The following is a 57,671-nucleotide window of genomic DNA, read 5'->3' on the forward strand; positions in this document are numbered from 1 at the left end:
CCACATCGGCACCATTGCTGGGAAATTAAATGGCGTAATACCAACAGTTACCCCTAACGGTTGTAAGGAAGAATGAATATCAATGCCACGCCCTGCTTGCTCTGAAAATTCACCTTTCAATAAATGAGGAATACCGCATGCAAACTCTACTACTTCCAAACCACGGGTCAATTCACCACAGGCATCGGAATAAACTTTACCATGTTCTTCAACAATTAAACGCGCCAATGAATCCCAGTCTCTTTCCAATAATTCTTTAAATTTAAACATAATACGGGCACGACGTAGCGGAGAAGTCGCCGACCAATCGGCAAAGGCTTTATGCGCAACCTCAATCGCTTCATTGACATCATCAGGCGAACTCATGATCACTTGGCGAATTTGCTCGCCTGTTGCAGGATTATAAATCGGATGCGCTTTTGTCCCTCTGCTTGGCACTTGTTTACCATTAATAAAGTTATAAACAGTTTCCATTTTGAACTCCTTCTTATGATTTAAGAAATTAACATGCGATAAACGAATGGCAATTTACATAAAACAACGATGCTCATCACCCAAGGTAGCTATAGAGTAGGAAAATAAAATAAAATTTTCAAATCATTTTTATTTAATTTGAATTTTTTATTTCATTTTTGTGATCTGTATCTGATTTTCAGACAAGAAAAAGCGATACAGAAACCATTCTGTATCGCTCAGACTAATAAGAACTCACTATGCTACTGAGTTAGAAGACCTATAGAATTAGACTAAACCCCAAGAGCAAGGGCGCTATTTGCAAATCAAAGGAATCCTCAAACTACAGTAGTTGGATTTAATTTTTAAATATCTGCCGATATTAACCTCATTAGAATAGTACACCTTAAAAATACTCTACAAACATATGTCTCCTTCTAGTGGTTTAGCATAAAAATTTCTCTAGCTAAATCAGGGGTAATAAAATCATAAATCTGAACACCTTTCACTCCTGACTTTTTTTTCCAAAATACTTTTGTATATTGATTTAAATATTCAGCATAAACATCAGGAAAACCTAACCTACCGTTCGTTGCACTAATATGATTAAGAATCAACTTATCACTCTGAATATTCACACTATCTTGAATAAGATGCTGAATTACTTCTTGTTTTTGGTTTAAATTAGGACCATCCCATAAATCTTGTAACACAATATTTGGGTTTTGATGCCAATTTGCTGCCCAAAAGCCATTTTCTAATTGACTAAACTTAAACTGAACCGGAGAACACTCCAATGCAATAATTTTACCTCTTACCTCTTTGAGTTTTGGCCATTGAGGATTTCCTTCATGTCCCAATTCGTTCGAAGACCAAAAATAAAAAAGCGATAAATTTTGGCTAATTTTTTCTAATAACGCAGCTCCATACTCATTAAAATCGTCTTTTTTCTCATTAGCATTTTGAATGCGCATGAGAATAAACTCATCAGAATTTTGTTGTAAAAAATCACCGCACTTTTTAAGAATTTGATCAAAAGTAATGTGGCTTATCCATTCCCTATGAGCAGCTACCATTTCTTTTCGAAGTCGAATATCTAAAAACCTTACACCACAAGATAGCTGTTCTTCGAGTGATAAAGTTTGAGTTTTATAATATCGTTGCTGACAATCCGCAGTCATCGTGTCGTGCGTTCCCGGTATGAGCAACTCAGAAATATAACGTTCCGGATCACAAAACGATATCCAATTTGTCCCATTAATTAATTTATCCATAAAATACCACCTTATAATTTAAATACTAAGATTTTTTCTGTTTTAATTTAATTAAAGTGTGAGACATGAAGATTGAGAGAACAACTAATAATGCAAGACCTAAAAATGCCCATCCTAAAATTTGAGTATCTGTCAAATAGGAACGAATAATTTGACCCGCTGCATCTTTCTCAGGTGATTTTACAAGGGAACCCAACACAATAGGGGTTAATAACGCAGGAAAATAACCAATAGTAATTGCAAAAGACATGGCGGCAGAAGAATGTTTTTTATCGACTCCTAATTCACCAATAGGTGCATAGTAAACACCTCGAATCATAAAAATACATGCAGAAGCTAATAACATTAACACCACTAAGGTCCAGAACATTGAAGTGGAAATGAGATTATCCGGTGGTTGATCCGGTAAATACCCATTTGCATACAAAGAAATATCCGGATGATTACTAAAAAATATAAATGCTATCGCCAACAATATTATTGTGAGAATCACCTGCATTACGCGCATAAAATGAGCTGTAGAATCAAAGATTTTCTCAACCAAAACCGTTGAGACCAATGGAAGCATGCGTAAAGCAATGACTACGGTAGCAAATACGGCGGCCGCAACGGCACTTGTACCATATCCTCCCTGCAAGAAACGGGCAAAATAAGTACCGGCCGCAACAAATGCACCATAAATACAAAATACATTAATACCGACAATCCAAACAACAGGTAACTTCGCAACGTGCCATACACCTTGTAATGCTTCTTTCGTTGTTTCCACTTGGGCATCATCACCCACTTTTTGTCCTTTAGGTACAACAAAAAAGACAGCAAACCCTGTCACAATAACAATTATGCAGCTTGTCATCATCATTTCTTTTGGACCGGCTTTGTAATAAAGCATGGCTGTCCATAATAACGATATAAGAAATGCGAGCAATCCTCTGCCAAATTCAAATAGACCAAAAGCCGCGCCTTGGTGTTCTTCAGAAGTAGAAATTCTAAGTGCTTTAAAGTTTGCAGGTTTAAATAAAACTTCGCTAAAAAATAGCATGGAGAAAAAGCACACAAGCAGAACAGACATACTTAAGCCTGGTGATGCCAGTGTCAGAAATAATGAGATCCCGCCGACACCAATCGTTGATAACAACATGATACTTCGGATAGAAAATCGATCACCAACCCAACCTAATGCAATCGTGCCTAGAATAATAACTAAACCTTGCATGGAATATAAATAGCCGGCTTGTTGATCGGTTACACCTAAGGCAGCGGGAAAACCACCGGGGACACTGTTTCGAATATCCCAAAATGCATAAATGAGTTGAGCATTTACAGTAATAAGAATAAGTTGGAAGAACGAAGCAGGGGTAAACCCGTACTTATAAAGAAAGTCTTTCATATAAAAACTCCTTTTCTAATCATATAAAAGTGCGGTCAAAATCCACCGCACTTTTTACCATTCATTATCAATTAGTGATTCGTTTAGTTTGATAGTACACGACGATAGCAAATAGAATGGATGCCAAAACGGAACAAAGATCTGCACCAACCCAGAAGTAAGACAGACTGTCAAAATCATAAATTTTCTTACCGGCTTCATTAATTACGGTCGTTTTATCCAACATAAACCCGGTTAAAAATTCACCTGCCGCAGCCCCTGCATAACCGAAGACGCCCATCATACCTAATGCTATGCCGGAAGCGGATTTATGGGAAATATCCGTGGCCAATAACCCACCTAAGAAGCACAATTGGATGCCAAGCGTAATACCAAATACGGAAAGGGCGATAATGGAGAACCAAGTATTGCCGCTCGGTGCAAATAAAAACGCGGCCAAGGAAATCGCATTCAACAAACTGACACCGATGGTCATAATATTTCGTTTGCCATGTAGGAAACGATCGGATAACCATCCTGAAACGACCGTTCCTAAAATACCGACGATGCTGTTCACGCTAATGATGGATGCGGCTTCAATAGTGGTATAACCTTTGCCGTTTTCAAGGAAAAACACACCCCAACTGTTCACACCGTAACGGGCGATATACATACAACAAGAGGCAACCGCCAAAATCCAAATCGCCGGATTTTTTATGACGTCCCATTGGTGCTTTAACACTTCCTTATTATCAAAAACTTCATCTTTTGATTCGGTTTTAATAATCGGTTTATATCCACAGGACTCCGGCGAGTCTTTCATAAACATGATGGTCACAAGTACGCCTAGCAACCCGGCAATCCCTGCAAAATTGAACCCTGCACGCCAACCGAATGTGGTAATCACGGCAGCGGTGACAACAAAAGTAATACCTTCACCGACATTATGGGCTACAGACCAAAAACCATAATAGGAGCCGCGCTCTTTATCATCATACCAACGGGATAATGCCACGACACAAGGCCCAACCCCCATAGATTGCACCCAGCCGTTGAAACCCCAAATAATGGTAAGCACAATCGCACTGGTGTTCATTCCCATGGCAAAGTTAGCAAGCGCGGAAAAAAACAATCCGACGGAAAAGAAACGAACAATATTGGAATGGTCGGCCAAAGCACTATTGACGAATTTACCAACAGCATAAGTAATAAAGGTTGCGGAACCTATAACCCCGAGTTCTGTTGGCGTTAAGATTCCGTTATTCACCAAAATAGGTTTGGCTACGTTAAAAGATAAACGGCAGACATAATAAATGGCATAAGCAAATGAAAACGCCCAAAAGCTTTTCATTCGAGTACTCTTAAACATTTTCTCCGTGTAATCTTTCAAGGGGATTGCCGAACCGGCCTTAAAAAAGCTGAGAACTGACATATAGCCTCCTTTCTACTTTTATTGTGTTTCATGTGAGTTTTTGATGTGATTTAGTCTTGTAAACACAGCTTCACTACAACAACCTAAAATATAATTTCCTTTTAATAAGCCATCATTTTCAAGGAAATTATTCACACATCCACCAGCCTCCTGAACAATAATGATTGCAGCACAAACATCCCAAGCATTAATATGCGGCTCAAAATAGCCAATCAAACGACCTGCCGCCACATAAACCAACATTAATGCGCCGGAACCATTGCGAATAAACATTCCGCCATCAAGTAAAATTTGATGTAGCACGGGAGTAAAAGTATTAGGATGAACGCGGTGAGACACGCCTAATCCCATTAATCCCTCTTTTAATGAGGTGGAAGAGGAAACATGAATAGGATGATCATTAAGAAATGCCCCATCACCTTTCATTGCTCTGAATAACTCATTGTGGACGGGGTCAAAAATCACACCGGAGACAATTTGATTTTTGTGTAGAATTGCAATGGAAATGCACCAAGCATTTAATCCATATAAAAACGGGCTGGTACCATCGATAGGATCTACCACCCAACAATATTCACAGGCTAAGTTTTCTGCACCGGATTCTTCTCCTAAAAAACCATCTTGCGGGAAATGCTGTTTTAATGCGTCTTTAATTTTCGCTTCGACGGTTTTATCTGCAATACTAACTTGATCCTGTAAATCACCTTTTTTACACTCAATTTTTAACTCCTTACGATTGAGATAAAAATCCAGCGCAATTTTCCCAACTTCTTTGACTAACTCCTGAGAAAATAAATATCTATTTCGTAGTTCAATGTCCATATATATTCTCCTGATTAATACATCGTTGTAGATTTACAGCCTGAATTTATTAAATTGAATAATCCCTCCTTGTTTATTTTATAGACAATTTACGTTAACTCTCCAATTTGAAAAATTCAATACACATAAATACAAAATGATTTTTTTGTTTCACTTTTGTGATCTGTATCTGATTTTAACGAAATCCTAGTAGATTAATTGAGCTAAGGGAGTATTATCCAAAGGGGGTTTGAGCTATTTATTTTAGGAGGACGCGATGAGTTATTTACTATCCAAATCAAGAAAAGATCATCCCGAAAAGAACGGCGAAGTACAAAAAATCACACCCAAAACGGCCAATTGGGAGTACGTCGGTTTTGAGATGTACCACTTACAAAAAGACCAAGAACTCACCTTCGACACAGAAAATACCGAGACTTGTTTTGTTTTGGTGGCAGGTAAAGCGACCGTGACGACTGCCCAAGCGACCTTTGAGCATATCGGAAATAGAGCCTCCCCGTTTGAACGGGTCCCACCTTATTCCGTGTATGTTCCACATCAACAACAGGTTCAAATAAAAGCGGAAAGCTATTTGGAGCTGGCTGTTTGTCGCGCACCAAGTCAAGGCAATTTGCCGGTTCGTTTAATTGAACCGAAAGACGTGGGCGTGGAAAAACGGGGATATGGCAATAACAAGCGTTTAGTACACAATATATTGCCGGAGACCGAAACCGCAGACGCATTATTGGTCGTAGAAGTGTTTACTGATGAGGGCAATACCAGTTCATTTCCTAGCCATAAACATGACGATAAAAACTCGCCAACAGAAACCTATTTGGAAGAAACCTACTACCACCGTTTCTCGCCATCGCAAGGTTTTGCATTACAACGAGTCTACACTGACGACCGTTCATTAGATGAATGTATGGCGGTGTATGACGGCGATGTGGTTCAGGTACCGAGAGGTTATCATCCGGTCGCTACCATTGCCGGTTATGACAACTATTACTTAAACGTCATGGCGGGACCGGTCAGAAAATGGCGCTTTACTTGGGAACAGGATCACGCCTGGATCAACAGTGAAAAATACGCCGATAAATTCAAATAACGAAAGTTTAAATCCATAAAATCGACTTAAAGTGCGGTCATTTTTTCCGGTATTTTTATGTAGTTTCACAAAGCTGAAATGACGATTGGTAACCTGTCTCATCTTGAGTAATATCTGCGTTTGAGCAGCATAAAACTCATGCGTCGACAAGCTAAACAACCGTTTTGTGCATTTCCTATACAATACCGATTTTTTCAAGCAAAATGGCCGCTTTTTTCTTGAGGTTTTTAATTCGTCTCTATAAGATCTAGAAATATTTATTTTATGGATATAACAATATGAAAGAAAAATCTCAATTAACCAATTTACAAACAGAAATTCAAACCCGCTACGACAGTTTAAGTAAAAGGCTTAAGCAGGTTGCTCAATACATTTTAGATAACAGCGATAGCATCGTTTTTGATACAGTCGCCACGATCGCAGAAAAAGCAGATGTCCCTCCCTCTACATTAATCCGTTTTGCCGCCGAATTCGGTTTTTCCGGTTTTAACGAAATGAAACAAATCTTTCGCGAAAATCTCATGGAAAAAACGACAAATTACACAGAAAGGCTACAACTTTCGCATAAAATCGCACAATCGGAGGGGGAAGAATCGCCGGAAGATATTTTAACAATCTTTTCGCAAGCCAATAGTCAGGCATTACATCAGTTAGCGGAACAAACCACAAATGAACAAATTTATACCGCCGCCAAAATACTAAAAGAGGCAAATAATATCTTTATTATTGGGTTAAAGCGTTCTTTTAGCGTAGCCTGCTACCTTAACTATGCACTACATCATTTGGACTGTCGTGCTTTTTTAATCAACGGCTTAGGCAGCATGTTTGATGAGCAGCTTAGTCAGGTCAAAGAAGGGGATGTGGTCGTCGCGATTAGTTTCTCACCTTATGCGGCGGAAACCGTCAACATTATGAACACTAGCGCCAAGAAAGGCGTTAAACAAATCGCTATCACCGACAGCCAAATCAGCCCGCTACTTGCGTTTAGCGATATCGCATTTGTGATAAAAGAAGCCCAGGTGCTGGGATTTCGTTCACAATGCTCTACCATGACGCTGGTTCAAACGTTGGCAATTGTGTTGGGATTGGAAAAAGAGAAAGAGAAAGAGAAAAAACACTAAGTAACAAAAAATGCCCCATAATGGGGCATTTTACGTTTATGCTTATTTGCGGGCTTGCCACAGTTTAATTAATCTTCTGTATCTTTCGCCCACTTCGGTAATCAACTCGTCATCCGTTAATTTTCCGTCAAGCCAGTCTGCCGATGGTTGTCCGAAAATGCTCCGTCCAACAGCAAAGCCTTTGACTAAAGGCGCACCTACTGATGCGTCAAATACGGCTTTGAATTGTTCTTCCGGTGCATCTAAACCTAAAATCAGAATACCACGACAGTATGGATCGTTTGTGCGAATCACTTCACTGATATTCGCCCAGCCTTGTGCCGATACGCCCGGCAATTTCCACCAATCCGGTTTAATGCCTAACTGATAGAAGTGTGCGATGATGTCTGCATAATATTGTTCGTTTTGTTCCATATCTGCAGGCAAAATCACTTCTAATAACAATTCATGACCGGTTCGACAGCAGGCTTGATACACCTGTTTTAAGGTTGCATCCTGCTCCGCTTTCATTTCAGCACTGTCTTTCGGATGATAAAAGACCAAACATTTCACTACATGTTCTTGTGGCCAACCGGCTAATTGGCTACCTAAATCGCCGTGTTCCAAGCGTAACGGACGGGAAGACGGCAATTCAATCGGACGTCCAATCCACCACTTTTTACCGGTAATTTCATTCAATGCGGCTTGTCCGAAAGTTGTATCCGCAAGAATCCCCGCCTGACCATCATAAATACCTTCTTCTTGCGCCGTTTTTTCCGCCGCCTGCAATAAAAGCTGTTTCAATTTAGGAATCCGTTTGACATCCGCACCGTATTTTTTTGCCATATCGACCAGTTGCTTACGATGATCAAAGGCAAAAATACACAAGTTATCCCATTTGGCTTTTCGAGTAGTCACGCGGTGTAAATGATTAAGTTGTTCATCCAAATCCGGACGAGGTACCGATTCTGCACGGGCAAGATAATTATCTAACTCCGCTTTAGTTGGCATTGCAGGAGCGCAACCGTGGCGGGAAACCACCAATGCTCCGCAAGCATTGGCATAACGACAAGACTGCTCCCAACCTTCATTATTGATGTAACCACGAATCAGACCTGACATAAAGGCATCACCCGCACCAAGCACATTCAGCACTTCCACTCTGACACCATAAACATTTAGTCCACCATCCAAATCATCAGGAATCTCACCTTCAAATACCGAGCAACCCAATGCACCACGTTTACAAACTAAAACGGCGTGGCTGAACTTACGCACGTTTTTAAGTGCGGTTAATGTATCTGTCGAACCGCCGGCAATATGGAATTCTTCTTCTGTTCCCACCAACACATCAAAATGGTGTAAGACTTCTTGCAATGATTTCGTCACCGCTTCCGAATCAATAAAACGGGTTTCTCCATCCCCTAAGGAGGTCAGTCCCCATAACACCGGGCGATAATCGATATCCAACAAACGTTTTGTGTTATTTCTGCCCGCATATTCCAACGCCGTCAACACCGCTTCTCTGGTTTTCGGGTGGGACAAATGCGTGCCGGTAATGGCTAAGGCTTTGGCGGAAGCAATGTAGCTTTCATCAAAATCCGCTTTAGTAATCGCCATATCGGCACAATTTTCACGGTAAAAAATCAACGGGAAAGTATCCTGATCTTTAATGCCTAAAATCACAAGCGCAGTCAAACGTTCTTTATCCGTAATCAAATGGCTGGTATCCACTCCGACGCGTTGTAATTCCTCGCGTAAAAAACGTCCCATGTGCTCATCACCAACGCGTGCCAACATAGAAGATTTCACGCCTTGCACCGCCGTACCATAGGCCACATTACCGGAGGATCCGCCCAGATATTTGGAAAAAGAAGAAGCGTCCTCTAATCTGGCACCGATTTGTTGTGCATAAAGATCAACAGCCACCCGACCAAGACAGATAAGGTCTAATGTTTTTTCTACCGTTTTCATAATGCAATTCCTTCTACTTAGTAAAATTGTTTCACCCACACAAATTGAAACACATATTTCAAAAAAATCAATATTGAAATTTAATTTTTTAGACCTTAATCACAAAACAAACATCATCCGATTTTCTATTCGGTATTTTATGATTCATACTGTTAATAGGCTGTTTAAGTGTTTTTTAAAGATAAAATATAAATTCGGGAAAATTTGATCTATGTCTCAAAAATGAAATTTTTGTTTCAAAAATATTTAAAATTAAAAGAATGCTTATATACTGGTTTCAATGCTAGCTACTCGTAAAAGGAGATTCTGATGAAAACCGTAAGACTTACTGTTGCACAAGCGCTTATAAAATTTCTTGATAATCAATATATCGAATTTGATGGCAAAGTAACAAAATTTGTTGAAGGTATCTTTGGTATTTTCGGTCATGGCAATGTGCTTGGAATCGGTCAGGCGTTGGAACAAGACAGTGGTGATCTGATTGTGCGCCAAGGACGTAATGAACAAGGCATGGCGCACGTGGCAATCGGCTTTGCCAAACAAAATTTGCGTAAAAAGATTTATGCCTGTACCTCCTCCGTGGGCCCCGGTGCCGCCAATATGATTACCGCAGCCGCAACAGCAACCGCTAACCGTATTCCGCTTCTTCTTTTACCCGGCGATGTGTTTGCCACCCGCCAACCGGATCCGGTGTTACAACAAATCGAACAATTTCATGATCTGAGTATCAGTACAAACGATGCATTCAGAGCCGTAAGCAAATATTGGGACAGAGTCAGCCGCCCGGAACAACTGATGACCGCCTGTATTAATGCCATGCGGGTATTAACGGACCCGGCGGACACCGGCGCAGTAACAATCGCCCTGCCGCAAGATGTTCAAGCGGAAGCCTATGATTTCCCGGAATACTTTCTACAAAAACGGATTCATCGTATTGAGCGTACGTTACCGACCGAGCCAATGTTGAAATTGGCCGTTGATCTTATTATGAGTGCGAAAAAGCCGTTAATGATTTGCGGCGGTGGCGTGCGTTATTCCGAAGCGGCAGAACAACTCAAACAGTTTGCCGAAACCTTCCAAATTCCTTTTGCCGAAACACAAGCAGGTAAAAGTGCGGTCGTTTCTGAGCACGTTTTGAATGTGGGCGGCGTAGGAGAAACAGGTTGTTTAGCAGCCAACCTGTTAGCGAAAGAGGCAGATCTGATTATCGGTATCGGCACACGCTACACGGATTTCACCACCTCTTCAAAATGGATCTTCCAACATCCGAATGTGAAATTCCTAAACATCAACATTGCCCGTTTTGACGCTTATAAACTGGATGGCGTTCAAGTGGTTGCCGATGCCAAAGAAACGTTAGAAAAACTGACCGCACTTTTAGCACCGCGCGCCTATCAACCACAGTGGAGCAACGCCGTTGCAGAAGCCAAAGTGCAGTTTGCTCAAGAACTCCATCGTATTTATCACGCCACCTACACTGAAACCGACTTCGTACCGGAAGTCAATGACGCATTGGATCGCGAAAAAGTTTATGCGGAGTTTATCAAGCTCACCCAATCCTGTCTGACACAGAGCCGCGTTCTGGGTATTCTCAATGAAACCCTGGGTGCCAATGACATTATTGTGGGCGCTGCTGGTAGCCTGCCGGGCGACTTACAACGTGCTTGGCAATCCAAGGGCGAAAATACCTATCATCTCGAGTATGGCTATTCCTGCATGGGCTATGAAGTCAACGCCGCGTTAGGAGCAAAATTGGCCCAACCGGAAAAAGAGGTTTACGCCTTACTAGGCGATGGTTCTTACATGATGCTCCATTCCGAGCTCATCACATCAGTGCAGGAACATAAAAAGATTAACGTGATTTTACTAGACAACATGACCAACGGTTGCATTAACAACCTGCAAATCGGCAACGGTATGGACAGTTTCGCCACTGAATTCCGTTTCAGAAATCCGCAAACCGACAAATTGGATGGCGGATTTGTGCCCGTTGATTTCGCGATGAATGCGGCGGCCTATGGATGCAAAACCTATAAAGTCACGACAGAAGAAGAATTGCACGTGGCCTTAGCCGATGCCAAAAAGCAAAATGTGTCTACTTTAATTGATATTAAAGTATTGCCAAAAACGATGATTCACGGCTATGGCAGCTGGTGGCACGTTGGCGTGGCAGAAGTTTCGGAAAAAGAAAAAATCCGCAAAGCGCATGAACGCAGTGTGAAACATATTAACGAAGCACGTCGTTATTAATTCGTGATTCAATTGATTATCTCCAATTTAACCATTCTGTTGAGAAGGAAAAAACTATGAAAGCTGAAAACGTGAAATTAGGTATCGCGCCAATCGGTTGGACAAACGATGATATGCCTGATCTTGGTAAAGAGAATACCTTTGAACAATGTGTCAGTGAAATGGCGCTGGCAGGTTTTACCGGATGTGAAGTTGGAAATAAATATCCGCGCGATGTGGAAGTGCTAAAACACAAGCTAAGTGTTCGCGGAATTCAAATTTGTAATGCCTGGTTCAGTACGTTTTTCGTGGACGGCAAAAAAGAAGAAACCATTCAAGAGTTTATTAAACATCGTGATTTCCTTCATGCTATGGGCGCCAAAGTCATCGGCTGTTCTGAGCAAAGCCGTAGTATCCAAGGCACAACAAAAGCCGTTTTCAAAGAGAAAACCATCTTCACCGAAGATGAATGGCAAAAATTAGCGGAAGGCTATAACGAACTGGCTAAACTTGCTGCCGAAAAAGGCATGAAAGTGTGTCTGCATCACCACATGGGCACCGGCATTCAAACGCCGGAAGAAATTGATAAATATATGACAGTCGTTAACGATGACGTGTATTTGTTATTCGATTCAGGTCACCTCTATTATTCCGAAGGATCACAACAAGCCATGTTGGACGTGTTGGAAAAATACATCGACCGTATTTGCCACGTTCATTTGAAAGATGTGCGTGACGATGTCGTGGCGGAAGTCAAAGCCAATGATTTAAGTTTCTTGGAAGGCGTACGCAAAGGTACATTTACCGTGCCGGGAGACGGCGTTATCGACTTCAGACCGATTTTCGACATTCTCGAAAAACACAATTACAAAGGCTGGATGGTGGTTGAGGCGGAACAAGATCCGGCCATCGCCAATCCGTTTGAATATGCCGTTAAAGGCCGTAAGTACATTAAAGAAACAGCGGGGATTTAATCATGATTAAAGTAGGCATTATCGGCGCCGGTCGTATCGGTCGCGTGCATTCTGAAAGCATCACAAAATATGTCAAAGGGGCTGAAATCAAAGCGATTTCCGATGTTCGCGTCACTGATGAGCTCAAGCAATGGGCGAAAGATATGGGCATTCCGCACGTTTATGAGGATTACAAACAAATTCTGCAGGATCCTGAAATTGACGCCGTGTTAGTGTGTTCCTCCACCAATACCCACGCACCGATTTCTATTGAAGCCGCCCGTACCGGCAAACACATTTTCTGCGAAAAACCGGTAGATGCCGATGTGAATCGCATTAAAGAAGTCTTGGCTGAAGTAGAAAAATCCGGCGTGAAATTCCAAGTAGGTTTTAACCGTCGCTTTGACCATAACTTTAAAGCCATCAAGACCCGTGTAGAAAACGGCGACATCGGCGAACCGCACTTAATTCGCGTCACCTCCCGCGACCCGGATGCACCGCCGATTGAATACGTAAAAGTCTCCGGCGGGATGTTCTTCGACATGACTATCCACGATTTCGATATGATCCGTTATTTATCCGGTAGCGAAGTGGTGGAAGTGTATGCGGCAGGCGGCGTGTTGGTGAATCCGGAAATCGGCAAAGCCGGCGACATTGACACTGCCGTCATCACGTTAAAACTCGCTAACGGTGCTATCGGTGTGATCGATAACAGCCGAAAAGCGGTTTACGGCTACGACCAACGGGCAGAAGTGTTCGGCTCCAAAGGCGCGGTACAAACCCGTAATGATACCGATTCTACCGCCGTATATTCCTGTGAAGCCGGTGTTATCGCCGAAAAACCGAAATACTTCTTCTTAGAACGCTATATGCAATCTTTCGCCGATGAAATGGCGTGTTTTGTGGATTCCGTAGTGAACGACAAACCAACTTTAGTGAACGGCAATGACGGGTTACAACCTGTGATTATCGCACTTGCCGCCAAACGTTCTTTAGATGAAGGACGCCCGGTAAAACTGGCGGAAATTGCTTAATACACGTTTTGAGTATAAAAAAAGACCTGAATCTTCAGGTCTTTTGTTTTTTTATGGTGATATGAAAAACGCTCGGAAAAACCACCGCACTTTTATATTATGGAAAAGAATTATTTGGCGTGTATTTACTCAAAATACTCAATCTCTCTTTTGATCATTTCTTGGAGTTTTTTATTTTCATAGAATTTCTTAGTAAGCCAGTTACCACGCTTATCATATTCATACACCATAGTTCTTTCATCTTGTTCTGTAAATTCGGCTCTTTGCTTTGTGTGTTTCACTCGAATTAAATTTTGGTATTCGTCATAAAAATACTCACCGGAAGCGCAAAAGCCATCTTCATTTTCATAAATATCTTTCACCAACAAGCTTTCGGTATTGTATTCATAACACTGTCTTTCATACAGCTTCCCTTCGCGCATACTTAATGTTTCCACCAAGCGCCCTTGTTCATCATAAGTTTTGCGAAGGAAATTGCCTTCAGACCAATAAAGCGTTTCAGTTAACGCTACATCGTCATAATCCCATTCCGATTTTTCCCAAACTTGCTCTCCGTTTTCCGCCAACGTAGATTTTGCAATTTCCCGACCTTTGTGATCCAATAAAGAGGTCTCCGTTTCAATCGTGCCACCCTGGCGTATTATGGTCCGCTTGCATCCTGTTACCAAATACTCATAACGATATTCAAATTCCCGTTGCGAATAGCCATCATGTTCGCCCATAAAGTGATATTCCCGAATCACTCTCTTTTCGTCATCGTATTCATATTCATTTAAGTAAATGACTTTATTGCCGTTTTTATTGGTGGTGGTTTTTCGCGTGATATGGGTGCCGTCTAAATATTCGCAACTCACCTTAAACGTAATTCTTTCATTTAACGGCTTTTGCACACTTTTTTTGCCGATGGAGTAATACGTTTTCGCGGCCAAATAACCTTGCGGATTAAATAGCGATAAATGGCGGTCAAGACAATCACGATAAATGAGCTCACCTTTTTTCTCACGAACCAACCAATCCTGATGAAAGCAAGATTTTACAGCGCCACGCAAATTGTTTTCTTTTAATGCGAGTTCTTTTTCTTCAAAAATTTCGTGTTGCATATTTACCTCAAGGATTCGAGCTAAATATTAAAGCGACAATTTTCATTATCGCTTTATTTAAATTGGATGCTATTAAATCAACGGAAACAGATTGACCGCACCACGATAGTAATAAATGCCATCATGCAAATATGCCGATAATGGACTATTTATTTTTTAATTTTTTCTCTAACTCCTTAATTTTTTTCAGAATAATTTTATCTTTTTTATCCCGTAATAAATTAACCATTTTGTAATTATCTAATGCTTTGCTGAGATCTTGTGCTTTTTCCTCATACATCATGGCAAGAATTAAATAAAGTTCCGCCGGATCTTCATCGTTTTGATCTTTTTCCGTGTTATATGCCAATGTGTACCAATAGGCCGCTTGATCAAAATCCTTCTGTACACCTTTGCCTTCTTCATAAGATGACGCCAAACGCATCATTGCCGCAGATGAGTTCAAATAAGCCGCTTTCTGTAATAATTCCACAGCTTTAACCTCATCTTTCTTAATGTCACCTATACCGAATGCATAAAAATCAGCTAACTGAAGCATGGCATAAGCGCTATTTAACTCTACACCTTTTTGATAATAAATTTCCGCTTTGCGTAGATCGCTTTCACTATAGAAATCACCTAAAAATTCAATGGCATCAATGTCATTATTCGCGGCAGAACGCTCAAACCAATAAAGGGCTTTTTCTGTGTTGCCTTCATCATAAAACATCTGAGCGAGATAAAATTGCGCTTCTTCTTCATTTTTTTCTGCAGCTTGTTGAAATAAGGTCATCGCTTGTTTGGTGTGTTCTTGATTTCGATACATTAAGGCAAGGTTTTTCATAGAAACCACATTGCCCGATTCCGCGCCCAGTTTGAAATATTTCAATGCCTCGCCAAAATTCTGTGGCGTTCCGATTCCTTCATCATAAAGATAACCCAACCAGTTAATATAATGCGTGTTGCCATTCTCTACGGCAGCTTTCATCGCATTAAAGCCTTCTCTGGCGTATTTTTTAGCCTGTTCACTTTCTTCCTCTTCTGCTTCAATAAAAATTAATTTTGCTTTTTCATTGCCTAACGCAATGGCTTCATTGGCAAGCTCAATGGCTAATGCGTTATCACCATTGTTAATAGCAAAATCGGCAAGAAATAATTTCGCATCAGCGTTCCCTGCCTCGGAAGCGGCAATAAATAGCTCTTTGGCTTTTTCCAGATTTCTAGGCTGTTTCATGCCATAGCGATAATCAAAAGCTTCTTCAAACAAAGCGACTCCTTTATCGGCATTTTCCCCTTGTTTCACCATCTGTTGCGCGGTTTCAAGACCTTTCGGATAATCGGCTAAATTCGGTGGTAACCCCAACACAGTTGCCGCAATAATAAAAGCAAGATTTGATAACATAATTTGTCCTCTATAAAGAAAAATACGATTAAAAGCCACCGCACTTTAGGAATAAAAATTAATGAAAAATTGCGCAGCATAATATCCCAATCCACTTAACATCTCAACTAACCAAGAGAAATTAAATAGTGAAAAATCAATAAAATACCCATAAAGAAAAAGCGACAATTTTCATTGCCGCTTTTGTTTATTCGTTTAATTGAACTTAGGCGTAAACCGGAAGACGCTTACAAATTGCCAACACTTTTTCTTTGGTAGCGGCAATCACTTGTTCTTCGTTTTCTTTGCCAAGCGCGTCTAATATATCGCACATCCAACCTGCAAGCTCTTTCACATCGGCTTCGTTAAAACCGCGACGGGTCACGGCCGGGGTGCCGACACGAATACCGGAAGTAACAAACGGTTTTTGCGGATCATTTGGCACGGAGTTTTTATTCACAGTGATATTAGCTTTGCCAAGCGCCGCATCTGCCGCTTTACCGGTTAAACCTTGTTTGATAAAGCTTACCAAGAACAAGTGGTTTTCAGTACCGTTAGACACAACGTCATAACCGCGTTGTTTAAACACCTCCACCATGGCTTTGGCATTTTGGATTACCTTCGCTTGATACTCTTTATACGCCGGCTCTAATGCTTCTTTGAAACAAACCGCTTTTGCCGCAATAATGTGGACTAATGGGCCACCTTGGTTTGCCGGGAATACGGAAGATTGCAACTTTTTGTAGATTTCTTCATCACCACAAGAAGAAAGAATTAAACCACCACGCGGACCACCCAAGGTTTTATGAGTCGTTGTAGTGACAACATGGGCGTATGGTAATGGATTTGGATATAAACCTGCCGCAATTAAGCCTGCAACGTGCGCCATATCCACGAACAAATACGCGCCCACTTCATCGGCGATTTCACGCATTTTCTTCCAATCTACCACTTGAGAATACGCAGAGAAGCCGGCCACGATCATTTTCGGCTTGCTCTCTAAGGCTTTTTGGCGTACGTCTTCATAGTCAATTAAACCATCAGCAGTAATACCATAAAGCACAGAATTGTAGATTTTACCGGAGAAACTTACTTTCGCCCCGTGGGTTAAGTGACCACCATGGGCTAAATCCATCCCTAAAATAGTATCACCTGCATTAATTAACGCGCCATATACCGCCGCATTAGCTTGTGAACCGGAATGCGGTTGTACGTTCACATAATCTGCATCAAATAATTCTTTTGCACGATCAATAGCAAGCTGTTCCACAATGTCGGCATACTCACAACCACCATAGTAACGCTTGCCCGGATAGCCTTCCGCATATTTATTGGTAAATTGTGAACCTTGTGCTTCCATGACGCGCGGGCTGGCATAGTTTTCGGAAGCGATAAGTTCAATATGCTCTTCTTGACGACGATTTTCATCTTGAATGGCTTGCCATAAAACCGGATCGTAATCGGCAATATTCATGCTCTTTTTAAACATTGTGTTTTCCTTCTTGGTAGTTAATTGGAATACGCGTTATTGTACTCAATTTCGCGGATAATTCTTAATAAAACCGGATGTGTTTTTTTCACCATGATGATGAAAAATTTTCACCGGACTCATTGTTATTAACGCACGCAAGAACTGGTGTAGCTCTTCTGTGCAGTTTTTTGTTCTAAAACAAGTGTATATTGTCCATTTTTCGGATCACGTGTTAATGACGTAATCGTAAAATTAATGGTGTTTTGTTTATTAATGCGTTTGCTGTATTTCTTAAACAGATTTTCTTCGTAAGGTTTATATCTCGAATCCTTTTCCATTGCGTCCAAGGCGTCTTCGGTGTGGTTGCGTTGCACCGAATTGGTGGTGAGGGTATAAGTTAATTTGTGAGTCTGCTCATCGAATTTCCAGGTTCCCGTGCTGCTTAAATCATACACAAAAAACGGCTTATCAATAGGTTCAATAATCGAACTATTATTTACCAACGAACCGTCACTAATAAGTTTCAAACGGCTCACTGTCTTGGTGTTATGTTCCGGATAGCTGGCGGTACATTGCCATTCGCCGGTTAATTTACGATGGGTGATTTTGCCGTCATCCTCGATATTCACCAAGGTACAACCACCTAATAGTGATGCGGTTAATCCGAGTAAAACTAATTTTTTCATGTAAAAATCCTCTGTACTTACAAAAAGTTAAATCATAAGGGTACTGACTATTTGTGCCAAAGTCATTTAAAACGTTATAAAACAAATACAGAACCTACGCATTGTTATTCTACTGCAAACAGCTTAAACATGTTACTAAACTATTTTTCAGTACTTTTATCCATTAAAGTTGTAATGCCCCCTAATGAATAAAAAACAGCATCAAATGCTAAAGTTAATGGGGTAAAAAGAATTTTTTCTATTTCTAAAATGGTTGACTCATTTATTAAGACTGAAAGTAGATACCACAATCACACGATACCGTTCAAAGTGCGGTCAAAATCACATGCGTTTTTATAAACCCTAGAATAACAACTGGCTATTTCTTCGTATTAAACCACTGATTTAGTAATTTAATGTCTTTATCATTCTCCGTCACTTGTCGGCAAGTCGCATAGTCTTTGCCTAAAATCAGCTTATTGCCATCCTGTTTAAGCTCAATTGGCATTTCAACGTGATCGTTACACTTGCAATAAAAATCATCCAATTGTTCTTTTTCTTGCTGTTGCAGAGTTTTATTCTGTTTGATGGCTTTAGCAGCATTTTTACTGTGAGCAGGCACCATAGAACGATCGGTGAAATCAAAACTTAAGACATCATTTTTGTTCTGCCATTTCACATTGCCTTTTGTCAAATAACGAATTGTTGTCTCCTTATCCATCGCAATACTGGAAATTCCCCACAACGAACCGGAGCCATTGGATTTTAAGATAAAGTGATCCAAGCGATCGTAGGTTAATCTATCTTTCGTCGGTATAGAATGACAAATCCACTCGCCTGCTAATGCTGAACCTTGTGTGTCGCCGGAAGCACTAGCGCAACCTGCCAATAATAAGATAGCCATACTACTCAACAAACATTTTTTCATAACACGCTCCTTTTTCTCACAATGATAAACCGGACGTTTAAGTTCAAAGTGCAGTCATTTTTTTAACTATTTTTTATTCCTAAAAAGGAATCTCCAAAACACGGCAATTACACAAATCATCACTCTCAAACTCCGACATTTCGCCAACATTTTTGTTCGGAGTTGGGAATAAACGCACAGTTAGTGGTTTATTTAAGCGAAATGCCATCGTCCCAGTGTCGCGCATAATAGCTGCGAGGCTTTCTGCCTTAACATTTCCGGCCACGGGAACCGTGTCTAAACCGATACCACATACGGCGCTATACATCAGTAAAGCACGAATATCAAAATATTGTTTTTGTGTCCCTTCGGCTAAACCTAAATCTTCTGTCACCGCCAACATTAACCCAGAAAAACCAACCAATGGCACACCTTGGATTGATTTAAACACTTTTGTCAGTAAAGCAGAAACCTCTACTGAACCAGCCGCACCAAAATAGGGCAATCCCATTAATTCATAAACTTTTGTCATAGATGAACAATTTTTTGATGGAGCCGCCGAACTATCAATGCCTGCAAATTCAAATTCACCCGATAATTTGACCGCACTTAACATGTCTAATACTTGATCTACATGATATTGCAGAGCCTGCAACATAGCTCGATAGCAATCAGCATAAAATTGATTATGAGGCGATTTTGGTACAGATTTTAATACTTCGACTAATAAATCCGGTGTTTCTAAACCAATGACAAAACTGTTCGGCAAATGACTTAGATGGTAACCTGCCGGGAAATAAGGAATAAATGGCTTGCAGTTAAAATTCACAGTAAAGTTAAAATTACCTTCGCCACGAGGTGTGATGTTCGCAATTTGTTGTACGGCATAAACAGATTGCTCAATAAGTTCATTATCTAACACGCCATTTTCATCTAATGGCACATTAACACAGGCATTACACAAATCGCCATAAGCAGCGATTAACTCAGGCAATAAAGCAATTTCCTCTGTATTTCTGGCCGCACCAATTGCAAATCGAATACGAATCCCACTTTCATTAAATTTATTCAATAACTCCGTTAAATATTGCAAATCTGCTTTTGCTGTCTGCAAATTGGTTAAATCTAAATATTCACCAAAAGGATTAGTAATCACTCGAATTGATTGCAAGGTATAACCGGCTTTCTGCACAGCCGGCAATAATAAATCGACATCACGTTTTACAGCATGAAGAGCGGCTTCCCATTGAGTTTTATCTTTATGCAATGTCAGAAAAAAACTAATTGTGCGAATGCGACATAATTCCTTATTTTTATAATCCATATAATCCTTAACATTAATTATTGTTCACGAGCCACGGCGCGATAGCCGATATCACGACGATAAAAACGGCCGTTCCATTGGATTTGTTCTGCAAGTTTCAGGGCTTTTTGTTGTGCCTCAAATACGCTTTCACCTAATGCGGTCACACAAAGCACGCGGCCACCGTTGGTGACTAACTTGCCCGCTTTCGATTCTACGCCCGCCAAGAAAACTTTTTCATTTTCGACCGCACTTTGTGGCAAACCGGAGATTTCATCACCTTTACGATAATCCCCCGGATAGCCTTCTGCTGCCAATACGATACCCAAAGAAGCCTTCGGGTTCCATTGAGATTTCACTTCGTCCAATTTGCCATCACAGGCTTTAAGGCAAAGTTCCACTAAATCCGATTCTAAACGCAACATGATCGGTTGGGTTTCCGGATCACCGAAACGGCAGTTAAATTCGATTACTTTCGGCTGACCATTCGGCATGATCATCAAACCGGCATACAAGAAACCGGTGTAAACATTGCCTTCTGCCGCCATGCCGTTGACCGTTGGATAGATCACTTCACGCATCACGCGCTCATGAATTTCAGGTGTCACCACAGGCGCAGGAGAATAGGCCCCCATACCGCCAGTATTCAAGCCAGTGTCTTTTTCACCCACACGTTTGTGGTCTTGACTGGTCGCCATAGGCTCGACATTTTTGCCGTCTACCATGACGATAAAGCTCGCCTCTTCGCCATCTAAAAATTCTTCAATGACCACTCGACTGCCAGCTTCACCAAAGGCATTGCCGGAAAGCATATCGCGCACCGCGTCTTCCGCTTCTTTCAACGTCATCGCCACAATCACGCCTTTGCCTGCCGCCAAGCCATCCGCTTTAACGACAATTGGTGCGCCTTTTTCACGCAAATAAGCCAATGCCGGTTCAACTTCGGTGAAGTTTTGATATTCCGCTGTTGGGATTTTATGACGGGCTAAGAAATCTTTGGTAAAGGCTTTGGAACCTTCTAATTGCGCCGCCGCTTGCGTTGGTCCGAAGATGTTTAAACCGGCTACACGAAACGCATCCACCACGCCAATCACAAGTGGCGCTTCAGGCCCCACGATCGTTAAACCAATGTGGTTATCTTGGGCAAATTTAACCAACGCAGGAACATCCGTTGCGGCAATATTCACGTTTTCAACCTTTTGTTCTAACGCCGTCCCGGCATTGCCCGGTGCAACGAAAATTTTATTCGCTAATGGAGATTGTGCAGCTTTCCAAGCTAGAGCGTGTTCACGACCGCCGTTTCCGATGATGAGGATGTTCATGTTGTAGTCCTTGTGTCTTTTTGAATTTAATCCCCTCTTTAGCAAAGAGGGGTAGGGGAGATTTGGCAGAAGTTATTTCAACCTCATAGTACATTTAGTATCGTTTAAATCTCCCCCTAGCCCCCTCTTTACGAAAGAGGGGGGATAAGTAAAAAAGTAAGTCGTTCATTGAGCGAAGTTATGACATAAATTAATGACGGAAATGCCGCATTCCGGTCAATACCATCACCATATTATGCTCATCTGCCGCATCAATCACTTCCTGATCGCGCATTGAGCCGCCTGGATGAATCACACATTGAATGCCTACTTTCGCCGCCGCATCAATGCCATCACGGAATGGGAAGAACGCATCGGATGCCATCACACAACCGGCCACTTCCAAGCCTTCATCTTGCGCCTTAATGCCTGCAATTTTAGCCGAATACACACGGCTCATTTGGCCTGCGCCAATGCCAATGGTTTGGTTATCTTTGGCATAAACAATAGCATTCGATTTCACGAATTTCGCCACTTTCCAGCAGAATAATAAATCTTTCAATTCTTGTTCGGTCGGTTGACGTTTGCTGACCACTTTTAAATCATCTAAGCCCACCATGCCTAAATCCGCATCTTGTACTAACAATCCACCATTCACGCGTTTGAAATCTAAACGTTGGGTACGTGCTTGCCATTCTCCACATTCAAGCAAACGGACATTTTTCTTACGTTTCACCACTTCAACAGCTTCCGCAGACACTTTCGGTGCGATAATCACTTCCACAAATTGACGTTCTACAATTTCATTTGCCGTTTTTTCGTCTAATTCACGGTTAAAAGCAATGATGCCGCCAAAGGCTGAGGTTGGGTCTGTTTGATAGGCACGGTTGTAGGCCTCTAAAATGTCTTTGCCTAAAGCCACACCACACGGATTGGCGTGTTTAACAATCACGCAGGCCGGTTCATCAAATTCTTTTACACATTCAAGGGCTGCGTCGGTATCCGCAATATTGTTATAAGACAAAGCCTTACCTTGCAGTTGGTTTGCCGTTGCCACACTCGCTTCTTTTACATTGAGATCCACATAAAACGCGGCATTTTGGTGGGCATTTTCGCCGTAACGCATAGTTTGTTTACGCACGAAGTTCAAATTTAAAGTCCGCGGGAATTGACCGCACTTCGCCTCCGCATCTTCTTCAGCAGCAACATGATAAGGTTTCACCAACTGACCGAAATAGTTGGCGATCATGGAATCGTATTGCGCGGTGTGTTCAAATGCTTTGATGGCAAGATCAAAACGGGTTTCAAGCGTTAGGCTGTTGTGGTGTTGATCCATTTCGGCAAGAATGGCATCAAAATCCTGATTGTTCACGACAATCGCCACATCTTTATGGTTTTTCGCGGCAGAGCGCACCATGGTTGGGCCGCCGATATCAATATTTTCCACGGCATCTTCTAACGTGCAGTTTGGCTTAGCCACGGTTGCGGCGAAAGGATATAAATTCACCACCACCATATCAATGCCTTCAATGCCGTGTTGCTGCATGATCGCATCATCCGTGCCACGACGACCTAAAATCCCGCCGTGCACTTTCGGGTGTAAGGTTTTCACGCGACCGTCCATCATTTCCGGAAAACCGGTGTAATCGGACACTTCGGTTACCGGCAAGCCGTTTTGTTCTAAAAGTTTTGCCGTACCGCCGGTAGAAAGCAGTTTAACACCACGTTTTACAAGGCCTTGGGCGAATTCTACAATACCGGATTTATCGGACACGCTAAGCAATGCTTGGCGAATGGGGCGAGTTGATTGCATGAATAATTTCCTTTGATTTATGAAGTAAATTTGAGGTGGCGTATTATAACGCAAACGTTTGCGTTTATGTAGCATTGATTGAAATACAATTACTTAGGGTTCAATAATGAAGGGTGCCGAAGCACCCTTAAAAACAATTAAAAATCACACCGCACTTTTACTTATTATTATGCAGTAACTGTTTGCGTAACTGTTTTGCTTGTTTGATCCACTCTGCATTCAAGCGTTTAACATGAGGTGGTTGGCGTTTAATGTGTAACTCTGCCAAATCCAGTAATTGTTTCGCTTTCTGTGTCTCATTCCACTGCAATAAAATTTCAATGTAGCTGATATGCGCTTCAAGAGTCGGATAATACTCCACCAACGCATTAAACTCCCGCATGGCGCCTGTTCGATCATCTAATTTAGTTAAAATTTTGGCATACAACAAATGCCCTTCATTAGATTGATAATCCGGATTTTCCGCACGTAAATAATCCAGTTGTTGCTTAGCCGAGGCCGCGTCATCTGCCAAATACAAGGCATAAGCGTATGCCAATAAAATATCAGGACTGGTTTTATATAAATCTAATGCCAATACCGCTTGATAATGAGATAAGGCCTCTGACACGCGGTTATTATCAAGCAAGGCCTTGGCAAAGGCTAAACGATTTGCCACGGTTTCCGACTGCTCAAAATTTTGTTCGGCTTCACGTAACTCACGTTTCGGATCCAAGGCTTTGCGCAATTTGCTTTCAAGCATTTGACCGGAATAACCGCTACGGAAAGAAGGAAGAAAAATCGCAAAAAAATAGACCGCACTTCCAAGGAAAGGAAAACTAAACATAATGAATAGCCAATAACGGTCCTGCCCTGTTCTGACCGCATGAATAGCGAAATAGATAGCAATTAGGAAACTTAAACCCAATAACAATGGCATATTTAATCCTTATTTTTTAATGTGTTATGGACGGAAAAATGTAGCACATTTTAAAAAAAAGGAAAATAAAAAAACACGAACCGACTTTCGCCGATTCGTGCTTTTTTTTCAAATGAAATAAACTTAGGCCTTAGCCTGTGCGCGTTTCACTAAAACCGTGGAAAGGCTGAACGCCACAATAAAGGAAATGGCCATACCGATGCTGTACATGGCAAGGCTGTCCGGTTTAATAGATGGAATACCTAAGAAACCTGCCGCACCAAGGGCGATGGCTTTTACGTTAAAGAAGGCAATGAACGCACTCGCCAGACCGGAGCCAACCATGGCTGCGATAAAGGCTTGGCGATAACGCAAGTTCACCCCGAACATGGCCGGCTCAGTAATACCAAGCAACGCAGAAATGCCGGAAGGAATGGCCAAGCCGCGTACTTTCGGATCTTTTAAGGCAAATGCCACGCCCAAACAGGCGGCGCCCTGCGCAATGTTAGACATTGCCGCAATTGGGAAAATAAAGGTACCGCCGGTGCGTGCCATTTCCGCCAATAATTGGGTTTCCACCGCAATGAAGGTTTGGTGCATACCGGTAATCACGATTGGTGCGTAGAAGGTACCGAAAATCGCACCGCCGATGAAACCTAATGTGTCATATAACCAGGTTAACCCTGCCGCGATTAATGAACCTGCTTCACGTCCGATTGGGCCGATGATGGTAAACGCCAAGAAGCCGGCGATAAACAAAGAAAATAACGGTGTGACCAAATTATCTAAATAAGACGGCACAAATTTACGAAACGTTTTTTCTAACGTTGCCAACACCCAAGCGGAAATTAAGGTTGGGATCACAGTGCCTTGATAGCCTACACGTTCAATTTCCAAACCAAACACATTCCAATATTGGATTTTGCCTTCTGCCAAAGTTAAAGCATAGTTCCAACCGTCAGCCAGTGCCGGGTGAACCAATAACATCCCTAATGCGGCCCCAAGGAATGGGTTACCACCAAACTTACGGGTGGCAGAGAAACCAAGCAATACCGGCAAGAACACAAACGGTGCGTTCGCAATGGTATTAATGAAATCCACTAAATCTTTGAGTTCAGGATGCATGTCAATGACGCTGAGTTCATCCACAAAGAACCCTTTGGCGGTGAGCATGCTGTAAATACCCATCAACAAACCGCCTGCCACAATGGCCGGAATGATCGGTACGAAGATATCCGCTAAACCTTTCACCAAACGTTGCAATAAACCTTGGTTACCGCTCGCGGCTTCTGCCACTTCCGCTTTGCTCACATCGCCGATACCGAGTAATTTAGTTAATTCGGCGTGGACTTTATTCACTGTGCCGGAACCAAAAATAATTTGATATTGTCCTGCCACGGCAAACTGACCTTTAACACCTTCAATGTTATCAACACCTTCCTTGTCCACTTTGCTTTCGTCGTGCAATACAATACGCAAACGTGTAGCGCAATGTGCGGCGGTTGCAATATTCTCTTTTCCACCAAGTTTCTCAATGACTTGCTGCGCAATTTTAGGAAAGTTCATAGTCTTCTCCCGAAGTAGTAAATAATAGGTAGAATTCTAGCTAAAAGGTTTTTGCTAAGCCAGTAGAATTTACTGCGTCATTCACTCATCCGCGCACTGAATACACCTTAAACTTATTATTTTTCGCCAATACCTCATGGCCGCCGAAATGTTGATCCAACCAATCTGCATAAGGCAAAAAGGCATTCGCCACAATGCGCAATTCACCACCGGACTTAAGATGCCATTTTGCTTGTTTAATCAACTCATTAACGGCGGTATAGGCGGTATCAATGCCGTCATGAAACGGCGGGTTGGAAATGATCAGGTCAAATTTACCTTCCACATGAGAAAACACATCGCTTGCCAGCACCGTGCCTTGCAACTGATTTTCTCGCAACGTTCGCTGTGCCGATTCAAGCGCCATGGCGTGAATATCCGTCATTACAAGCTTGGTTTTCGGATGATGTTTTTGAATGTAACTGCCAATCACGCCTGCGCCACAACCGATATCCAGTACATCGCCCGACACATTTTTTAACGTTGACAACAATAATGCGGTGCCGCCATCCAGTTCGGCGGCGCTGAATACGCCCGGTAACGCATACACGGTTAAATCGGCAAGTTGTGGTGATTGGTAGGATTTCCAGAAGGAATTCAGCTCAAAGTGCGGTGGATTTTCTAGCTGAAAATGATAAAGACTACAACGGCGGGCAGAGTCGATTTTGTGAATATCGCCGAAGTCCGCAAGCATATTTTCGACAGAACGTACGCCGCTACGATTTTCGCCGACAATGAGTATTTCTTGCCCCACCGGGCTTTTGGCGAGAATTTGCATTAATTGGAAATGGCATTCCTGCTTGTTCTTCGTCCAATAAAACAGGATCAAATCGGCTTGGCGTTGAAATTCGAGGGAAAAATCCACCGCACTTTGTTGCTTTTGATTTTCTCGGTTGGCGTAATCAAAATACCAACTCCAAGCACGGGCGTTAAAACCTTGGCGTCGTAAATCGGAAAGAAAATCATCGTTCACGGCTCCCGTAAGCAACAGCGACTTCCCAGTTAAAAAATCTAAATGCCGTTCCAACACTTCGCTTTCTGCACAAATCACGCTATTAATCCTCTGCCTTATTGGTTAAAATGGGCGCCCATTATACTGGATTGAATTGATTTTAGATATGCAAGAAACGCGCCAACCATACTCCCGTCGAGATGTATTACTGCAACAAATGGGCATCAGCCAATGGCAGCTCCATCGTCCTGATGTGTTGCTGGGCGCTATCAATATTGCCGTGCCGGAGCATATTCGTTTGATTATCGTCAGTCAGCAAAATCTGTTGCAACAGGCTGTTGTGCAGGATGTGTTACGCAGCTTGACGCTTAATAGCGAGCAAGTATTAAACATCACGTTTGAGCAGCTTACTTATTTGCAAGTCAACCACGAAGTCAGTTATTGGTTGCTTTCTAAAAACACATCGAAAAACGACCGCACTTTACCTCTCCAACAACCGTTAAATGTCTGGCAGTCTGATGATCTTGAGGAATTTAAACAAAATCCGCAGGCAAAACGTCAATTTTGGCAAACCATTCAACAATCCCCTTCCATCAATGCCGAATAACAAGGATCTGTCGTGATAACCATTTCGCTGATTGAAGAACAAGACTTTGACGAACTTTATGCCATTGAGCAGGCGGCTCACGCCGTGCCTTGGAGTTTAGGCACGTTGAAAAATAACCAAGGCGAGCGTTATCTCAATTTAAAGATCCTCGAAGAAAATAAGATTTACGGGTTTGCTATTTGTCAGACCGTACTAGATGAGGCCACCCTATTTAATATTGCTATCGATCCGCAAAAACAAGGTTTGGGACTCGGACGACAACTCTTAAACGAACTCATCACCCAACTCAGACAAAAAGGCATTTTGACATTGTGGCTAGAAGTGCGCGAATCCAATAAAAAAGCCCTAGCGCTTTATGATTCGCTGGGCTTTAATCAAGTGGACATCCGCAAAAACTATTACCCGACGCCCGATGGCAAACGGGAGAATGCCGTGGTCATGGCGGCCTATTTATAAGACTATCTTTCCCTCTTAATTGCTTGCAACATCGGTGCAAACCACGCTTTCACCTGCTGATTTATCCAATTCAAATCTAATTCCTGCGTTTGCACCAACACGCGTTGCCAATATAAATCGCCACAGGAATAATCATCACCTTCGGCAATTTTGGTTAGCCGCGCAAAACATTGTTCAAAATCGACCGCACTTTCATTGGAAATCAGTTCCAAATACGCGTCAATGCCTGTTGTCGGAATCAGCTGTAATTGTGCGTATCCGGCTAAATAGCTTTCGACATAAATTTGCAGTTGCGCAACGGCCTCCGGTTGAGGCACCACATGAAAAATCTCGCGTTTGTCCTTGCCTTGAAAAATGGATTCCGTCGGCTGTGGCTGCGTGGCGCATAACAATAGATGATACAGCCATGCCTCAATGCGATCTTTGTCTTTCACTGTCGCCATACGCCAAGTTACCCGCTGTGAAGGTTCGCCATACAGGCGATCCACATTACCTGCCAAGGTAATTTCACCGTTTTTGGTCGGCACCGCCAATTGAGCAAAAAGGCTATGCGGAGTTTGTGACACATAATCGATAATTTTCTCTTTAAACGCGTTCGTTTCCGCCAATAATTGATTGGCATACAAGGTAGCAAACTCACCGCGTGGCAGCACACCTTTCACTTTTTGGCGGGCAAAAAACGCATTTGTTTGGTCGCCATCAAACTCCACCAATTCCGCATGAATAGCGTATTTTTCCAAGGCGTTATCCAAGGCAAAATTTTCGCTATCGGCAATGCTTTCTTCCTGTTCGGAAAAATTCACGCCAAGACGACGCTCAAAGAAAAATTTCACCGGATTTTTTACAAAAGCCACCAAACGGGAAAATTCAATGTCGCGCTCTTCTTCCCAAGCATCGAAATCCATGGGTTGAATAAAATCTTGCAAGATTCGATCGGCTTGTGAATTGGCCAACGGTAGCCATTGTTGCGCAAAAGATTGACTAAAAGTGCGGTCGTTTTTTTCAAAGTTTTTTCGACTGAATGCCGTCATGCCATGTTGTTGCACCAGTAATGCACGACAATCTTTGCCTCCATCCGGCAGATTTTCCACGATGTAATCCAATAACTGGCTCACCAATACGGAGGGCTCACGTTCTTGATTATCAGAAATGGAACGCCCAATGTAACTGATGTACAAATATTCCTGCGCAGACAGCAGTGCTTCAAGGAACAAATAACGATCGTCATCACGGCGTGCACGATCGCCTTTGATGCGATGATATTGCATTAAATCAAAACTATTGGCTTGTTGTTGGCGAGGATACTCACCATCATTCATCCCTAACAAACACACCACTTTGAACGGAATAGAACGCATGGGTAATAAGGTGCAAAAATTCACTTTGCCCGCCAAAAAGCGATAGTGATTTGGGTTTTCTTCCAAAGCACTATTCATCACATCTGCCACAACATCCATGACTAAAGGTTGCTCAAAATGCACGTCCTGCAACTGTTCGGCAAATTGTTGAATCACGTCTTTTATATAAAACAAGGTTTCATTGGTTTCGATTGTGACCGCAAAAAAATCATCTGCCAATGCCGTTAAATACTGTTGCCACTGCTTGATGTTGAAGGAATGCTGTAAAGTTTGATACCACGCAAACAAGCGTTCTATAAATTCCGACAATCGCCCGACTAACTGTCCTTTCAACCCAAAACTGTTATCTAACCCAAGGCTATCCTGCCAAATGCCGTTTTCCTCACGCAACGCATAACCAAGCAACATTCGCTCTAAGCCCGCCTGCCATGAATTATAATTGGTTTCGCCGTCGGCATTTTTCTCCAACCCGAAACGCACGCCCGCATTTTTTACCCAATCACGAATTTGAGCAAGATCCTGCAATTCAATGGCAAAACGTTCACGAATTGCCGGAATATCCAAAAACGCCAATACATCTTCCGCGCTGAATGTGCTTTCTTTTAGCTGTAGCAATGCCAAGAACCCGGCAATCAGCACATCATTTTCCGATAATTTGTTATCGGAAATAGAAAACGGAATGGCGCTGTTCGGTGCACTGTTTTGCCCAAAGATCGCCTGAATATACGGCGTATATTTGTCAATATCCGCCACCATCACGATAATATCTTTCGGCGTAAGGTTTGGATCCATTTGGAACAAATGCAATAAATAATCTTGTAAGGTTTCCACCTCGCGCATCACGCTATGGCAAGAATGGAAGGTTAAAGAGCGGTCATTTTCCACATAATTTAACGGTTCGGTGCCACTTGGCATTAAATGCAGAATCTGATGTTGTAATTGCGATAATAAATTACGCGGTGCAATCTCTACATAAGCTGAAATTTCCTGCGGTTCCAACTGTGTCAATAAATAAGAAAAATCCCGTCCCAATTTTCCCCATGAAGCTAATAAGGGGTTCCCTACCTGTAATTTTTCCTGATCGTAAGTCACGTCCCATTGTTGCTGCACAAGCTCAACTTGCTCCGCCGACAGTAACGGTTTTTCCTGTTGATTGCGATAGTCGGTGCGCCGACGTAACGCTAATTTTTCTATAAATGTCGGATCCACAATATAGCCCCAATATTCCTCGCAAGGATTATTGAAGAACAAATGCACATCACAATATTGGCTAATCGCCTGAAAAATTTCCAAATAGACTTTTGGCAAGGCAGGAATACCGAAAATGAATAAGCGTTCGGGTAAAAAGAGCGGTCGATTTTCGCGGAGTTTTTCTAACAGTAACCGGTGTAAATGGGCGCGGTGTTGTACCAAATCCAACCCGGTATCGGTTTTTACCATTTGCACCAAAGCGCGCCACAATACGCCCTGCCATGCAATGTTCTGTTGAATCTGCGCCAGTAAACGATCATTATCAACGCTTAATTGGCTTTCGATTTGTTGGCAAATTTCAACGTCCCGATGTTCTTCCCAAGCGCTAATCCAATCGGGGCGGTAAACTAAATATTGGTCGAATAAATCGGCGACTTTCCCTGCCAATTGGTAGAGTTTAAACTGTTCCGACTGCGCGGAATGCGCCAAATAATGCCGTAGTGGTTGGAAATCAGGTTGATGTAAATAGGCGGGAATCAAGCGAATTAAGCGCCACATCATGGCATTTTTGTTGAATTGGTTGCTTTGAGAGACATCAGGTAAATTGTCGGCATAAAGCTGCCAAATAAAACTGGCGGGCATCGGGAAAGCAAAATTCGCCGCAATGCCTTTTTGCTCGGCTATTTGCAATTGTAACCATTGCGCCATGCCCGGGCTTTGCACTAAAACGATTTCCGATTGGAGCGAATTACTCAGCGGTTGACGTTGAATTAACTCAACCAGAATGCTTTTTTGCACCTCAAGCTGATTGGAATGATAAACGGTAAACACACAACCTCCGGGAATTCGCCAAATATAAGTTGCGCTATTATAAACTAATTTCACCGCGAGGATATTTCACCGTCACCTGATTTTGCCGACAAACCACCTGAAAACGAATATGATTTTGGTAAATCTCACTTTCACAAGACAAACCAAGAAACTGGCGTTGCCGTTGATTTTCGGCAATTTGGATCCCTTGAAAACGTTGGTAAATTTCCACCGCACTTTTACGTTGTGCATTACCCCATTGGTTAAACGTGAGAAAAATGCCGCTAAATAAACTTAATGCCACCAACAACGACAGCAAGCTCATGCCTTTCTGTCGAATAAAATTAAGGCGTGAAATCATACCAACTCTTCTCCGCTAAACGCCAACGGCTGTATTGTTGCACAATCTGTGTTGCAACGGATTTTGAATAAGTCACCTTGATATTTTCATCTAAAGTTAATCGCCCTTTCGTAATAATCGAACCGCTAATTTTGCCTTGACCGCGAATATGTAAATCGCCTTCAGCGACAATCACCGCATTCACGTTTTTGTCAATCTCCCATTCAGTTTCACCTACACCGAACCAATACAATGCCACAGAGGGAGACTTAGCTAAGATTAACGGTGGCGACTGCAGTTGTTGACGAAAAAGTACAAGCCCCGCTTCGGAAATAAACTGATCAAACAATTTTTCATGATTGTTTCGCACCGGCTGTTTTTGAAACAATTTATCCCGGCGGCACCACACATAATGCCTCACACCATCAACGAATCGATTGTTATCCAAGCGGAATGTCAATAAAAATGTATCGCCGCTTTCCTGCGTGGAAAGCTGTTCGCAACGCGCATTTTTCTCCGTAAAGCTGAGATGTTGCAAGGTTAGGTGTTGTTCCACATATAAATGTCGCTGAGAGACAATGGATGAATACAAACGAAGTAAATCATCGTTAAATAGCATGGCAAGAAGCAAAACACCACTGAGCAACACCAACAAGGTGATTGTCATCATGCCCCGTTGAGCCTTTATCATGGCACTTCCCCGTTTAATAACGGCACAACGATGGCGGTTTCGTAGGAAATTTTTTTATTCTGCTTTAAATTCCCAATTAAACGCACTTCAATGCCTTTTTGTTCCGCCAGCCAATCAAAGGTTAAATGAGAGATTTCATATTCTTTTTTATCTAACAAATCCACCCAACCACCATGATTACAGGCAGATTGTTGGGTATATCGTTGGCAATCTTCTAAACTGCAATTTTGTTTCACCGCACTTTTATACGTTAAACGGGTTTCCAGCATTTTTTTATTGAGCCGATAACCGAATAATTCGCGTTCAATTTCTTTGGTTGCATTTCGCCCATTCGCCAGACAAGTATCGCCTTTATATTGCCCTCCCACACAACCGTTAGCATCAAGATCATAAAAAAATACAACACAACTGTTGTTTTTCTCTGCATTCATTTGAGCGATAGTGATTGCTGAGGGCTGATTTGGTTGTTCAAATAAGGACAAGTTATCTTTTGTTAACTTATCGCTTACTGCCCGAAAACCGGTACGCGCCAAATCTTTTCCCATAAGCTGAACAACGCGTTGTAACTCCGTTTGTAACTGCAAACGTAAAAGAATCTCCTGATTCTGTTGCTGATGTTGACTATAAAACTGCAAAATTACCAAGAGTAAAAACGAAGAAAGCGACACCGAAAGCATTAAGCTCACCAAACTTTGTCCCGAATGGTATTTTTGTTTTAACCTAATTCTATTCTTCATCATTAACACAGGCGCTTAAGGATTGGTTATCTTTTAACTTCAAACTACCCACATTAAAAAATGAAAATAGGGTTTGTTGATGATTCGCTTGTAACACAAAACAAGCTGTTGACGCCGTGTTCCGAATACCACTCAAGCGAGTAAATTCAAAAGGATAGTAACGCTTGCTGATTAACATGGTGTCTTCAAATGTAGGGTAGTAAAAATGTGCGGAAACCTCTTGCGGGCAATGTTGCGGGTTGAGACAATCACATAATTTGTCACTCTTAATTTGCGCAGTGAGGCACCAACGTTGCGTCATTTGATGGCGGTTGGCAATTAAAAACCAAATGTCAGATGAATTTTCCACTCGAGCCTGAATTTGACGCAAAAAGATATACAGCTTTTGTTGTTCTTTCTGCAAAATATTTTGCTGACGATACTGCTGCCATGCGGGAAGCGACAATGTGAGCAATACACTTATTATCAGCAGAGCGATCAAGATTTCTAACAGGGTAAATCCCTTTTGCATAAACGTTCCTTTTTTTGACCGCACTTTAATCAGGCGGATAAAGAAAAGAAATGCTCAAGGAGAGTTTTCGCGATCCGGATCGCAAAACATAAAAATTTGTAAGAGAAATAAATTAGAAGGAATACGAAATTACAACATAAAGATATTGAAATTGATTAATTAGACAGTAGAGATAAGAAGTTGGTGGGTCGTATAGGATTCGAACCTATGACCAATGGATTAAGAGTCCACTGCTCTACCAGACTAAGCTAACGACCCATTTGGGAAATACAGCTTTAAATTGGTGGGTCGTGAAGGATTCGAACCTTCGACCAACGGATTAAAAGTCCGCTGCTCTACCGACTGAGCTAACGACCCAAGTAATATTTAACAACGAGCGCCTATAATACTGATTTTAATTTAATAATCAATAAAAAATTTTATTTTTTTACTTATTTGTCTGAATACTCACCAAGAACTATAGATATTGTATCAATAAAGTGCGGTCAAAAAATTCATCAAATTTTTAGTATTGATTTTCTCTGCAGACCGATGAGAAGAAGCCGTTAAGGCAGTATTTCTCAAAAATAACATTTACATACATAAAAACAAAAAACCGGGATACTACCCGGTTTTTTTGTACGATACAATAAATTAGTATGCTAACACTGCACGACGGTTTTTAGAGTATGCAGCTTCGTCATGACCTAACTCAGCCGGTTTTTCTTCACCGTAAGAAACGGTAGAAACTTGACCTGCTTGAACACCTTTAGAAGTTAGGTAGTTTTGTACTGCGTGTGCACGACGCTCACCTAATGCCATGTTATATTCCGGTGTACCACGTTCATCAGTATGACCTTCAACACGTACACTTGTTGCCGGAGTTGCGTTTAAGTATGCAGCGTGAGCATCTAAGATTTGAACATATTCACCTTGAATATCGTATTTATCAAAACCGAATAATACGGTGTTATAACGTTGTTGCAAATCTTGAACGGAATAGCCACCAAAAGTTTGGTTGCTACCATTACCGTTTTCAGTTTTGTTAGAAGATCCACAAGCTGCTAATACAGCTACTGAACCGGCAACTAATAATGCTTTAGTCAATTTATTCATTGATTTCTCCTTATTTATTTAGTTAAGTATGGTGACCAAGCTGGAAATTTCACTTGTCCATCATTTCCAGGTAAACGTGCTTTAAAGCGTCCATCGGCGGATACTAATTGTAGCACCTTTCCTAAGCCTTGGGTAGAACTATAAATAATCATAATACCATTCGGTGAAATGCTCGGGCTTTCGTCTAAGAAAGTTGAGCTTAGTACTTCGGCACTACCTGATGCCAAATCTTTTTTCACAATGTTATTACTTCCATCGATCATTACTAAGGTACTACCATCTGAGCTGATTTGACCACTACCGCGTCCACCGACCAAAGACGCACCACCACCGGATGCACTCATACGATAAACTTGCGGAGAGCCGCCTCTATCGGATGTGAACACGATTGATTGGCCATCAGGCGACCAAGATGGCTCGGTATTATTACCGGCACCGCTGGTTAACTGAGAAACCTGTCCACTACCCAAATTTGTTACATAAATATTCAATACACCATCTTTTGAAGAAGCGAATGCTAATCTTGAACCGTCCGGAGAAAATGCCGGTGCACCATTATGTCCCGGGAATGAAGCAACAACTTTACGCGCCATAGATCCAAGATCTTGCAAAATAATTTGTGCTTTTTTGTTTTCAAAAGAAACATAAGCCAATTTTTTACCATCCGGAGACCATGACGGAGACATAAACGGTTGAGAGCTTCTGTTTACGATAAATTGGTTGAAACCATCATAATCGGACACGCGTACTTCATAAGGTTGAGAACCTCCATTTTTTTGTACAACGTACGCAATACGGGTTCTAAACGCCCCCTTGATCCCGGTTAGCTTTTCAAAAGCCTCATCACTTACGGTATGAGCACCATAGCGAAGCCATTTTTGTGTTACGGTATATTGGTTTTGGGAAAGAATTGAACCCGCACTTCCCATCGTGTCAACGAGCTGATAGGCGATATCAAAACCACCGTTTGATGGTGTTACTTGCCCCACAATAACAGCTTCAATACCTTGCGCAGACCAAACTTGAGGATTCACTTCCGCGGCTGAGGTTGGTTGTTGAGGCATTTTGCCGACTTCTAACGGATTAAATTTTCCACTATTACGCAAATCATCAGAAATAATCTTTGCAATATCTGCCGGTGCGCTACCCGGACCATTCCACTTAAACGGTACGACTGCGATTGGACGAGCAGAATCCATCACCTCATCAATCACAATACGAACTTCCGCTCGGGAAACCGAGGTTAGCCCTAATAGCATAATAAATAAGCTAAAAATTTGAATAACTACTTTCATTTGTTCTCCTATTGTTTAAAAAATACGACAAAAAACTACCGCACTTTTCTTGGGTCAAAACCTAAAGTAAAACTCTTAAACATTTCATATTCTTCCGGTGTTGGTGCTCTACGCATTTTCTTCGTTTGTTCAATCGCATTCAATGCGGCAGCACATAAATCATTCGGGCCGGATTTTTTCGTATAAGATAAAATGGTTCCGTCACTGGCAAGTTCCATTCTAATATCGCAAACTTTACCGATGAAACGAGTATCTCCACGGAAATACGGTTTAACGGAGGAATAAATCACGCCGGCATAAGCCGATCCTGTTTTACCTCCATCACCTGCTCCCATTGAAGCACCGGAGCCTTGGCTTCCTTGTTTATTAGCATTGCCACCTTGCGTTGCACTACCGCCACCAACATCACCGCCATTAAAGAAATCATCTAAGGCATTTTGATCTGCTTTACGTTGAGCGTCAGCTTTAGCCTTCGCTTCTGCATCCGCTTTGGCTTTCGCGTCAGCTTTCGCTTTAGCATCCGCTTTTGCTTTTGCATCAGCCTTAGCTTTCGCTTCTGCATCCGCTTTGGCTTTAGCCTCTGCGTCAGCTTTTGCTTTGGCCTCTGCGTCAGCTTTTGCTTTGGCCTCTGCGTCAGCTTTTGCTTTGGCGTCTTGTTTTGCCTTCTCAATAGCGGCGGCTTTCGCTTTAGCTTCTTCCTCCGCCTGTTTAGCCGCTGCGGCTAAACGTTTTGCTTCAGCCTCCGCTTTTAATTTAGCCGCTTCAGCGGCTTGTTTGGCCTTCGCTTCCTCTGCCTGTTTTTGTTTCTCGAGCGCCTCTAAGCGGGACTTTTCTTCCTGCTGTTTTTTCTGCTCAGCTAACAACTTTTGCTTTTCCTGCTCTTTTTGCTGTTCTTTTTTCTGCTCTAATTCTTTTTGTCGGGCAATTTCTTCTTGGCGCTGTTGCTCTTTTAGGGCTTCTTGTTGTTTTTGTTCTTCCTGCTTTTGTTCTTCCCGTTTTTTATCTTCTAGCGCTTGTTTTTTCTGTTTTTCAGCTTGGCCTTTTTTCTGTTGTTGAATTCGGCCCCATTCTTGCGCTGCAGAGCCGGTATCAACCATCACTGCACCAATCACTTCGCCGTTGTCACCTTCACCGCCCCCCATAATATCAATATTATGATAGAACGAACTCAAGATTAATAATCCAAACAAAGCCACGTGCATTATGATCGAAATCACAACTGCATCAACATCACCTTTCTGTCGCTTATTCTGCACAATGGTTACCTATTTTATTAAATTGGATTCGTCATTAACCCAACTGACTTAATTCCGGCAAGATGAAGCAAATTAAGCGCTTTAATCACCTCTTCATAAGGCACTTCTTTGGCACCGCCGACTAAGAACATTGTATTGTTATCTTTATCAAACTCTTGTTTTGATAATTGGGTAACCATATCTTCGGTTAAATTTTCCGTACGATTGCCACCAATTGAAATGGCATATTGACCAACACCCGACACCTCTAAAATAACCGGCGTTTTGTCTTCGGTAGAAACGTTTTGACTTTGCACTGCATCAGGCAGCTCAACTTCTACACTTTGACTGATAATAGGCGCAGTAGCCATAAAAATTAAAACCAATACCAAAAGCACATCCAAAAATGGAACAATATTAATTTCAGATTTTATATCACGACGCTGGCGACGATAAGACATATCCACCTTCTAAATTTACAAAACTTCTTAAAATACTATTCGTTGATTGGCAACACCAATCTTTAAAATCTACTAGATTTTGTGACCACACTTTTTACATAAAGTGCGGTTAAAAAATTTGGCGTTTAGTTATGATGATTTTTACCGAATACTTGACGATGCAAGATGGTCGTAAATTCATCAATAAAATTACCGTAATTTTGTTCAAGTTTATTCACCCGCAAACTTAAACGGTTATAAGCCATTACAGCAGGAATTGCTGCGAACAAACCAATTGCAGTTGCAATCAACGCTTCGGCGATACCCGGCGCCACCATTTGTAATGTGGCTTGTTTCGCGCCACTTAACGACATAAATGCATGCATGATCCCCCATACGGTACCGAATAAGCCGATATAAGGGCTAATAGAAGCTACGGTCGCCAAGAATGGAACACGGGTTTCAATATCTTCAATTTCACGGTTCATGGAAAGATTCATCGCGCGAGTGCTACCTTTAATAATCGCTTCCGGCGCATCAGGATTGGCTTGTTTCAAACGGGAAAATTCTTTGAACCCCACATAGAAAATCTGTTCGCTACCGCTTAAACCATCACGGCGGTTAGATAAGCCTTCGTACAATTTATTTAAATCCTCACCGGACCAAAAGCGATCTTCAAACGCCATTGATTCTTTTAATGCTTTAGTCAACACACGGCTACGTTGGATAATGATTGCCCAAGATGTGATTGAAAAAATAATTAAAATCAAAATCACCAATTGAACAACGATACTGGCTTTTAGAAACAAATCTAAAAAGTTTAATTCTGCAGTCATTACATACTCCGAAAACAACTTATTTATAGTTAACTGACAAGGGTTGTCTTGATTACCTGTGGAATTGCAACAGGTTTCATTTTTCCAAGATCAACATAGGCTACCTTCACGGTAGCCTGACATAACGTTAATTCATCCCGATTAATTGTTTGGGAGAAAATAATCGAGGCACCTTTTATTTCCGTAACAATGGTTTCAATGTGTAATAAATCATCCAATTTGGCCGGAATGCGGTAATCAATGTTCATTGATTTCACCACAAAAGCTCCCTTTTCTTCCCTTAACAATTCCTGTTGGGAAAAATTAAATGTTCTTAAATATTCCGTTCTAGCACGCTCTAAAAAATGCAAATAGCGTGCGTGGTAAACTACTCCGCCTGCATCCGTATCTTCATAATAAACGCGGGCAGAATAATGAAAAATATGCTGTCCCAAATTAACTTCCTTACCTTTCGGGAATTAAGAATAGAGGAAGTTGGCTATTTTAGAGCGCCTCAAAATGATTAGCAAGCCTGAAATAGCACTTATTAAAAAATAATAACCTATTGATTTTATGTCAATAGATTATTGAGTAAACTAATTACACCGGCAACATACCCCACCCACGGCATGAAAACAGCCCGCCAAATAACGGCACGAATATCAAAGCCGATGCCATGAATCCATAAAACAACAGTTCCCCAGATTAGTGCAAAAACATAATAAAATTCGACCGCTCTTAATTGGGTTGCAAACTGATTCACGTTAAAAAAGAAAAAAATCGTTAACGTTAAAGCCAAAATAAATGAAAGGGTTCGTAACGAACCCTTATTTGCTAATTGATACAATGAGTTAATCATTCAATTACTCGTCAAATTTACCCGTTTTTTCGATACTGATAGTGACAACTACACTTAGCATAATTGCTAACAAAACACCCAATACCCAGACTACATAAAACATACTATCTCCTTAATATAATGAGTTTTTGTTTTCTTCGATGAAGCTACTATCAATTCGACCAAACATTTTATAGTAAGCCCAAATTGTGTAAGAAAGCAAAATGACTACAAAGAATAATGCTAAGAAGAACATCAAGTTTAAGGTTAATTTACTTGACGTAGCGTCCCACATTAACAAGCTCATTCCCGGATTGGAAATTGAAGGCAAAACAAATGGGAACATCGCAATAGTTGCCGTTAAAATAACACCTGCCATAGTTAATGCTGAGAATAAGAAGGCAAAGCCACAACGATTTGTCTTAGAGAAGACAATATTAAGCAAAGCACTACCTACCGCTAACGCAGGGAATAACCATAAAATTGGCATTTCTTTATAGTTGTTAAACCAAGCGCCTGCTTGTATCGCCACTTCTTTACCAATTGGGTTAGACGGGGCATTATGATCAATAACACTGGTCACTACAAAACCATCTTTGAAAGATAACCATACACCGGCAAGAACAAACATGATTAATGTCGCCAATGCGCCTACTTGAGAAATCGTACGAGCACGCTCACGCAACTCTGCTGTTGTCTTCATTTGTAGCCAGTTGGCCCCATGCGTTGTTAACATCGTAAAACTGATAACACCGCAAAGTAAGGCAAACGGATTTAATAACTCAAAGAATGTACCGGTATATTGCGGTTGCTGTAACTCATTAAACTCAAATGGAACACCTTGTAACAGATTACCAAATGCCACACCGAAAACTAAAGACGGTACAAACCCACCGATAAATAAGCCCCAATCCCAAGCCTTACGCCAAGTTGGGCTATCAATTTTAGCGCGATACTCAAACCCCACCGGGCGGAAGAATAACGCAGCCAAGACTAAAATCATCGCGATGAAAAAGCCGGAGAATGATGTTGCATAAACCGTTGGCCATGCAGCAAACATCGCACCGCCGGCAGTAAGCAACCAAACTTGGTTACCATCCCAGTGTGGAGCGATAGTATTGATCATAATGCGTTTTTCCACTTCTTTTTTACCGGTAAATGGTAATAAGTTTAAAACACCCATATCAAAACCATCAGTTACGGCGAATCCGATAAGCAGTACGCAAACTAAGATCCACCATGCAAAACGTAGAAATTCATAATCCATCATAGTTAAGCTCCTGCTTATTTAGAAGATTGCTCGAAATAATAACGACCGGTTTTTAATGCGCTTGGACCAAGTCGGCTGTATTTATACATTAAGTACATTTCAACCACGAGGAACAAGGTATATAAAGCGCAAATTAAACCAATGGAGAACCAAAGATCGCCCGGCGCTAATTTAGATGCAGATACACCGACCGGTAATGCTTCATAAATTGCCCATGGTTGACGACCATATTCAGCCAAGAACCAACCACACTCAATCCCAATCCAAGGCAATGGTAAGCCCCATAGAATGGCTTTTAACAATAATGGACTACGACCAACGGTTTTACGCACGTTTTGTGCAAAAGCAAGAAGCATTAATAACAAAATTGCCCCACCGGCAGCCATCATGGCACGGAATGACCAGAAAGTCGGTGCGACTTTAGGAATCGTATCCGCTGCTGCTTGTTTGATTTGCTCTTCTGTGGCATCAACTACATTATCGGTGTAGCGTTTTAGTAACAATCCGAAACCTAAATCTTTTTGAACTTCATTAAATTTCGCTTTTGTTTCTCCGCTAGCCTGACCGTTTGCCTTTTTCTCCGCTCTAAGTTGTTGTAACAACGCATAGGCCTGAATACCGCTACGCACACGATCAACATTACGCGCTTGCAAATCCGTTAAGCCACTGAATTGTTTATCAATAGAACGGGTAACAATCATCCCCGCCATATACGGAATCTGGATTTCAAAATCATTTTTCTGTTCCGCTTGATTTGGAATTACAACCATATTCCAAGCTGCCGGAGCAGGCTGTGTATGCCACTCACCTTCCATTGCCGCTAATTTTGTCGGTTGCGCATGTCCAATCTCATAGCCGGATTCATCTCCCATAATCAACACGGAAATGACAGAAATAATACCGAAGGTAGAGGCAACAGAGAAAGAACGTTTAGCAAAACCAATATCACGTCCTTTCAATAAGTAATATGAACTAATTGCCAATACAAAGAAGGCACCTGAAACATAACCTGCAGATAATGTATGTAAGAATTTACTCTGCGCAATCGGATTTAACCATAGATCCATAAAGCTGGTCATTTCCATACGCATAGTTTCAAAGTTAAACTCAGAGCCAACCGGTGCCTGCATCCAACCGTTTGCCACCAAAATCCACATGGCGGAAAGGTTAGAACCGAAAGCCACACAGTAAGTAGCTAATAAGTGTTTACCTTTACTTAAACGATCCCAACCAAAGAAAAATAACCCCACAAAGGTTGATTCTAAGAAGAAGGCTAACAATGCTTCAATGGCAAGAGGCGCACCAAAAATGTCGCCTACGTAGTGAGAATAATATGACCAGTTGGTACCGAATTGGAATTCCATAGTAATCCCGGTAGTAACTCCTAATGCAAAGTTAATACCAAATAGCTTACCCCAGAACTTCGTCATATCTTTATAAACTTCTTTACCTGTCACCACATAAAGGGTTTCCATAATCACGAGGACAAATGACATACCCAATGTTAGTGGCACAAATATGAAGTGATATAGTGCAGTTAAAGCAAACTGCAGTCTTGAGAGTTCAACAACGTCTAACATCTCGACTCCTTGTAAATGCTACAAGTTCTTAAATTTTATGATTACTGAGTAATCACCCCATAAACTCAAAAATGTTTTGAATTTGTATATAGAATTATCTTTATAATGACCGCTAATTGCAGTTGTTTGAGTCGATTATTACATAGATAACCCAAGTAAAGCGCATATTCTACTACTAAATATAGGGATAAAGAATAGTAAAATATGCCGTACAGCTCACATTTTTGGAACTAAATCAAAAATAACTAAAAATGAATAATTCAGAATAAATTGATCTAGGTCAAATTATATGCTTTATTAACGGGGTTGCAACATTTATTCATTTTTATTGCACGAAAATCACAAAATACGAAAAAGGCGCTAGACATAAAGAAAAGATTCTGATAACTTCACGTACAACTTATGTGCTGATTACAACTTGAACAATTGAAAGGCTTTCTAATGACAAAAAAAATAACTCAAATTCTAACCGCACTTTTCGCAACAATGGCGGTTACGAGTTTTTCTAATGTGGCCGGTGCCACAGAAACCGTCAAAGAAAAAAGCGTAAAAGCAACGGTTGAGATGCCACAACAATGCAAAGATTTATTCAGTGAGACCGAAAGTTTAATTGCCGAAGCAGAAAAACAACCGGGAACACATCCACAAGTAAATAAAATCAGAAGTAAACTCAACCAAAGTAAAAAGCAGATTCTAGAAATGGAGCTAGCAACACAGATTAAAAGTTGTGATGTTGCCTTGGCAAAATTAAATAGCATGAAGCAACAAACACAATAATCAGATAATTTCTAACAAAAGGCTTATTGAATCTCAATAAGCCTTTTGTTTATCCATCTCGAGTAATCTTTTCAACGCCAAAATGGCGATACGTTGTCAATGTCGCAATCCTCCCTCTTGGGGTTCTTTGCAAAAAACCTTGCTGAATTAAATAAGGCTCCAACACATCTTCAATAGTATCTCTCTCTTCACCAATGGCCGCGGCTAAATTATCCAATCCAACCGGTCCACCATCAAAGCGCTCCAACACAGCCATTAATAATTTTCTATCCAAATAGTCAAACCCTGCGTCATCAATATCCAACATTGATAATGCGGCTTTGGCAATTGCTTCGGTGATTATGCCATTGTTGCGCACATCAGCATAATCTCGCACACGGCGTAATAACCGATTAGCAATACGCGGCGTACCACGAGATCGGCGGGCAATTTCATAAGCGGCGGCATCATCAATTTTAAGCTGTAAACAGGCCGCACTTCTAGACACGATTAAAGTTAAATCCGGCACAGAATAAAATTCTAAACGCTGCACAATACCAAAACGATCGCGCAATGGCGATGTTAAAGAACCTGCCCGAGTTGTTGCACCGATTAATGTGAACGGTGGTAAATCTAACTTAATAGAACGAGCAGCCGGGCCTTCACCAATCATAATATCCAATTGATAGTCTTCCATTGCAGGATAAAGAACCTCCTCAATCGCAGGCGAAAGACGATGAATTTCATCAATGAACAACACATCATGCGGCTCAAGATTTGTTAGCATTGCCGCTAAATCGCCGGCTTTTTCCAGCACTGGGCCCGAGGTTGTACGAATATTGACTCCCATTTCATTGGCGACAATATTAGCTAAAGTGGTTTTTCCCAGCCCCGGTGGACCAAAAATTAATAAATGATCTAAAGCGTCCTGACGCAATTTAGCCGCTTCAATAAAAATTTCCATTTGTTCACAAACTTGTGGCTGCCCCACATAATCCGCCAACAATTTCGGACGAATGGCACGATCAATGACATCTTCGTCTAATTTCGCAGTAGCACTGATAATTCTGTCTGTTTCAATCATCTTGACTATCTCTAATTACAATGCGGCTTTCAATGCTTCGCGAATTAATTGTTCACTGGAAAGATCCGGTCTGGAGACTTTTTTCACCATCTTTTCGGCATCCAATGGTTTATAACCCAAGGCTATCAATGCAGCTACCGCTTCATTTGAAGGTTCAATTGTCGCCACGGTTTCAGCATTAACACTTGGCAAGTGGTCGGCCTGTACAAAGAAATCATGGGTTTTCACTTCTTTAAATTTACCTTTTAATTCAACCAACAAACGTTCTGCTGTTTTCTTGCCAATCCCCGGAATTTTAACCAAACGGGATAATTCCTCGCGCTCAATAGCATAGGCAAACTCATCCACTGACATCGCGGACAAAATCGCCAACGCCAGCTTCGGTCCTACGCCATTGGTTTTGATGAGTTCACGAAATAAAGTGCGGTCAGTTTTTTGTGAGAATCCAAAAAGCAAATGGGCGTCTTCTCGCACCACCAAATGTGTAAATAGACTGGTTTGCTTGCCCACTTCCGGCAAGTTATAGAAACTGGTCATAGGCAATAAAAGTTCATACCCCACGCCTTGCACATCCAATAAAATTTCCGGTGGCTGTTTTTCCATTAAAATGCCGGTTAAATGGCCGATCATAAGTATCCTGATGACTGAGTAAAAAATTGAACTTAGGATAAAATAAAACTGGATAAATATCCAGTTAAATTTTTAATCGAAATCGCCCTCGGCTATATCTTGTCCGCAAAAGTGCGGTCACTTTTTCTTGCATTTTATGCTGTTCTGCCGCACCGGCGACATAGAAAGAATGCTGTATGGAATGGGCATGCGTAATGGCAATGGCCAAAGCGTCTGCGGCATCTGCCTGGGGTTTATCGGAAAGGTTGAGAATACGGGTCACCATATCCTGTACTTGAATTTTATCTGCTGACCCAATCCCCACAACAGTTTGCTTAATTAATCGTGCGGCATATTCAAATACCGGCAAATCATGATTTACCGCCGCAACAATGGCAGTACCACGCGCCTGCCCCAGTTTCAATGCCGAGTCGGCATTTTTTGCCATAAATACTTGCTCAATGGCAAACATATCCGGCTGAAATTGCGTGATAATTTCCGTTACCCCTGCATAAATACGCTTTAAACGGGTTGGCAAATCATCCGCTTGAGTGCGAATAGCGCCGCTACCTAAATATTCCAATTGGCGGCCATGTTGTCGAATCACCCCATATCCCGTCACGCGCGAACCGGGGTCAATACCTAAAATAATCGTCATAATCTATGAAATAAAAGAAACGGCTAGAACATCTAGCCGTTTTACTTTAAGTGAGATTTTATTGATTTGCTTTTGCAGTAGCTTTAGCGTTTACATCACAGTTTTTCACAATGATTCTGTCTGATTTTTTGCCTTTTTCTAAAAGGTTTACCGGTAATACGGAATCAAATTTATTCAACGTTAAATCACTATCCACATTCCACACATAATTGCCGGAAGTAAATACAGTGAAGTCTTTTTGCGTCGTATCACGAACAAAGTCTTTTGCAATCACTTTATTGCCGACCATCACCATTGCACCTGTCGGTTCTTGGCCTTCGAATTGATATACGGCAGTCACCGGTTTCTTGTTACAAGAATACACTACCGTTTTATCGGTAATCGGTGCCACTGCTTCGACTGCTTTTTCTTCCACATTTGCTGTTGCATTAGAACATGCGCTCAAAATGGCAACTGCTGCGATAGCTGATAATGTTTTAACTAATTTCATAAATGCTCCTTTATAGAATTGCAGCGACTTCATCGCTAATTTCACCATTGTGATAGACGTTTTGGACGTCATCACAGTCTTCCAACATATCAATTAACCGAAGTAGTTTCGGCGCGGTTTCCGCATCTAAATCCACGGTTGTTGATGGAATCATTGTGACTTCTGCACTTTCGATTTTAAAGCCCGCCGCCTCAATGGCATCACGCACGGAACTCAAATCTTCCCAAGCAGTATAAATTTCAAAAGAACCGTCATCTTGTGGCTGCACATCATCCGCACCGCCTTCAATAGCAGATTCCATTAATGCGTCTTCATCGGCTTGATTCACCAGAATTAATCCTTTTTTACTGAAAAGATAACCGACGGAACCTTCCGTTCCTAAATTTCCGCCACATTTAGTAAAACTTGGACGAACCTGAGAAATCGTACGGTTGGCATTATCACTTAAACATTCTACCATAACGGCCGTACCGCCCGGACCATAGCCCTCATAAACACGGGTTTCCATATTGGTGTCATCACCACCGCCAACACCACGCTCAATGGCACGGTTAATCGTATCGCGGGTCATGTTACTACTTAAAGCTTTATCTACCGCCGCGCGTAAACGAGGGTTAGCACCAACATCGCCACCACCAATTTTTGCTGCAGTAACTAATTCACGGATTAATTTTGTAAAGATTTTGCCGCGCTGTGCATCTTGTGCTGCTTTACGGTGTTTAATATTTGCCCATTTACTGTGGCCTGCCATGTTGTTTTCCTTCTAACGTAGAGTGCAACTTTTTGCACCTTAATTTATATAATAAGAATGGACGAATAAATGGTGTCCTATAATAAATACTTTCGGATTGCTTCCGAATTATTTGGAGATTTTGTCATTTGAATCGCCCGAGTCGGCGAAACCCATTGGAAAGCGAGATGTTCGGTCAATTCAGGCGTAAACTCCTGTTCCACTGCCAACAAAAACCAGTGCTCCCGGCAATGGGTGACGTTCGGTGCATATTTATAGCGGAAATGCGGAAAAATTTCAAATTCTATGCTTTCATTACAATCAAGAAGTGCGGTTGATTTTGCTTCTATTTTTAACCGCACTTCTTCCCATAATTCACGAATAGCTGTTTCATTTGGTGTTTCATCAGCTTCTAAAGAACCGGTCACCGATTGCCAAAAACCAGGGTCATCCCGTCGTTGTAACATCAGTACCCGTCGGGTACTTTCCGCATAGATAACAACAAGAACGGATTGGTTATTTTTATATTTCAATTGAGCCTGCTATTAAAATTCCCATCAGCCGTTAAGCATCCTTTCGAACAAAAAAACGATTGGCAGAAGAGTGATACAAACAAATAATATTAGCAATGGAAAATACAATACTGACTAGCGTAACTTGTATGTCCTCAAAAAGAACATGCCCCAATATATTAAGAACAATACACCAAGCGATAAAAATCTCTCTTGCCCAACGTCGCCCACAGAGAATCATCTTATTCAAGTAAATCACTAAAATAAGGTTGAGATAAGGCAAAATTAACGCCAAATAATACTCCATGTTAATAAAAGATATCCCAACCGCCAAAATTACTAAGGTAAGAACCAACGCAATAAGATAATTAATGGCAATGTTTGCCCAACAAATGATAGGAATAGATATCGGTCTTTTCATATATTATTCTTATTCTAATTAACCACTGACTGATGCCGTGTCGTAAACAAAACGATTTGTAACATCAGAAGGTACAAATCTACCCAATCCATTTCATGAGTAGATTTGTTGCTATTAATCTATTCATCTTCCTTAACTGTTTTAACAACTTGAATACTCAACTCAGCCAAGGCTTGCGGATTTGCAAAACTTGGCGCTTCGGTCATTAAGCACGCTGCAGCCGTCGTTTTAGGGAACGCAATCACATCACGGATATTTTCAGTGCCGGTTAAAAGCATGGTTAAACGGTCTAAACCAAACGCCAAACCTGCGTGTGGCGGCGTGCCGAATTTCAATGCATCCAACAAGAAACCAAATTTCTCGCGTTGTTCTTGTTCGTTGATGCCAAGAATGTGGAATACCGTTTGTTGCATTTTCGGATCGAAAATACGTACAGAACCGCCACCTACTTCGTAGCCGTTGATGACCATATCGTAAGCATTCGCCACCGCAGTTGTTGGATCCGCCTCCAATTGTTCCGGTGTGAAATCACGTGGCGATGTGAATGGGTGGTGCATTGCCGCCAAATTGCCTTCATCATCACGCTCAAACATAGGGAAATCAATGACCCAAAGCGGTTGCCATTCGTCTAAACGGGTTAAGCCGAGGTCACGGCCGAGTTTCAAACGCAATGCGCCCATGGCATCTGTGGTGGTTTGCCATTTGTCTGCGCCGAAGAACAAGATATCGCCGTTTTGTGCTTTTACACGTTCTGCTAACGCTTTCCATACATCTTCAGTTAAGAATTTCGCAATCGGGCTTTGAACGCCTTCAAGTCCCGCATTGATATCATTCACTTTCGCCCAAGCCAAACCTTTCGCACCGTAGATACCAACAAATTGGGTGTATTCATCAATTTGTTTACGGGTAATTTCGCTGCCATTTGGTACGCGAATGACCGCCACACGACCGTTCGGATCATTGGCCGGGCCTTGGAACACTTTGAAATCTACCTCTTTAACGATGTCTGCAACGTCCACTAGTTCCAGTGGGTTACGTAAATCCGGTTTGTCGGAACCAAAACGATTCATCGCTTCGTGCCAAGTCATCACCGGGAATTTGCCTAAATCCACACCAATGATGTTTTGCCATAAACCGTGCACCATGCGTTCCATAATCTCACGCACTTCAGGCGCTGTCAGGAAAGAGGTTTCCACATCGATTTGGGTAAATTCCGGTTGACGATCCGCACGCAAATCTTCATCACGGAAACATTTCACGATTTGATAATAACGATCAAAACCAGACATCATTAGAAGCTGTTTGAAAAGCTGTGGGGACTGTGGCAATGCATAGAATTTGCCTTTATGCACACGGCTTGGCACTAAATAGTCGCGCGCACCTTCCGGTGTAGCTTTGGTTAGCATTGGGGTTTCAATATCTAAGAAACCGTTGTCATCCATGAAACGACGTACAAAGCTGGTGATTTTCGCACGGGTTTTCAAACGTTGCGCCATCTCAGGACGACGTAAATCCAAATAACGGTATTTTAAGCGTTGTTCTTCCGTGTTGTTTTGGTTGAAGTCTAACGGCAACACATCGGAGGCATTGTAAATTTTCAATGCTTTTGCCAAGACTTCCACTTCACCGGTCGCCATGTTTTTATTGATTTGGTTGTCCGGGCGGGCGATCACTTCACCTTTGATTTGAATACAAAATTCGTTACGCAAAGCGGCAGCTGCAGTTAAGGCTTCTTGGAATTTCGGATCAAAACAAACCTGCACAACACCATCACGATCACGCATATCAATAAAAATCAAACCACCTAAATCACGACGGCGATGAACCCAACCGCTTAACGTCACTTCCTGACCAATATTTGTACGGTTTAATGCACCGCAATAGTGTGAACGCATCATTTTTTATTCCTTATCTTCTAATCTTCTGTAAATATTATAAAAAATTGCGCTAATTATAGCTGAAAATTGCAAACGATAAAGAGGGAAACACCTATGGATCCGTAATGCATAACAATTATTTGAGATAAAAAAAAACTTCTTCTAAAATGACCGCACTTTTTAACCAGAAATGTAACGATTCTATTTCCATCCGATCTCACAATGAAAGACACCATTTTCTCTGCCCCAATCGAAAAATTGGGGGATTTTACTTTTGATGAAAGCGTTGCCGAAGTGTTTCCGGACATGATCCAACGCTCCATTCCCGGCTATTCCAATATCATCACCGCCATAGGCATGTTAGCCGAACGTTTTGTCACGCCCAACAGCAATGTTTACGATCTCGGCTGTTCCCGTGGTGCGGCAACATTGTCCGCCCGTCGTCATATTCAACAGCCCAATGTAAAAATTATCGGCATCGATAATTCCCAACCGATGGTAGAGCGCTGCCGTCAGCACATTGCGGCCTATCATAGCGACATCCCGGTAGATATTTTATGCGACGATATTCGCCAAGTTGAAATCAAAAACGCGTCCATGGTGATTTTAAATTTCACCCTACAATTTTTGCCTCCGGAGGATCGCGTGGCATTGCTGACAAAAATCTATCAAGGGTTAAACCCAAACGGTGTATTAGTGTTGTCGGAAAAATTTCGTTTTGAAGATACTGCCATTGATGAATTGCTCATTGATTTACACCATCAATTTAAACGTGCTAATGGCTATAGCGAATTAGAAGTGAGTCAAAAACGCACCGCACTTGAAAATGTGATGCGAACCGACTCCATTGACTCTCACAAAGTGCGGTTAAAAAACGTGGGATTTTCTCATGTGGAACTTTGGTTTCAGTGTTTTAATTTCGGTTCTATGGTGGCGATAAAATAATCGACTAAAATAAAAAGTGCGGTGGGTTTTTAATTCGTTTTTAAACGACACCTACCGCACTTTTCTTTTCCATTTTTTCTATAACGCCTTCAAATCCTTATCCAACAAGCGAGCCAACAACAAAATACCATTCTTAAAACGGTATTCGGCGTATTCTGCTTGAGCATAATGTTGTCCTTTACCTTCAGCAAAGAAATATTCTTGGCTTGGTAATTCAGGCAACCATTTGAAATTATTCACCGGCAAATACACATCGGCGGCGCAATCTTTAAAATCGTTCGGCAGACTATCTTCCACCCGACATAAGGTAGCAACGCCTTGTTCGTCTTGATGAATCAGCGCATAAACTTTACTTGGACGTTTTTTCTCTGTCTCAATAGTGAATACGCCATCTTCAGATTCATTCAAATTAGCACGAATGTCATTTAAAATCGAATAACTCAATGCCATGTAATCTCCTTGCATCAAGGAGCGCGGATCCACCGGCGCAATTTTTAACACTACCGGTTTCCCTGTCGCCAACACATCTTCAAACTGTTGCACTTTGTAATTCAGCGGAATCAGTATCAGCAAAACTACTGCCAATGCCACCAGTGGCTTCACTTTAGAAACATTGGCAAAACCGACCGCACTTTGGGTTTGCGGTTTATATTTTCGCAATAGATAAATAGCCATACCGCTAAATATGAAGGCAAAGAGAAGCAATAACAATGCTTTATAAAGTAATGGAATGGTCAAGGAATAATAATATAAGCCTAAATTCACCGTTAAAAAGAAAACGGCGATAAAAAATAACATTCGGCTATCCATCAAATATGCCAGTAACAATAATGTCACGAGAAATAAAATTGACGGTTGAGAAATAAATCCAATGATAAATAAGGAAAAAACCAACCCTATCAAGATAGTTTCAGCTTTATCTAACACAAAGAAACGACGAATAGCCAAAAAAACAATCAACGGGGTAAGACCGACTAAAAACGGAATAATCCAACCTGGCACGAAATCAGCTTGGGTAAATACGCCCGCAGTCACCACATCAAAGAGTTCGGCAAAAGTCATGACTTTCGGTAATTCATCGGCCATTTGACTAAAACGAAACAAAATATAGATCGAATTCAGTAAAGAAGCACCGATACTAAACAGCAAAAACGCCCAAGCAAAAGGCACAATCTGTGCACTAAGCTTTTCATTTTCAAGGTAAATCTTTTGTATTAAAAATGCTACTACGCAACCAAGCATGGTCACAATGTAGAAAGGCACATAGTGATATTCCACTTGGTTAGCATAATCGAGGCCAATGAGATGGAAATCGCTAAAATAGATATGCCACATCACCAACACGGTTATGATGGTTAATGTACGTAGCCAAATTTCTTTACGTAAAAAATAAAATATCCCCACCACAACAGTAAATAATAACGGCGTGGTTATCTTTAATACATCGTTATCGTATCCATCAAATATACCGGAAAGAAAATAACCGCCCAACAAGCAATAGCCCATTAAGAAGAAAATACCGATGATAATTGATATATGATTTTCCGCATCAGGATTACCAAAATGCATCCCCAAGGCAATAAACAACACGATAACGCTTAGCACCAATAAGTTAATGCGTGGATCAGATACATTTAATGCGAAGAAAATCCAAATAAGACAGGTAACGATACCGATAAAAATGGCGAAAATAAGTAAAATAGATAACGCCCAAGAAATGCTTTTCCGTTGTGGATAATGACGTTTATACCAACCGTGTAATTGCATAACCGCACTGATGGTAATAATAAATAAGACTAAACCGCTTAGTACGGCAAAATCAGCAGAATTCACATGGGAAAAGAGAAAAAAACCAAAGGCAGTAATTAAGCTCACGGTGGCAGTAATTAAATTCATAAAGTCAACGCGATACTGTTTATAAAAACAAATACACGCCAAAGACGGGAACGCCACTTGCAAGAAAAGAATAAAGAAATAAACGCTGGAATCAACGTCATTACCTAGAAAATCTGTCAAAATCCTGACAAAAAACAGATTCACTAGCACTAAGAATACAAGGAACTTAGGCAGAAGTCGCCAGTTCGCATCATGCAATCGATGAATAAATAATTCACTTAACAGCAAGAAAATAAAATTTAAACTTACCGCAGAAAGCGCGACATCATTTTCATAGTTGTTGTTATTAAATAGAAATAAGGCAATATTGGTAGTTGCGACCAACAATAACGCTGAAGCCACATTAGGTAACAGTAATAACAACGGCAATTGACATACCGACCAAATAGCAAATAATTCCCATGCGTTGGCCCCCGTTTGATAGGTTTGTCCCACCAAGGCGAACACTGCACCGATAAGAACAGAGGTAATAAAAAAGAAAGTGACGGACAGTAGTTTTAATTTGTCTTTTTCCAATTTACGGCTTTCACGCAGAAAAAAATAAAAACCCAATGCAATAGAAAGTAGCAACACAGCTTGCAAGCCATAAATTTTTGCAAGATCGGAAAAATAATCCAAATTGGCGGCAATTAAAGTCACAATGCCGCTAGTAAGAAACCCGGAACTTAATAATAAGAAAAGTAAATTAAGATAACGAGGCCAAGATAAATTGAACAAAGATGAAGTATTCATACGCTTTCCTTTTAATTTTTAATTAAAAATCAAATGTATTCTGCCAATTTTTAAATTAAAAAGAAAGCAAAAGTGCGGTCGGTTTTCGTAATGAATTTTGACCGCACTTTATTATTTAAAGCAACTAAACATTATTTCGTCGCATTAGGTTTATGGAATAAAGTGACGGCAATAAAGCCAAAACCTAAGAAGCAGGAAACAATCAGCACATAGAAACCGCCGTCCCAACCGAATAAATCTACTAATTTACCCATCACATAACCCGCACTAGCGGAACCGAGCAAATAACCGAATAATCCGGTTAACCCTGTTGCGGTGCCGGTTGATAATGCCGTAACGAATGAAATAAACAAAAACATTGGCAATGGCAATTGCCCATAAGAATTTGTTATTTAAGATATATTTCATAAAGATATCTTTGGATGAAAGGGTGGGGGCAGATTCAACCTTCTGTACCACCTTTTCGCCTTTCCATTCATCCACCGGCGGCAAATCTTCAGATTCCGCCGTATCATGCATTAAATAGAACATGATGAAAGCTAACACAATGGCGATTAACGCCGGCAAATAGAATGAAGATTGCTATGAAAGACCTTCAATAACAACATTTTTTACAAAATATCAAAGATCATTTTTAGGAAAAAACCATAAAATAAATGGGAGTTTTGGGAAAGCTGGCACAACCTTTTTATAGCATCTGATAAATAAAGGTATTTTTATTCTTCCAAGTTAATAAAAAACAGGTTAGACCAGAAGTCAATCAACAACTTCGCAAGATAAATTAACCGCTTATATACATTTAATTTACCCTATTCAATAGATTATTTAATATATCTACATGAAGCCTTCAAATTAGCATAAAAGATCATTGTCCTGTTATTTCCGGCGTAGTTCATGCTAAAAATCAAATAACAAGCAACAAAATAATCTATTGACACCCCCCTTATTTTCAGCCGAAAACTCCATTTTTAAACAAAATCAAACTATCCAAAAATCACCAAACAATCGTTTTCTCCGCTTATTTTTAAAGGTTTTCCCTGTTGTTTGCATGCAAACTTAATGATAGCATTTCGGCCTTTTTTCCATGATCTATAACCTATTAGGAAGGCAAATATGTCAACTAACAGCATTGCGGCAGATATCGTAGATATTGAAAATGCCGAAACCATTGAACAAACTCATCAACAAACGCATTTGCGTAACGATCCTCGCAAGGTCGCTATCGCCTCAATGATCGGCACGGCAATTGAGTTTTTCGATTATTACATTTATGCGGCTGCGGCCGTTTTAGTGTTTAACACACAATTCTTTAACGCTGACAATCCGGTTTCCAATCAATTACTCTCTCTTTCCACTTTGGCGTTAGCTTTTTTCGTGCGCCCTATCGGCTCGGCATTATTCGGCCATTTCGGCGATAAAATCGGGCGTAAAAAAACCTTGGTCGCCTCCTTGTTATTAATGGGTATTTCCACCATGGTGATCGGCATATTACCAACCTATGCCGACATTGGCATTTGGGCTCCAATTTTGCTTTGCCTATGTCGTATCGGTCAGGGCTTAGGACTTGGCGGAGAATGGGGGGGCGCAGCATTGGTTGCCACCGAAAATGCCCCGGAAGGCAAACGCGCTTGGTATGGCACTTTCCCACAGTTAGGCGCACCGATCGGTTTATTCTTAGCCAACGGCGCATTCTTCTTGGTGAGCTATTATTTCGGTAAAGAAGCCTTGGTTGAATGGGCATGGCGCATTCCATTCCTTTCTTCCGTAGCGTTAGTTATAGTAGGTTTATATGTACGCTTAACCTTGCACGAAAGCCATGTATTCCGCGAAGCGGAAGCCAAAGGTAAAAAAGTGGAAACCCCGGTTAGTGCCGTATTCCGTAACCATATGAAACCGTTAATTTTAGGCACGTTCGTGATGACTACGACCTATGTGTTGTTCTACATCATGACGGCATTCGCACAAGTCTATTCCAAGAGTCCGGTGACGCTTTCCGAGCAAGGTCATGCAATGGGTTTAGGTATTCAACCAAATACTTTTACCGGCTTCTTGCTTATCAGTGCCATCGTTTTTGGGATTTTCATCAGTATTTCCGGTATCTATGCCGATAAAATTGGACGTCGCAAATGGTTATTAGGTACCACTATCGGTATTGCGTTGTTAGGTTTATGCATGCCGTTATTCCTAACCGGCGGTACTCCGACCAGCGTGTTCTTATTCCTTATTATTGGAATGGCTTTTATGGGTATGACTTTCGGTCCAATGGCGGCTTTATTACCGGAATTTTTCCCTACGGAAGTACGCTACTCAGGCGCCTCTTTGGCCTATAACATTTCCTCTATTATTGGTGCAACTGTCGCCACTATGGTGACCTTAAAAATCAACGCCTACTATGGCATCATCGGCGTAGGAATTTACCTCGCTGTTAACGCCGTCTTAACAATGATTGCCTTGTGGCTTTCTAAGGAAACCAAAAATATCGATTTAACCAAAATCTAATATTGCCTAATTTATCTCCCTTAAAAGCCATCTTTTGATGGCTTTTGTTTTTTTAAACACCGTAAAAATCCACCGCACTTTTTTTGCTTAAAGAACAAATACCGCGTTCGTTATATCAAAATAAATACAATAATAATTATCATTTGCAAAAATTTAACAAATAGGCTAAATTCTCCCGCAGTTTATTTATCGTTATTAACTTCCATAGGAGCATTTATGCGCAAACATTTTTCATTGCTTCCCCTCGCAATGTTAGTTACCACCGCAGTTTATGCGGAAAATTTAGAGATCATTAACGTGGTGTCTGAAAATACCGGTGCCAAAAGTAAAACCAATGTGATTACAACTGAATCGATTAATCGCAGCACGGAAACCGAATTAAAAGGTTTATTAAAAGATGAACCGGCGATTAACTTCGGTGGTGGTCGCGGTACATCACAATGGTTTACCATTCGCGGGATGGGGCAAGATCAAGTGGATGTAAAAGTGGATGATGCTTATACCGATGCCCAACTTTTCCACCACCAAGGCCGTTTCATGTTTGATCCGGCACTATTCAAGAAAGTGAGCGTGCAAAAAGGGACAGGATCAGCCAGTGCCGGCATTGGTGCAACCAGCGGAGCTATCGTTGCGGAAACCGTGAGTGCAAAAGATCTTCTGAAAGAAGGTCAAGACATTGGTTTTAAGGTAAATGCCGGTGTTAGCTCAAACAAAGGTTGGAGCAAAGGTGCAACCGTTTATTCACGTGCCCAAGCGATGGATGTATTACTTTCCGGCAATTGGGTAAATGAAAGCGACTATAAAGCAGGCAATGGCTACAAAATCAAAAATAGTGCATTGGGTCAACGTGGTTTATTAGCGAAAGTCGGTGTGGATTTAAACGAAGATCACCGAATTGAATTAAGTCATCGCCAAGAACGCCACTATGGTGTTCGAGCATTACGCGAGGAGTTCGATTTTGCTCAAGACAATAATGAGACTAATAATTCCCCACGTTATCGCATCACTACTAACGACACCAGCAAAATTGAATGGACCAGCAAAAACATGGGCTTTATTAGCAATGCTAAGGCTAATGTATGGCGCAGTGTAATTAGCCGTGAAGAGCCAAGCGAACGTTCCAGAACCCGTTTAATTGCCAATGGTGCAAACTTAAACTTGGATTCTCCAATTGGTGAATCTCACTTAATCAAATACGGTATCAATTACCGCGATCAAGAAGGTAAGCCTAACTCACTTACCGTTCAAAACGGCGTCCAAATGAAGACCCAAAAGAAACGTGATGTGGGTGTTTATGCCGAGGGCATTTGGGGCTTAGGGGCGTTTACATTAACGACCGGCTTGCGTTATGACCACTTCAATTTCCATGCAATGGACGGTTCAAAATCCAATAAAGGCAGCGTGAATCCAAGCGTTGGCTTGATTTATGAAGTCACCAATGATCTCAGTTTTAATACCAGCTTAAACTACGCTACCCGAAGTCCTCGTTTCTTTGAAGTCATGCTTTCTTCAGGATCGACTCGAGGAAAACCTGCAGTGTATTCCATTGCCAATAACATTAAACCGGAAAGATCGCGCAACGCGGAAGTAGGCTTCAACTATAAATTAGCCGACAGCCTTTCTTTGAACGGAAGTTATTTCTGGCAAACAATCCAAGATACGCACGCCTTTACGCAAATCAGACCGGGTTATTATGAAATCCAAAATGCAGGCAAATTAAGAAATCATGGTTATGAATTAGGTGCAGCCTATAAATACGAAGGCTTAACCTTACGTGCCGGCGTGGCTTACAGCAAACCGGAATTAAACGGCAGAACCGTGGATAGCACTGTAACCGCCATTCCGATCGGTCGTACTTGGACCACCGGTGTGTCTTACCACTTCGAACAACCTGACGTTGAAATCGGTTGGAAAGGCCGCTTTGTACAACATACCAGCTATGATTCTACCACCCAAAACCGTGGCGGTGGTGCAACCACCACAAAACGTCCGGGCTATGGCGTCAACGATTTCTATATCACATGGAAACCGGTTGAAAGCGTAAATATCAACCTTGCGTTAAACAATGCATTCAACAAATACTATCGCAGC

At 41.5% G+C, this 57,671-nt stretch carries 52 protein-coding genes, 2 tRNA genes and 1 pseudogene (2 of these 55 cut by a window edge); 11 read left to right on the top strand and 44 right to left on the bottom strand.

Going from position 1 to position 57,671, the window contains the following annotated elements:
- The 5 genes from DK428_RS11100 to DK428_RS11120 form a co-directional block, all read right to left on the bottom strand.
- Nucleotides 1–474 carry the 5' portion of a CoA-acylating methylmalonate-semialdehyde dehydrogenase gene (locus DK428_RS11100; protein ID WP_109064460.1) on the bottom strand. Its footprint begins 1,035 nt before the window's first position, so 474 of the gene's 1,509 nt are visible here — the first part of the coding sequence; its start codon is at nucleotides 472–474; its stop codon lies beyond the left edge, outside the window.
- 416 nt (nucleotides 475–890) lie between these two features.
- Nucleotides 891–1,727 carry a phosphatidylinositol-specific phospholipase C domain-containing protein gene (locus DK428_RS11105; RefSeq protein WP_109064459.1) on the bottom strand — a complete coding sequence of 279 codons (837 nt, stop codon included), beginning with the start codon at nucleotides 1,725–1,727 and terminating at the stop codon, nucleotides 891–893.
- A gap of 25 nt (nucleotides 1,728–1,752) precedes the next feature.
- Complete coding sequence (locus tag DK428_RS11110) at nucleotides 1,753–3,117, bottom strand: MFS transporter (protein ID WP_109064458.1); 1,365 nt, start codon at nucleotides 3,115–3,117, stop codon at nucleotides 1,753–1,755.
- Between the two features lie 67 nt (nucleotides 3,118–3,184).
- Nucleotides 3,185–4,528 (bottom strand): MFS transporter, encoded by a 1,344-nt coding sequence (locus DK428_RS11115; protein ID WP_109064457.1) that lies wholly within the window; start codon nucleotides 4,526–4,528, stop codon nucleotides 3,185–3,187.
- A gap of 18 nt (nucleotides 4,529–4,546) precedes the next feature.
- Entirely contained in the window at nucleotides 4,547–5,350 is an 804-nt protein-coding gene (locus DK428_RS11120) for an inositol monophosphatase family protein (RefSeq protein ID WP_109058548.1), read from the bottom strand.
- Nucleotides 5,351–5,606: 256 nt separating this feature from the next.
- Here DK428_RS11120 and iolB point away from each other — a divergent pair, with 256 nt between their 5' ends.
- Entirely contained in the window at nucleotides 5,607–6,437 is an 831-nt protein-coding gene (gene iolB / locus DK428_RS11125) for a 5-deoxy-glucuronate isomerase (RefSeq protein ID WP_109064456.1), read from the top strand.
- 278 nt (nucleotides 6,438–6,715) lie between these two features.
- Nucleotides 6,716–7,558 carry a MurR/RpiR family transcriptional regulator gene (locus DK428_RS11130; protein ID WP_109064455.1) on the top strand — a complete coding sequence of 281 codons (843 nt, stop codon included), beginning with the start codon at nucleotides 6,716–6,718 and terminating at the stop codon, nucleotides 7,556–7,558.
- Between the two features lie 42 nt (nucleotides 7,559–7,600).
- Here DK428_RS11130 and DK428_RS11135 read toward each other — a convergent pair whose 3' ends face one another.
- Nucleotides 7,601–9,511, bottom strand: a complete 1,911-nt coding sequence (locus tag DK428_RS11135) for a bifunctional 5-dehydro-2-deoxygluconokinase/5-dehydro-2-deoxyphosphogluconate aldolase (protein ID WP_109064454.1) — start codon at nucleotides 9,509–9,511, stop codon at nucleotides 7,601–7,603.
- Between the two features lie 309 nt (nucleotides 9,512–9,820).
- Here DK428_RS11135 and iolD point away from each other — a divergent pair, with 309 nt between their 5' ends.
- Genes iolD through iolG form a run of 3 tightly spaced genes read left to right on the top strand, consistent with a single transcriptional unit; the run spans nucleotide 9,821 to nucleotide 13,727 of the window.
- Nucleotides 9,821–11,761 (top strand): 3D-(3,5/4)-trihydroxycyclohexane-1,2-dione acylhydrolase (decyclizing), encoded by a 1,941-nt coding sequence (gene iolD, locus DK428_RS11140; RefSeq protein ID WP_109090100.1) that lies wholly within the window; start codon nucleotides 9,821–9,823, stop codon nucleotides 11,759–11,761.
- Between the two features lie 56 nt (nucleotides 11,762–11,817).
- Nucleotides 11,818–12,714: a myo-inosose-2 dehydratase gene (gene iolE / locus DK428_RS11145; protein ID WP_109064452.1), complete on the top strand. Its 897-nt coding sequence runs from the start codon at nucleotides 11,818–11,820 to the stop codon at nucleotides 12,712–12,714.
- 2 nt (nucleotides 12,715–12,716) lie between these two features.
- The gene (gene iolG, locus DK428_RS11150; protein ID WP_109064451.1) at nucleotides 12,717–13,727 is read left to right on the top strand and encodes an inositol 2-dehydrogenase; all 1,011 of its coding nucleotides are present in this window, start codon (nucleotides 12,717–12,719) and stop codon (nucleotides 13,725–13,727) included.
- Between the two features lie 125 nt (nucleotides 13,728–13,852).
- On the opposite strand, the gene DK428_RS11155 is transcribed toward iolG, so the two are convergent.
- The 11 genes from DK428_RS11155 to rsmC form a co-directional block, all read right to left on the bottom strand.
- Nucleotides 13,853–14,827, bottom strand: coding sequence for a hypothetical protein (locus DK428_RS11155; protein WP_109064450.1), 975 nt, complete (start codon nucleotides 14,825–14,827; stop codon nucleotides 13,853–13,855).
- A gap of 145 nt (nucleotides 14,828–14,972) precedes the next feature.
- Nucleotides 14,973–16,208, bottom strand: a complete 1,236-nt coding sequence (locus DK428_RS11160) for a tetratricopeptide repeat protein (protein ID WP_109064449.1) — start codon at nucleotides 16,206–16,208, stop codon at nucleotides 14,973–14,975.
- A 205-nt stretch (nucleotides 16,209–16,413) separates the two neighbouring features.
- Nucleotides 16,414–17,676 carry a serine hydroxymethyltransferase gene (gene glyA / locus DK428_RS11165; RefSeq protein WP_065295365.1) on the bottom strand — a complete coding sequence of 421 codons (1,263 nt, stop codon included), beginning with the start codon at nucleotides 17,674–17,676 and terminating at the stop codon, nucleotides 16,414–16,416.
- 128 nt (nucleotides 17,677–17,804) lie between these two features.
- Nucleotides 17,805–18,344 (bottom strand): glycoside hydrolase family 43 C-terminal domain-containing protein, encoded by a 540-nt coding sequence (locus DK428_RS11170; RefSeq protein WP_109064448.1) that lies wholly within the window; start codon nucleotides 18,342–18,344, stop codon nucleotides 17,805–17,807.
- Nucleotides 18,345–18,702: 358 nt separating this feature from the next.
- Nucleotides 18,703–19,251, bottom strand: coding sequence for a hypothetical protein (locus tag DK428_RS11175; RefSeq protein ID WP_109064447.1), 549 nt, complete (start codon nucleotides 19,249–19,251; stop codon nucleotides 18,703–18,705).
- Nucleotides 19,252–19,330: 79 nt separating this feature from the next.
- Nucleotides 19,331–20,554, bottom strand: a complete 1,224-nt coding sequence (locus DK428_RS11180; protein ID WP_109064446.1) for a DUF711 family protein — start codon at nucleotides 20,552–20,554, stop codon at nucleotides 19,331–19,333.
- A gap of 17 nt (nucleotides 20,555–20,571) precedes the next feature.
- The gene (gene purD / locus DK428_RS11185; protein WP_109064445.1) at nucleotides 20,572–21,855 is read right to left on the bottom strand and encodes a phosphoribosylamine--glycine ligase; all 1,284 of its coding nucleotides are present in this window, start codon (nucleotides 21,853–21,855) and stop codon (nucleotides 20,572–20,574) included.
- A gap of 190 nt (nucleotides 21,856–22,045) precedes the next feature.
- The gene (gene purH, locus DK428_RS11190; protein ID WP_109064444.1) at nucleotides 22,046–23,647 is read right to left on the bottom strand and encodes a bifunctional phosphoribosylaminoimidazolecarboxamide formyltransferase/IMP cyclohydrolase; all 1,602 of its coding nucleotides are present in this window, start codon (nucleotides 23,645–23,647) and stop codon (nucleotides 22,046–22,048) included.
- A gap of 157 nt (nucleotides 23,648–23,804) precedes the next feature.
- Nucleotides 23,805–24,566, bottom strand: coding sequence for a tetratricopeptide repeat protein (locus DK428_RS11195; protein WP_109064443.1), 762 nt, complete (start codon nucleotides 24,564–24,566; stop codon nucleotides 23,805–23,807).
- A gap of 123 nt (nucleotides 24,567–24,689) precedes the next feature.
- A complete protein-coding gene (locus tag DK428_RS11200; RefSeq protein WP_005701120.1) occupies nucleotides 24,690–26,111 on the bottom strand; it encodes a sucrose-specific PTS transporter subunit IIBC in 1,422 nt (473 codons plus the stop codon).
- An 85-nt stretch (nucleotides 26,112–26,196) separates the two neighbouring features.
- Complete coding sequence (gene rsmC, locus DK428_RS11205; protein ID WP_109064442.1) at nucleotides 26,197–27,201, bottom strand: 16S rRNA (guanine(1207)-N(2))-methyltransferase RsmC; 1,005 nt, start codon at nucleotides 27,199–27,201, stop codon at nucleotides 26,197–26,199.
- A gap of 67 nt (nucleotides 27,202–27,268) precedes the next feature.
- On the opposite strand from rsmC, the gene DK428_RS11210 reads away from it, so the two are divergent.
- Nucleotides 27,269–27,709, top strand: coding sequence for a DNA polymerase III subunit psi (locus DK428_RS11210; RefSeq protein ID WP_109064441.1), 441 nt, complete (start codon nucleotides 27,269–27,271; stop codon nucleotides 27,707–27,709).
- Nucleotides 27,710–27,721: 12 nt separating this feature from the next.
- The gene (gene rimI, locus DK428_RS11215) at nucleotides 27,722–28,165 is read left to right on the top strand and encodes a ribosomal protein S18-alanine N-acetyltransferase (protein ID WP_005701123.1); all 444 of its coding nucleotides are present in this window, start codon (nucleotides 27,722–27,724) and stop codon (nucleotides 28,163–28,165) included.
- Nucleotides 28,166–28,167: 2 nt separating this feature from the next.
- Here the strand turns inward: rimI and recC are convergent, their stop codons facing one another.
- From recC to DK428_RS11300, 17 genes are all read right to left on the bottom strand, one after another.
- Entirely contained in the window at nucleotides 28,168–31,545 is a 3,378-nt protein-coding gene (recC, locus tag DK428_RS11220; RefSeq protein ID WP_109064440.1) for an exodeoxyribonuclease V subunit gamma, read from the bottom strand.
- 37 nt (nucleotides 31,546–31,582) lie between these two features.
- Nucleotides 31,583–31,885: a DUF5374 domain-containing protein gene (locus tag DK428_RS11225; RefSeq protein ID WP_005701125.1), complete on the bottom strand. Its 303-nt coding sequence runs from the start codon at nucleotides 31,883–31,885 to the stop codon at nucleotides 31,583–31,585.
- On the bottom strand, nucleotides 31,869–32,555 hold the full coding sequence (locus DK428_RS11230; RefSeq protein WP_109064439.1) for a DUF2572 family protein: 687 nt from the start codon (nucleotides 32,553–32,555) through the stop codon (nucleotides 31,869–31,871). The genes DK428_RS11225 and DK428_RS11230 overlap by 17 nt, the downstream gene beginning before the upstream one ends.
- Nucleotides 32,552–33,295, bottom strand: a complete 744-nt coding sequence (locus DK428_RS11235; protein ID WP_420837006.1) for a hypothetical protein — start codon at nucleotides 33,293–33,295, stop codon at nucleotides 32,552–32,554. Before DK428_RS11235 ends, DK428_RS11230 begins: the two co-directional genes overlap by 4 nt.
- Nucleotides 33,282–33,803, bottom strand: coding sequence for a prepilin-type N-terminal cleavage/methylation domain-containing protein (locus DK428_RS11240; protein WP_109064437.1), 522 nt, complete (start codon nucleotides 33,801–33,803; stop codon nucleotides 33,282–33,284). Before DK428_RS11240 ends, DK428_RS11235 begins: the two co-directional genes overlap by 14 nt.
- Before the next feature lie 181 nt (nucleotides 33,804–33,984).
- A tRNA-Lys gene (locus tag DK428_RS11245) sits at nucleotides 33,985–34,061 on the bottom strand.
- Nucleotides 34,062–34,084: 23 nt separating this feature from the next.
- Nucleotides 34,085–34,160, bottom strand: a tRNA-Lys gene (locus DK428_RS11250).
- 276 nt (nucleotides 34,161–34,436) lie between these two features.
- Nucleotides 34,437–34,898, bottom strand: coding sequence for a peptidoglycan-associated lipoprotein Pal (gene pal, locus DK428_RS11255; RefSeq protein ID WP_109064436.1), 462 nt, complete (start codon nucleotides 34,896–34,898; stop codon nucleotides 34,437–34,439).
- Nucleotides 34,899–34,912: 14 nt separating this feature from the next.
- Nucleotides 34,913–36,157 (bottom strand): Tol-Pal system beta propeller repeat protein TolB, encoded by a 1,245-nt coding sequence (gene tolB / locus DK428_RS11260; RefSeq protein ID WP_420837008.1) that lies wholly within the window; start codon nucleotides 36,155–36,157, stop codon nucleotides 34,913–34,915.
- 71 nt (nucleotides 36,158–36,228) lie between these two features.
- Entirely contained in the window at nucleotides 36,229–37,449 is a 1,221-nt protein-coding gene (tolA, locus tag DK428_RS11265; RefSeq protein ID WP_109064434.1) for a cell envelope integrity protein TolA, read from the bottom strand.
- A gap of 17 nt (nucleotides 37,450–37,466) precedes the next feature.
- The gene (gene tolR / locus DK428_RS11270; RefSeq protein WP_005701133.1) at nucleotides 37,467–37,889 is read right to left on the bottom strand and encodes a colicin uptake protein TolR; all 423 of its coding nucleotides are present in this window, start codon (nucleotides 37,887–37,889) and stop codon (nucleotides 37,467–37,469) included.
- A 125-nt stretch (nucleotides 37,890–38,014) separates the two neighbouring features.
- Complete coding sequence (gene tolQ, locus DK428_RS11275; RefSeq protein ID WP_005701134.1) at nucleotides 38,015–38,704, bottom strand: protein TolQ; 690 nt, start codon at nucleotides 38,702–38,704, stop codon at nucleotides 38,015–38,017.
- A gap of 29 nt (nucleotides 38,705–38,733) precedes the next feature.
- A complete protein-coding gene (ybgC, locus tag DK428_RS11280) occupies nucleotides 38,734–39,138 on the bottom strand; it encodes a tol-pal system-associated acyl-CoA thioesterase (RefSeq protein ID WP_109064433.1) in 405 nt (134 codons plus the stop codon).
- A gap of 116 nt (nucleotides 39,139–39,254) precedes the next feature.
- Nucleotides 39,255–39,542, bottom strand: a complete 288-nt coding sequence (ybgE, locus tag DK428_RS11285) for a cyd operon protein YbgE (RefSeq protein WP_109064432.1) — start codon at nucleotides 39,540–39,542, stop codon at nucleotides 39,255–39,257.
- A gap of 4 nt (nucleotides 39,543–39,546) precedes the next feature.
- Nucleotides 39,547–39,645 (bottom strand): CydX/CbdX family cytochrome bd oxidase small subunit, encoded by a 99-nt coding sequence (locus tag DK428_RS11290; RefSeq protein ID WP_005701137.1) that lies wholly within the window; start codon nucleotides 39,643–39,645, stop codon nucleotides 39,547–39,549.
- 9 nt (nucleotides 39,646–39,654) lie between these two features.
- The gene (gene cydB / locus DK428_RS11295; RefSeq protein ID WP_109064431.1) at nucleotides 39,655–40,791 is read right to left on the bottom strand and encodes a cytochrome d ubiquinol oxidase subunit II; all 1,137 of its coding nucleotides are present in this window, start codon (nucleotides 40,789–40,791) and stop codon (nucleotides 39,655–39,657) included.
- Between the two features lie 14 nt (nucleotides 40,792–40,805).
- Nucleotides 40,806–42,371 carry a cytochrome ubiquinol oxidase subunit I gene (locus DK428_RS11300; RefSeq protein WP_109064430.1) on the bottom strand — a complete coding sequence of 522 codons (1,566 nt, stop codon included), beginning with the start codon at nucleotides 42,369–42,371 and terminating at the stop codon, nucleotides 40,806–40,808.
- 441 nt (nucleotides 42,372–42,812) lie between these two features.
- Between DK428_RS11300 and DK428_RS11305 the strand changes: the two genes are divergently transcribed.
- Nucleotides 42,813–43,148: a DUF5339 domain-containing protein gene (locus tag DK428_RS11305; protein ID WP_109064429.1), complete on the top strand. Its 336-nt coding sequence runs from the start codon at nucleotides 42,813–42,815 to the stop codon at nucleotides 43,146–43,148.
- A gap of 49 nt (nucleotides 43,149–43,197) precedes the next feature.
- On the opposite strand, the gene ruvB is transcribed toward DK428_RS11305, so the two are convergent.
- The 8 genes from ruvB to aspS form a co-directional block, all read right to left on the bottom strand.
- Nucleotides 43,198–44,211 carry a Holliday junction branch migration DNA helicase RuvB gene (gene ruvB, locus DK428_RS11310; protein ID WP_109064428.1) on the bottom strand — a complete coding sequence of 338 codons (1,014 nt, stop codon included), beginning with the start codon at nucleotides 44,209–44,211 and terminating at the stop codon, nucleotides 43,198–43,200.
- A gap of 15 nt (nucleotides 44,212–44,226) precedes the next feature.
- On the bottom strand, nucleotides 44,227–44,841 hold the full coding sequence (gene ruvA, locus DK428_RS11315) for a Holliday junction branch migration protein RuvA (RefSeq protein ID WP_109064427.1): 615 nt from the start codon (nucleotides 44,839–44,841) through the stop codon (nucleotides 44,227–44,229).
- Nucleotides 44,842–44,905: 64 nt separating this feature from the next.
- Entirely contained in the window at nucleotides 44,906–45,478 is a 573-nt protein-coding gene (gene ruvC, locus DK428_RS11320; RefSeq protein ID WP_109064426.1) for a crossover junction endodeoxyribonuclease RuvC, read from the bottom strand.
- Between the two features lie 58 nt (nucleotides 45,479–45,536).
- The gene (locus DK428_RS11325) at nucleotides 45,537–45,968 is read right to left on the bottom strand and encodes a hypothetical protein (RefSeq protein WP_109064425.1); all 432 of its coding nucleotides are present in this window, start codon (nucleotides 45,966–45,968) and stop codon (nucleotides 45,537–45,539) included.
- Between the two features lie 10 nt (nucleotides 45,969–45,978).
- Complete coding sequence (locus tag DK428_RS11330; RefSeq protein WP_109064424.1) at nucleotides 45,979–46,719, bottom strand: YebC/PmpR family DNA-binding transcriptional regulator; 741 nt, start codon at nucleotides 46,717–46,719, stop codon at nucleotides 45,979–45,981.
- 77 nt (nucleotides 46,720–46,796) lie between these two features.
- Entirely contained in the window at nucleotides 46,797–47,231 is a 435-nt protein-coding gene (gene nudB, locus DK428_RS11335) for a dihydroneopterin triphosphate diphosphatase (RefSeq protein ID WP_109064423.1), read from the bottom strand.
- A 31-nt stretch (nucleotides 47,232–47,262) separates the two neighbouring features.
- On the bottom strand, nucleotides 47,263–47,631 hold the full coding sequence (locus DK428_RS11845) for a hypothetical protein (protein WP_239493788.1): 369 nt from the start codon (nucleotides 47,629–47,631) through the stop codon (nucleotides 47,263–47,265).
- 119 nt (nucleotides 47,632–47,750) lie between these two features.
- Complete coding sequence (aspS, locus tag DK428_RS11345; protein ID WP_109064422.1) at nucleotides 47,751–49,529, bottom strand: aspartate--tRNA ligase; 1,779 nt, start codon at nucleotides 49,527–49,529, stop codon at nucleotides 47,751–47,753.
- A 201-nt stretch (nucleotides 49,530–49,730) separates the two neighbouring features.
- Between aspS and cmoA the strand changes: the two genes are divergently transcribed.
- A complete protein-coding gene (gene cmoA / locus DK428_RS11350; RefSeq protein WP_065295389.1) occupies nucleotides 49,731–50,453 on the top strand; it encodes a carboxy-S-adenosyl-L-methionine synthase CmoA in 723 nt (240 codons plus the stop codon).
- 78 nt (nucleotides 50,454–50,531) lie between these two features.
- Here cmoA and DK428_RS11355 read toward each other — a convergent pair whose 3' ends face one another.
- Together DK428_RS11355 and DK428_RS11360 are read right to left on the bottom strand one after the other, a co-directional pair.
- Nucleotides 50,532–53,081: a GDYXXLXY domain-containing protein gene (locus DK428_RS11355; RefSeq protein ID WP_109064421.1), complete on the bottom strand. Its 2,550-nt coding sequence runs from the start codon at nucleotides 53,079–53,081 to the stop codon at nucleotides 50,532–50,534.
- 131 nt (nucleotides 53,082–53,212) lie between these two features.
- A pseudogene (locus DK428_RS11360) lies at nucleotides 53,213–53,663 on the bottom strand (hypothetical protein); the annotation flags it as partial.
- Between the two features lie 648 nt (nucleotides 53,664–54,311).
- Here DK428_RS11360 and DK428_RS11365 point away from each other — a divergent pair.
- On the top strand, nucleotides 54,312–55,580 hold the full coding sequence (locus DK428_RS11365) for an MFS transporter (RefSeq protein ID WP_239493790.1): 1,269 nt from the start codon (nucleotides 54,312–54,314) through the stop codon (nucleotides 55,578–55,580).
- Between the two features lie 216 nt (nucleotides 55,581–55,796).
- Nucleotides 55,797–57,671, top strand: partial view of a TonB-dependent receptor domain-containing protein gene (locus DK428_RS11370; RefSeq protein WP_109064419.1) — the 5' portion only. Its footprint extends 78 nt past the window's final position; the window shows 1,875 of its 1,953 coding nt (coding positions 1–1,875); it begins with the start codon at nucleotides 55,797–55,799; its stop codon lies beyond the right edge, outside the window.

This window comes from Aggregatibacter kilianii (genome assembly GCF_003130255.1).
In the GTDB taxonomy this organism is placed as follows: domain Bacteria; phylum Pseudomonadota; class Gammaproteobacteria; order Enterobacterales; family Pasteurellaceae; genus Aggregatibacter; species Aggregatibacter kilianii.

What these genes read in the sequence shown, in the direction of transcription:
- iolB (WP_109064456.1), top strand. Translation starts at nt 5,607, where the DNA reads ATGAGTTATTTACTATCCAAATCAAGAAAAGATCATCCCGAAAAGAAC.
- DK428_RS11160 (WP_109064449.1), bottom strand. Translation starts at nt 16,208, where the DNA reads ATGTTATCAAATCTTGCTTTTATTATTGCGGCAACTGTGTTGGGGTTA.
- glyA (WP_065295365.1), bottom strand. Translation starts at nt 17,676, where the DNA reads ATGTTTAAAAAGAGCATGAATATTGCCGATTACGATCCGGTTTTATGG.
- ybgE (WP_109064432.1), bottom strand. Translation starts at nt 39,542, where the DNA reads ATGATTAACTCATTGTATCAATTAGCAAATAAGGGTTCGTTACGAACC.
- purH (WP_109064444.1), bottom strand. Translation starts at nt 23,647, where the DNA reads ATGCAATCAACTCGCCCCATTCGCCAAGCATTGCTTAGCGTGTCCGAT.
- iolD (WP_109090100.1), top strand. Translation starts at nt 9,821, where the DNA reads ATGAAAACCGTAAGACTTACTGTTGCACAAGCGCTTATAAAATTTCTT.
- ruvA (WP_109064427.1), bottom strand. Translation starts at nt 44,841, where the DNA reads ATGATCGGCCATTTAACCGGCATTTTAATGGAAAAACAGCCACCGGAA.
- aspS (WP_109064422.1), bottom strand. Translation starts at nt 49,529, where the DNA reads ATGATGCGTTCACACTATTGCGGTGCATTAAACCGTACAAATATTGGT.
- DK428_RS11210 (WP_109064441.1), top strand. Translation starts at nt 27,269, where the DNA reads ATGCAAGAAACGCGCCAACCATACTCCCGTCGAGATGTATTACTGCAA.
- DK428_RS11225 (WP_005701125.1), bottom strand. Translation starts at nt 31,885, where the DNA reads ATGATTTCACGCCTTAATTTTATTCGACAGAAAGGCATGAGCTTGCTG.
- purD (WP_109064445.1), bottom strand. Translation starts at nt 21,855, where the DNA reads ATGAACATCCTCATCATCGGAAACGGCGGTCGTGAACACGCTCTAGCT.
- DK428_RS11135 (WP_109064454.1), bottom strand. Translation starts at nt 9,511, where the DNA reads ATGAAAACGGTAGAAAAAACATTAGACCTTATCTGTCTTGGTCGGGTG.
- DK428_RS11105 (WP_109064459.1), bottom strand. Translation starts at nt 1,727, where the DNA reads ATGGATAAATTAATTAATGGGACAAATTGGATATCGTTTTGTGATCCG.
- DK428_RS11180 (WP_109064446.1), bottom strand. Translation starts at nt 20,554, where the DNA reads ATGGATTATAAAAATAAGGAATTATGTCGCATTCGCACAATTAGTTTT.
- cydB (WP_109064431.1), bottom strand. Translation starts at nt 40,791, where the DNA reads ATGATGGATTATGAATTTCTACGTTTTGCATGGTGGATCTTAGTTTGC.
- DK428_RS11845 (WP_239493788.1), bottom strand. Translation starts at nt 47,631, where the DNA reads ATGAAAAGACCGATATCTATTCCTATCATTTGTTGGGCAAACATTGCC.
- DK428_RS11355 (WP_109064421.1), bottom strand. Translation starts at nt 53,081, where the DNA reads ATGAATACTTCATCTTTGTTCAATTTATCTTGGCCTCGTTATCTTAAT.
- DK428_RS11200 (WP_005701120.1), bottom strand. Translation starts at nt 26,111, where the DNA reads ATGAACTTTCCTAAAATTGCGCAGCAAGTCATTGAGAAACTTGGTGGA.
- DK428_RS11110 (WP_109064458.1), bottom strand. Translation starts at nt 3,117, where the DNA reads ATGAAAGACTTTCTTTATAAGTACGGGTTTACCCCTGCTTCGTTCTTC.
- DK428_RS11240 (WP_109064437.1), bottom strand. Translation starts at nt 33,803, where the DNA reads ATGCAAAAGGGATTTACCCTGTTAGAAATCTTGATCGCTCTGCTGATA.
- DK428_RS11130 (WP_109064455.1), top strand. Translation starts at nt 6,716, where the DNA reads ATGAAAGAAAAATCTCAATTAACCAATTTACAAACAGAAATTCAAACC.
- DK428_RS11115 (WP_109064457.1), bottom strand. Translation starts at nt 4,528, where the DNA reads ATGTCAGTTCTCAGCTTTTTTAAGGCCGGTTCGGCAATCCCCTTGAAA.
- iolE (WP_109064452.1), top strand. Translation starts at nt 11,818, where the DNA reads ATGAAAGCTGAAAACGTGAAATTAGGTATCGCGCCAATCGGTTGGACA.
- DK428_RS11155 (WP_109064450.1), bottom strand. Translation starts at nt 14,827, where the DNA reads ATGCAACACGAAATTTTTGAAGAAAAAGAACTCGCATTAAAAGAAAAC.
- DK428_RS11290 (WP_005701137.1), bottom strand. Translation starts at nt 39,645, where the DNA reads ATGTTTTATGTAGTCTGGGTATTGGGTGTTTTGTTAGCAATTATGCTA.
- DK428_RS11300 (WP_109064430.1), bottom strand. Translation starts at nt 42,371, where the DNA reads ATGTTAGACGTTGTTGAACTCTCAAGACTGCAGTTTGCTTTAACTGCA.
- DK428_RS11305 (WP_109064429.1), top strand. Translation starts at nt 42,813, where the DNA reads ATGACAAAAAAAATAACTCAAATTCTAACCGCACTTTTCGCAACAATG.
- DK428_RS11170 (WP_109064448.1), bottom strand. Translation starts at nt 18,344, where the DNA reads ATGAAAAAATTAGTTTTACTCGGATTAACCGCATCACTATTAGGTGGT.
- DK428_RS11175 (WP_109064447.1), bottom strand. Translation starts at nt 19,251, where the DNA reads ATGAAAAAATGTTTGTTGAGTAGTATGGCTATCTTATTATTGGCAGGT.
- ruvC (WP_109064426.1), bottom strand. Translation starts at nt 45,478, where the DNA reads ATGACGATTATTTTAGGTATTGACCCCGGTTCGCGCGTGACGGGATAT.
- tolR (WP_005701133.1), bottom strand. Translation starts at nt 37,889, where the DNA reads ATGTCTTATCGTCGCCAGCGTCGTGATATAAAATCTGAAATTAATATT.
- DK428_RS11195 (WP_109064443.1), bottom strand. Translation starts at nt 24,566, where the DNA reads ATGCCATTGTTATTGGGTTTAAGTTTCCTAATTGCTATCTATTTCGCT.
- DK428_RS11120 (WP_109058548.1), bottom strand. Translation starts at nt 5,350, where the DNA reads ATGGACATTGAACTACGAAATAGATATTTATTTTCTCAGGAGTTAGTC.
- DK428_RS11330 (WP_109064424.1), bottom strand. Translation starts at nt 46,719, where the DNA reads ATGGCAGGCCACAGTAAATGGGCAAATATTAAACACCGTAAAGCAGCA.
- tolB (WP_420837008.1), bottom strand. Translation starts at nt 36,157, where the DNA reads ATGCTATTAGGGCTAACCTCGGTTTCCCGAGCGGAAGTTCGTATTGTG.
- DK428_RS11235 (WP_420837006.1), bottom strand. Translation starts at nt 33,295, where the DNA reads ATGATGAAGAATAGAATTAGGTTAAAACAAAAATACCATTCGGGACAA.
- pal (WP_109064436.1), bottom strand. Translation starts at nt 34,898, where the DNA reads ATGAATAAATTGACTAAAGCATTATTAGTTGCCGGTTCAGTAGCTGTA.
- cmoA (WP_065295389.1), top strand. Translation starts at nt 49,731, where the DNA reads ATGAAAGACACCATTTTCTCTGCCCCAATCGAAAAATTGGGGGATTTT.
- tolQ (WP_005701134.1), bottom strand. Translation starts at nt 38,704, where the DNA reads ATGACTGCAGAATTAAACTTTTTAGATTTGTTTCTAAAAGCCAGTATC.
- iolG (WP_109064451.1), top strand. Translation starts at nt 12,717, where the DNA reads ATGATTAAAGTAGGCATTATCGGCGCCGGTCGTATCGGTCGCGTGCAT.
- DK428_RS11365 (WP_239493790.1), top strand. Translation starts at nt 54,312, where the DNA reads ATGATCGGCACGGCAATTGAGTTTTTCGATTATTACATTTATGCGGCT.
- DK428_RS11325 (WP_109064425.1), bottom strand. Translation starts at nt 45,968, where the DNA reads ATGAAATTAGTTAAAACATTATCAGCTATCGCAGCAGTTGCCATTTTG.
- ruvB (WP_109064428.1), bottom strand. Translation starts at nt 44,211, where the DNA reads ATGATTGAAACAGACAGAATTATCAGTGCTACTGCGAAATTAGACGAA.
- DK428_RS11230 (WP_109064439.1), bottom strand. Translation starts at nt 32,555, where the DNA reads ATGATAAAGGCTCAACGGGGCATGATGACAATCACCTTGTTGGTGTTG.